The sequence below is a fragment of the Arthrobacter sp. TJ-238 genome (assembly GCF_058269215.1).
In genome coordinates, this window is the sequence record NZ_JBZCNH010000001.1 from 339,721 (window position 1) to 395,480 (window position 55,760).

The following is a 55,760-nucleotide window of genomic DNA, read 5'->3' on the forward strand; positions in this document are numbered from 1 at the left end:
CACCCACTTCCATGACAGCATCCTCAGGGCCAGCAGCAACCAGTTCGCACTGCACGCCTACCGCGCCACGCATTGCCACCTGCACCTCTTCCGCCTCCACCCTGCGGACTACCGGGGGAAACAGACGGTGGAAGAGCATCGGAACATCGTCGATGCGATCGGGGCCTGCGACCCGGACGCAGCCGAGGACGCGATGCACGCCCACCTGATCGGGGCCTACCACCGCTTCGCGGAAGCATTCTCCCAGGAGTCCGGGAGAACCCTCCGGGTTCCACCGCCGGCCAAGCTCTGCTGATCTGCCCGCCTTCATCATTCATACCTCCAGGAGTGCACATGGGTTCCTTCTCCGGCGTTCGCGCCATCGTCACCGGCGGGGCGTCCGGCATCGGTGCGGCCGTGACGGCAGCGCTGGTCGACCGCGGGGCGCGCGTCGCCGTCCTCGACCTGCATCCCACGAACCTGCCCGACGCCGTGTTCGGCCAGCAGTGCGACGTCGGCGACCGCGCCTCCGTCACCTCCGCCGTGGAAGCGTCCGCGCGCTCGCTGGGCGGGATCGACGTCGTCATCAACAACGCCGGTATGGGCGCCATCGGCACCGTCGCCGACAACGACGACGAGGAGTGGCTGCGCGTGCTGGGTGTGAACGTCGTGGGCATCGCCCGGGTATCGACAGCCGCCCTGCCGCACCTCCGCAGATCGGACTGCGCGGCTATCGTCAACACCGGGTCCATCGCCGCCACGCACGGACTTCCGCAACGCGCCCTCTACACGGCGAGCAAGGGAGCCGTCGATGCCCTCACGCGGGCGATGGCCGCGGACCACCTGCGTGAGGGGATCCGGGTCAACTGCGTGAACCCCGGCACTGCGGATACCCCCTGGGTGAATCGTCTCCTGGGGGCCGCAACCGATCCGGAGGGCGAGCGCCGGGCGCTGGAGGCGCGGCAACCGCACGGTCGGCTGGTGTCCCCGGACGAAGTAGCGGCTTCCGTGCTGTTCCTGGCCGACCCCGCGAATGGATCCACCACCGGTGTCTCACTCGCGGTGGACGGCGGCATGCACAGCCTCCTCCTCCGACCCTCCTCCTGAAGCACTGCTGACCCACTGCTGACCCACTACGAGCTAGGAGCACGTCGTCGATGGACCTGATGAGACTGGGAGAGGCCGGACGGGAAGTACCGGCAGTCCGGGTAGGAAGCACCTACTACGATCTGCGCGGCATCGCGGCGGATATCACCGGGGCCGCCCTTGGCGCCGGGCTCATCGGGCAGGTGCGCGATGCCCTTCGGGACGGATCCCTGCCAGAGCTCGCGGACGCCGCCTCCCTGCGGGTGGGGCCTCCGCTGTCCGGGATCGGCGCCGTCGTCTGTGTAGGCATGAATTACGCAGCCCATGCCGCCGAGACCGGGGACGCACCACCCGCAGCGCCCATCATCTTCTTCAAACACCCGAACACCGTCGTCGGCCCGAACGACGACGTCATCCTTCCCCCCGGAGCCCAGAAGGTCGACTGGGAAGTGGAACTCGCGGTGGTGATCGGCAAGCGCGCCTCCTACCTGCAGAGCCACGAGGAGGCGATGGAGTGCATCGCCGGGTTCACCATCAGCAATGACGTGTCGGAGCGGGACTACCAGCTCCGGCACTCCGGTGGTCAGTGGTCGAAGGGTAAGTGCGCCCCCACGTTCAACCCACTCGGTCCGGCGTTGGTCCCTGCATCCGAGGTGGCGGATCCCCAGTCACTACAGCTGTACTCCAGTGTGAACGGGGAGGAACGGCAGAGGTCGACGACCGCCGACATGGTCTTCAGCGTCGCCGAGATCGTCCGGGACCTCTCCCAGTACATGGCACTCGATCCAGGGGACGTCGTGAATACCGGAACGCCCGAGGGTGTAGCCCTCTCGGGACGGTTCCCGTATCTCGCTCCCGGGGACACCATGATCCTCGGTGTCGAAGGGCTCGGCGAGCAGCACCAGCGGGTGGTGGCGCACTGACGCGCCACCCGCCCCGCGTCCCACCCAAGCACCCCTGCACACGAAGGAGCGAAACTCATGACCGCTGCCACCTACACAGGTTCACGAACCTTCACCACCGCCGAGCCTGCGGTCGGACCGCCCGAACCCGGCCAGGTGCAGATCGCCGTCGCCTACACGGGACTGTGCGGTACGGACCTGCACATCTTCCACGGGGACATGGATGCGCGGGTGAGCATGCCCGCGGTGATCGGCCACGAGATGTCGGGCACCATCGCCGCCCTGGGTGAGGGGGTCACCGGGTGGTCGGTCGGCCAGCCGGTGACGGTCATGCCCACCCTCTCCTGTGGTTCCTGCCCGGCGTGCCGCCGTGGGAACACGCACATCTGCCACAACCTGAACTTCGTCGGGATCGACTCCGAGGGATCGATGCAGAACGCCTGGAACGTCCCGGCCGACATCCTCATCGCCCTGCCCGAGGGCCTCGCCCTCGACGAGGCGGCGCTCATCGAGCCGACCGCCGTCGCCGTGCACGACGTCCGGCGGTCCAAGCTCGTGGCCTCGGACTTCGTCGTCGTGATCGGCGGCGGCCCGGTCGGGCAACTCATCGCCTCCGTCGCCCTGCAGCAGGGTGCCCGGGTCGTGCTGGTCGAGCTCGACCCCGGCAGGAGGGATACTGCCAAGGGTTTCGGTATCACCGCGATCGATCCGCGCGAGGTGAACCTCGTCGGCTACGTCCGGCAGGAGACGGACGGGGCGGGAGCCGACGTGGCATTCGAGGTCTCCGGCGCGGCTGCCGGGGTCAACTCCGCCGTCGAGGTCCTGACCACCCGGGGGCGGCTCGTCATGGTGGCGATCCACCCCAAGCCGAAGGAGATCGACCTCCACCGCTTCTTCTGGCGGGAGCTCGAGATGTTCGGTGCCCGCCTGTACCAGCGCGAGGATTTCGAGGAAGCCGTACGTCTCGTCGCCGACGGCGCCATCCCCGCCCGGCAGCTGATCTCGCAGGTCGTCCCCCTCGAGGATGTGGAGAAGGGGTTCCTCGCCCTCGAATCGGGTGGCGTGATGAAGGTCCTCGTCGATTGCCGCGAGGTGACGCCATGAGCACCGCGGGTCCCTTCGACCTGACCGGGAAGACCGCCGTCGTCACCGGAGCCAGAAGAGGCATCGGCATGGCGATGGCCGTAGCCCTCGCCGAAGCGGGAGCTGACATCATCGGAGTCTCCGCGAACCTCGAGGCCGAAGGCAGCGCCGTCGGACACGCGGTCACAGCGCTCGGCCGGAGCTTCACCGCGATGCGCGCAGATTTCGCGGACCGCACGGCGGTCCGTCGACTCGCCGCCGACCTGACGGCGGCAGGGCCCGTCGACATCCTGGTGAACAACGGCGGCACGATCGCCCGGACGCCCGCGGCCCAGCACCCGGACGACATGTGGGACCAGGTGATCGAGGTCAACCTGTCGAGCCAGTTCATCCTCAGCCGCGAGGTAGGCCGGCAGATGCTGGAGAGGGGAAGCGGGAAGATCATCTTCACAGCCTCGCTCCTCAGCTTCCAGGGCGGAATCAACGTCCCGGGCTACACCGCGTCGAAGTCGGGCATCGCGGGCCTGACCAAGGCCCTCGCCAACGAGTGGGCGCCGCGTGGCGTGAACGTCAACGCGATAGCTCCCGGCTACATCGCCACCGACAACACGCAGGCGCTCCAGGACGACCCGGACCGTGAACGGGGAATCCTCGAGCGCATCCCCGCAGCACGGTGGGGACGCCCCGAGGACCTCGCCGGCGCCACGGTCTTCCTCGCCTCCCGCGCGTCCGACTACGTCAACGGCGTCGTCCTGCCCGTCGACGGTGGCTGGCTCGGCCGCTGACGCCCCGCCTCCTGCCACCGCAACGGTGCCCACTCCCCACCATCCGAAGGATCCGTCGTGTCTCCATCAGAACAACCGCCCGCCGTCCGACGCGCCTCCGCGTCGCGGATATTGCTGGAGACCGGGACCGTTGCGGTTCTGCGTGCCTCCCATGCGAGCGCCTATGCCCCCGTCGTGGAAGCACTGGTCAGCGGCGGGGTGCTCAGCATCGAGCTGACCCTGAGCACGCCCGGGGTCTTCGAGGAACTCCCGCGGTTGCAGGAACGGTTCGGCGGCGCGGCCGAGTTCGGCGTAGGCACCGTCACCACGGTCGACGAGACGATCCGCGCGATCGAAGCCGGCGCGTCCTACCTGGTCACCCCCGTGACGGATACCGCGACCATCGCCGCCGCGGTGCAGCGCGGCGTCGCCATCTATCCGGGTGGCCTGACCCCCACCGAGCTGTTCAACGGGTGGGCGGCCGGAGCGACGGCGGTCAAGGTCTTCCCCGCATCGGTCGTCGGTCCCGGATATGTGTCCATGCTGCGGGGCCCCTTCCCCGATATCCAGGTCGTCCCCTCGGGGGGCGTAGGCATCGACGATGCGGCCGCCTGGCTGAAGGCAGGAGCGCTGGCAGTCAGCCTCGGTGGCCCCCTGCTCGGTGATGCCTTCCGGGGCGGGGATCTGCGGCGCCTCACCGAACGGGCAAGCCGCCTCCGGGACCTCGTCGACGAAGCACGGGCGACATCGTGAGTACGGAGCGTGCGGAGCCATATCTGGTGACTCTCGGGGAGACGATGGCGCTCCTCACCGCCGAGCATCCCGGACCACTCGCCCATGTGTCATCGATGGGTCTCGGTATCGGCGGCTCCGAATCGAACGTCGCGATCGGCGTCCAGCGGCTCGGCGGAAACGCGGTGTGGTGCGGGCGCACGGGAGCGGACTCCCTCGGCCAGCTCGTCCGCCGCGAGATACGCGCCGAAGGAGTCACCGTCCGCGCCACCGAGGATCCGGCTGCGCCGACGGGCCTGATGCTGAAGGAACGCCGGACGATGGCGACGCAGAAGGTGAGCTACTACCGTGCGGGCAGTGCAGGATCCAGGCTGGCTCCCGAGGACCTGGATGCCGCCCTCATCAGGGGAGCCGCGATCCTCCATGTCAGCGGCATCACGCCCGCTCTCTCGGACTCGGCCGCGGCGACGATCCGCGAGGCCATCGAGATTGCCCGATCAGCAGGGGTGGTCGTCTCGTTCGACCTGAACTACCGGGCGAATCTCTGGAACGCAGCGGACGCGGGGCGCTCGTACCGGGAGTTGATCCCCCTCACCGACATCGTCTTCGCCGGCGACGAGGAGGCAGCGCTGGCCGTCGGACCCGCAGCCGACCCCGCGGACCTGGCCCAGCGGCTGACCGGACTCGGCCCTTCGCAGACGATCATCAAGCTGGGCAGCAAAGGCGCAGTGGCGAGCATCGACGGCGTGATGCATCACCAGCCCGCGGTGCTGATCGAACCTGTCGACACCGTCGGTGCCGGTGACGCATTCGTCGCCGGGTACCTGGCGGAGCTGATGGCAGCAAAGGTCCCGTCGGAGCGGCTCGAGCTGGCCGCCAGGACCGGAGCGTTCGCCTGCCTGGCCTACGGAGACTGGGAAGGACTCCCGACACGTGCTGAGCTCGCCCTTCTCGATCAGGGCGAGTCGGTCACGCGATAACCGGCGGAACCGGCTTCCGAGCTCCGCCAGTGCACCACAACCACGCAGAAGCCCGACGCCGGGCCCTACACCACCTGCCGCGGCGCCGGGGAGGCATTTCCCCGGCAGGACAGCACCCCCGGCGGCCATCCCGCTGGATACCGTTGATGTGCCACCGGAGAGCGCTCTGCCGCAGCGGCTGAACGCCCGGCGCACGATCTGCAGGGAGGTCATCCCGTTCGCCGGCAACCTGTCCGACCGCGTGGGCCGCAAGCCGATGTGGTGGACCTCCCTGGTGGGCCTGTTCCTCGCCGCGGTTCCGATGTACCTGCTGATCGGCCCCGGTTTCACCGGAGCGCTGATCGGTTTCGCCGTCCTCGGCATCCTGTACGTCCTGCAGCTGGCCACGATCTCGGCGACCTTCCCGGCGATGTTCCCCACCCACGTCCGCTTCGCCGGGTTCGCAGTCACCTACAACATCGCCACGGCGCTCTTCGGCGGCACGGCCCCTCTGGTCAACGAGGCGCTCATCGGCGCGACCGGCAATCTCCTCGTGCCGGCCTTCTACATGATGGCCGCGTGCCTGGTGGGGATGGCGGCGCTCCCGTTCGCGAGGGAGACCGTGGGGTGCTCGCTCCGCGGGACCGAACTGCCCGGGAATCCGACGGCGGCGGAGCGTCGCCAGCCGGTGGCGAACCGCTAGCGGCCGACCGCCACAGGGCCTTCATCGCCCGTCAGGTCGTCGTCACGCGCCGGTGCTCCTGCGCCAGGGCCCTGTACTGCTCGGCGTTCTTCCTGACGCCCGCGACCTCGTCGTCGGTCAGCTCGCGGCGGACCTTCGCGGGGACCCCTGCGACGAGCGCGCGCGGCGGCACCACGGTGCCCTCGAGCACGACGGCGCCCGCGGCGACCAGCGATCCCGTGCCGATGACGGCCCCGTTCAGGACCGTGGCGCCCATGCCGATGAGGCAGTCGTCCTCGACGGTGCACCCGTGCACCACGGCGCCGTGGCCCACGCTGACCCGGTTGCCGATGACCGCCGGGAAGCCGGGGTCGGCGTGCACCACGACGTTGTCCTGCAGGTTCGTCCCGTCCCCGATGCGGATGGGCGCGGTGTCCGCACGGACGGTGGCCCCGTAGAAGACGCTCGCGGAGGCGCCGAGGACGACCTCGCCGATCAGGGACGCGGTGGGCGCGACGAACGCGGTCTCGTGGATCGCAGGGGAGGCTCCGCGGAACGGGACGAGGTTCATGCCGACACCAGCTTCCCGTTGATCATCCGGTACCCCGGGTGGGGCGCGTCGTCGCGCAGGACCTCCGGGAGGCGCGACTGCGGGAAGCCCTGGTAGGCCACGGGGCGGAGGAAGCGGAGGGTCGCGGCAGTTCCCACGGAGGTGCTGCCGGCGTGGGTGGTCGCGGGGTGGGGTCCTCCGTGCTGCTGCGCATAGGTGGCCGGTTCCGCCGCCCAGGGGGCCGCAGCGGCGGCCCCGGCCAGGATCCGCTCCAGGGCCTCGGTCGATGTGTCGTCCGGTGTGCTGTACATGGCGGCTCAGTTCCTGTCGGGTGCGGAAGGTGCGGCGGCGGATGCCGCGGGAAGTGGGGCCGCTGCCCTCGGCCGGTTGACCCGGCAGCGCAGCGGTTCGCCTCGGCCTGCCCGGGACGCCTCCTCGGCGGCGAGTCGCTGCAGTGCCGCCAGTGACGCCTCGGAGTAGAAGGCGGCGTGGGGGGTCAGGATCGCGTGGGGGTGCCCCCGCAGCCCGTGGTCGGAGGGCAGGGGTTCGGGGTCGAAGACGTCGAGGGCCGCGCCGGCGAGCTGCCCGGACTCGAGGGCCGCGAGGACGGCATCCTGGTCCACCAGGGCTCCCCGCGCCGTGTTCACCACGAAGGAGCCCGGCTTCATCCGTCGGAGATTCGCGGCGCTGATCACCTTGTGCGTCTCGGACGTCGCCGGCGCGTGGAGCGAGACGACGTCGGCGCGCCGGAAGAGTGCGTCGAGGTCGACGAGTTCGATGCCGTGCCCGCTGGCGACGGACGGGTCGATGAACGGGTCGAAGGCCAGCACCGGGAACCCGAAGGCGCGGAGCCGGGCGACGACGCCGAGACCGATGCGGCCGAGCCCGATGAGCCCGACCGTGGTGTCGGCCGCAGCCCGGATCGGCGCCAGGGCCGGCGGGGCGATCCAGGTGCCGGCGGCGAGGAAGCGATCGAACTGCACCACCTTGCGCACGAGGACCAGGATGAGGGTGAGCGTGTGGTCGGCGACCGTGTCGGCGCCGTAGTCCGGCACGTTGCACACCGAGATCCCCCGTTCGTCCGCCGCGTCGAGGTCCACATTGTCGTAGCCGATTCCGTAGCGGATCACCACGGCTCCCGCGGGCAGTGTTTCGAGGACGTGCGCGGTGATGGGGGCGAAGTTCACCAGCACGACGTCGGCACCCCGGACCGCATCCGCCGCGGCTTCCTCGGTCGTGGCCTGGTGGACCTCGAAGGTGGCCCCGAGCGCGTCCGCGGCGGCGCGCTCGTCGTCGAGCCCGGTGAAGTTGTGGTCCGTGACGACGATGCGCATCACCGCGCTCCTACCGAGTCGGTCAGTCCGCGTTCGGCGAGGCTCCTGATGAGGTCCCGGATCCCGAAGTCCCAGGGCGGCGCGGCCTCGGAGGTGTTCACGCGGTTGACCAGCGTGCCGAGCTGCGGGCTCGAGATCCGGACGACATCACGGAGGTGGTGGGTGAAGCCCATGTCCGTGCCGTCCCTGTCCACGCTCGGCGCGAAGAGCGTCCCGAGGTAGAGCAGGACGCCGTCGGGGTACTGGTGCGAGTCACCCACCGTGTACCGTGCCAGGGCCTCGGGGTCCCTGGAGATGAGCGGCATGGAACTGACGCCGTCGAGGACGAAGCCGTCGTCCTCGCCGAGCACCTGGAGCCTGACGTCTGCGCGCCGGACGTCGTCGAGACCGAAGTGGCGGTCGAACAGGCGGATGAACGGGCCCACGGCTGCGGAGGCGTTGTTGTCCTTCGCCCGCGGGAGCAGCAGCGCCGACCGTCCCTCGACGTCGCGGAGGTTGACGTCGTTGCCCAGGGTCGCGCCGACCACCTCCCCGTCGGACGTGACGAGGATGGCCATCTCCGGTTCCGGGTTGTTCCAGGCGGACAGGGAGGAGACCCCGATCTCCTGGCCGCACCCGACCGCAGACAGGACCGGCCCCTTCGTGAAGACCTCCGGGTCGGGTCCCAGCCCCACCTCCAGGTACTGCGACCACAGGCCCTTGGCCGACAGCTCCTCCTTGAGTGCTGCTGCGTCGGCGCTGCCCGGGCGCACGGTCGCCAGGTCCGCGCCCACCAGCTGCTCGAGCTGGGCACGGAACGAACTGGCGGCACGCGGGTCCCCGCCCGCCCGTTCCTCGATCAGCCGCTCCATGAGGGAGTGCGCGAACGTCACGCCCGCTGCCTTCAGCACGGACAGGTCGACGGGAGCGAGGAGCCGGGGCCCGGATCCGGGTTCGTCGAGCGAGTTCCGGAGCACCTCGCTGAGATCCCAGCTCCGTGATCCGGCGACCGCTGCGACGCGCTGCGCCGGATCGGACGACTCGAGCAGGTCCGTCATGGTGGGGAAGGTCCCGGTGATGTCCAGAAGCCGCCCGTCACGGACGACGACGACGCACGGCCCGCCGACGGCGGGGTCGAACAGCCGACCGACGAGCGTGGCCACGTCCGCATCGGCCGGCAGCACGTCGGCGGGGTCATCGAGCAGTCGCATGGGTTTCCTTCGCGGGTTCGTGGTGGTCGGGTTCTCCGCCGTCGGGCTCGAGGCGGTACGCCCTGGTCGCGGCTCCCCCGCGTACTGCGGCGAGCTCCCCGCCCGACAATCCGGTGGCTGCCACCAGCGCGGAGAGGTCCTGCCATGCCTCCTGGTAACTGCGCTGCAGGAGGGTGACGGGCCAGTTGCTGGCCAGCATCGAGCGCTGCGGCCCGAAGCTCGCGAGTGCCCAGTCGACGTAGCGGGCCAGCTCGTCCGGCCGCCAGCGACTCCAGCTCGTCAGGACGTCGATGCCGACGGATACCTTGATGGAGACGGTGGGAGACGCCGCCAGCTCGGCGATCTGTCCGGCCCACGGCTCCCAGCCCTGGGAGTCCACTGGCGGACGGGCGAGGTGATCGAGGACCACCCGCAGATCGGGGACGGCGCGGGTCAGCGCGCCGACCGCGGACACCTGGTCGTGGGTGACGGGCACGATGTCCCAGGCCAGTCCCTGCTCGGCGAGGTCCTCGAAGAGTGCGATCACCCGCGGCTCCTCGAGCCACGACAGTGGGCGCCGGCCGACGAGGCAGCGCACCCCCTTCCACGATGCCGTGTCGGCGCGCGCCAGCTCGGCGCGGGCGGCCTCGGGCCGGTCGAGCGGGAGCCAGCCGACCACGCCCGCCACCGTGGTGCAGGAGGAGGCGTACGCTGCGAGCCGGTCGTTCTCGTCGGTGCTGTCGACGGACTGCACGAGCACCGTCGCGTCCACCCCGGACCCTGCGAGTTCACCGGCGAGGTCCGCCGGTTCGTAGTCCCGCGCGATCGAGCCGTGGTCGGAGGTCCGCCAGGCCTGCTCCTGCGCCTCGAGCTTCCAGTAGTGGTGGTGCGCGTCGATGACGCGGCGGGTGGCGTCCGGTTCCTGCATCAGAGTCCCTTCCATCGGGGTGTTCGGTGCTCCGTGAAGGCGGCGACGCCCTCCCGGAAGTCCTCGCTGCCGTAGCAGCGCAGAAGGAGGTCGTCGGCCTCCGCGGTGGGATCCTCCTGCAGCCGCCGGTCCATCTCCTTGAGCGCGGCGACCGTGATTGGGGCGGTCCGGCTCATCCTGGTGCTGAGCCGCTCCAGGGTGTCGTCGAACTCGTCCCGGGGAACCACCGTGTGGATGAAGCCCGCCTTCTGCGCCTCGTGCGCCGGGACGAGGGATGCGGTGAGGAGCATGGCCATCGTGCGCCCCCGGCCCATGCGGGCCTGCAACCGCCTCAGCACGGCCGGCGGGATGCAGTTGCCGACCGTGCGGGCGATAGGCACGCCGAAGGTCGACGCGTCGGTGGCGACGACGACGTCGGAGCAGGCGGCGATGGCCAGGCCGGCTCCGACGGCGGGACCGTCGACGGCCGCGATGACGGGGATGTCCAGACCCAGCAGCCGTCCGAGGATCGCGCCGACGCGCTGCTCGTACCGGAGCCCCTGCTCGCCGGTCGTGAAGGACGCGAACTGCGTGATGTCGGTCCCCGCGGCGAACGCCGTGCCCTGGCCGCGGATGACGACCACGCGGATCGAGGGGTCGGCCGACGCCTGCTCGAGCGCCGCATCGAACTCGTCGTACATGCGCCATGTGAGCGCGTTGTGGCGCCCGGGGTTGGAGAGGACGATCCGCAGGACGGGCCCGGTCCGTTCGAGCAGGATCCGGCCTCCGGTGTCGGCGTCGACGCTCACGGCCCGAGCACCTCGTCGTTGTGCTCGCCGAGCAGCGGTGGCGGGCGCCGGATGCTGGCCGGGGTCCTGCTCAGTCGCAGGGGCGAGCCGATGACCTCCACCCGTCCCTCGACGGGATGGTCCATGAACTTGATCATGTCCCTCTCCTTGACGTGGGGGTCGTCCTCGAGGACCTGCCGGTAGTCCTGGATGGGCCCGGCGGGCACCCCCGCCCCGAGCAGGACCTCCACCCAGTCGGCCGTCGTCCGGTCGGCGAACGTCGCCTCCAGTTCGGACACGAGCAGGGCCCGGTTCGTCATCCGGCTCGGGTTGTCGGCGAACCGTGGATCGTCCAGCAGGTTCTCGCGTCCGATGGCCGCGCAGAGACGACGCCACAGGCGCTCGTTGTTCGCCCCGATCGTGACGTAGCCGTCCTTGGTGGCCAGTGCCTGGTACGGCGCCGACATGCGGTTGGCGGACCCGAGGGCGAGGGGCGCGGAGCCCGTGGTCCAGAACTCCGTGGACTCCCAGACGGAGAGGGCGAGGGTCGCCTCGAAGAGGGACGTCTCGAGGTACTGTCCCCGGCCGGTCTCCTTGCTCGAGTTCCAGGCGGCGAGCACCCCGATGGCGCAGAAGAGGCCCGCACCGAGATCCGCGACCGGGAGTCCGCTCTTGACCGGGCGTCCGTCGGGCTCCCCCGTGATGCTCATGACCCCCGCCATGGCCTGGGCGATGAGGTCGTACCCGGGGCGCGTGGCGTACGGGCCTGTGGTCCCGAACCCGGAGATGCTCGCGACCACCAGTTGCGGATTGATGCCGATCAGGGTGTCGAACCCGAGGCCGAGCCGTTCCGCGACGCCGGGTCTCCAGTTCTCGATCACGACGTCGGCCGTCTCGACCAGCCTGTAGAAGGTGTCCAGGCCCTCGGTGGTCTTGAGGTCCAGCGTGATGCTGCGCTTGTTCCGGTTCAGGCTGAGGAAGGCACGGCTGTCCTCCCCCTTGCCGGAGATCCCCCAGGAGCGCCGGGTCTGGTCGCCGTCCGTGGGGTTCTCGACCTTGATGACGTCGGCGCCGAGATCTGCGAGGACCATGGTGCAGAACGGTCCTGCCATCACCTGGGTCAGGTCGAGGACGGTCATTCCGGTCAGCGCGTCGGCCGGTGGCGGCTCGGTGGGGGGCGGCGATGAAGGGGGCACAGCAGTCTCCTAGGTAGGACGGTCTCGGACGGGAAGCGGGGGCGGGCAGAGGACGACGGCGGACGCCGTCCTCTGCCGCGCCCGGAAGCGCTGCCCTAGCTGCCGAGACCCGCGTTCACTTCGGTGAAGAAGTCGGATACGGCCTGCTCGATCGAGACCTCCTCGAAGCTCACGCGTTCGTAGGCGCGGGTGAACGACTCCTCGAAGGTCGCCTGGTAACCGGGAGGGTAGACGACCGTGGGCGGTTCCGATGCTGCGATCTCCTGGTACAGCTCGAGGTCCTTCTTCCGGAGCTCGGGGAGCTCCGGGTTCGCGAGCTGCGCCTCGAGATGACGGGAGTTGGTGACGGCACCGTTCGAGGACGCGAAGACGGCAGCGGACTCGTCGTCGTTCGCCCAGAAGTCGATGAACGCCGCCGCCGTCGGGATGTTGTCGCAGCTCTTCGGGATGGCGAACCCGGAGGTGAACAGCACGTTCCCCGGCCCGGCCTCACCCGACGGGAGACGCAGGGAGACCAGCTTCTGGCCGTTGCCGAGCCCGTCCAGCGTCTTCTGCGAGTTGATGAGCGAGTTGCCCGGCGCCGTGTCGGCGACGGTCACGCCGCGGGAGACGTAGCTCTGCTCGGGCTGTTCCGGCTGCTCGCTCATCTGCGCGGGCGTCGCGGTCGCACCGGCCTTCCGCAGTTCCTCCCACATGGTCCAGTACTCGACGAGCGCCTCCTCGGAGAAGCCCAGCTGGTCGTTCTCGAAGAGGGTCTCCCCGTTGGCCGCCATGTAGCTGATGAGGAAGTTCGGGCGCCCGCCACTCAGCGAGAGCGCGTTGACGCCCTCGGGCAGGTTCGCCTGGATCTCGGTGGCCCAGCTCACCAGGTCGTCCCAGGTGTAGTCCTCGGGGAGCATCTCGCCCCCGGCCTGCTCCACGAGGGTCTCGTTGACCACGAGGGCGTCGTAGGCGGCACCATAGGGCACCACGTACAGGTTGCCGTCGGTCCCGCGCCCGGTGTCGAGGACCTCCTCAGGAATGTCGTCCACAGTGATCGCACCCGACTCGATCATGGGGTCGAGGGGGAGGAACAGGTCGCGAGAGGTGTAGTCGTTCAGCTGCCTGCCCTGCATCTGCGTGATGCAGGGCAGGTTGCCGCTCGTCCCCTGGACATTGAGCCGCTGGAAGTACGCACCGAAGTCGGCGAACTCCCGCTCGAGCGTGACGCCCTCGTGGGCCGCCTCGAAGTTGTCCGCGACGGCATTGGTCACCTCATTGCGCTGGCCGGAGCCCCACCAGGCGAGACGCGCGCTCCCTGTGACCTCGCCCTGCCCGTCCTGGACCTCCTCGCCGGCCGGCGTTTCACCGATGCTGGTACCGCCCGCGCAGGCCGAGACGGCGAGCAGGGCACCCAGTGCGCCTGCTGCCACTGCTCTGCGCGGCCAGCGTCGCGTGATCGAAGATTGAATCGTCATCGTTTCCTCCATTGGTTGTGCCGTGCGTCCGGCGTGGTGGGCAGTGCTGCGGTGCTATTTCAGTCCGCTGGTGGCTATCCCCTCGATGAGCAGGCGTTGGGCGGCGAAGAAGAAGCCGACCACCGGTGCCAGGGAGAGTGTCGCCATGGCGAACAGGGGCCCGAAGGAGGACTGCCCGGTCGCGTCGAGGAAGCTGTTGAGCCCCTGCGTGACCGTCCACAGTTCGGGGCGGTTGAGGTAGAGAAGCGGGCCGAGGAAGTCGTTCCACGTGTTGATGAAGGTGAACAGCGCGGTGGTGCCCAGCGCGGGGATGGACAGCGGCAGGATGACCCGCCGGAAGATGCCCACGTGGCCGCAGCCGTCGAGCCGTGCCGCATCGTCGAGTTCCCGGGGGAGGGTCCGCATGAACTGGACCATCAGGAAGATGAAGAAGGCGTCCGTGGCGAGGAACTTGGGGACCGTCAGCGGCAGGATGGTGTTGATCCAGGCCAGCTCGTTGAACAGCACGTACTGCGGCACGAGCGTGACGTGGTACGGCAGCAGCATGGTGCCGAGCATGACGGCGAACAGGGTCCTCTTGAACGGGAACTCGAGCCGTGCGAAAGCGTATCCGGCGAGGGCGCAGGCGATCACGTTCCCGACCACGCACAACAGCGTGATCAGCAGGGAGTTCAGGAAGTACCGCGTGAACGTGAAGGATCCGAGAGTCCAGCCGTCCCTGTAGTTGTCGAGGGTGAAAGTGCCCGGCCAGAGGCTGAGGGTGGTGAACGTCTCGTTGGCCGGCCGGAACGAGGCGCCCACCATCCACAGCAGGGGATACAGGATGACCAGCAGCACCACGATCATCAGGAAATGCCGGGTGATGGCGAGCACGGCCTTGTTGCGGGACATCGAGCGGCCGAAGAGGGGCTTCCTGCGGGCGGGTGCGTAGGTGGTCATCGTTCATCTCCGTAGTGGACCCAGAATCGGGCCGACGCGAACAGGAGGGCAGTGAAGATCCCGAGCACCACGACCAGCGCCCAGGCCATGGCGGATGCGTACCCCATCTCGAGGTTGGCGAAGCCTCGTTGGTAGAGGTACAGGGTATAGAAGAGCGTCGAGTTCAACGGGCCACCGCTGCCGTTGCTGACCACGTAGGCGGGAGTGAAGGCCTGGAAGGCGTTGATGGTGGTCATGAGGATGTTGAAGAAGATCAGCGGCGTCAGCAGCGGCAGGGTCACGTGGCGGAAGCGCCGGAAGACGCCGGCGCCGTCGACCGACGCGGCCTCGTGCAGCTCCCGCGGCACCTGCCGCAGCCCTGCCAGGAAGATGATCATGGTGGAACCGAACGTCCAGACGTTCAGGACCACGAGCGTGTACAGCGCACTGTCGGGGTTGCCGATCCAGCTCTGGCCCTCGATACCGAAGACGGCCAGCACCTGGTTGAAGATGCCCTCCTGGCCGAAGACCTGACGCCACAGGAGGGCGATGGCGACACTGCCGCCGATCAGGGACGGCAGGTAGAACGCGGCTCGGTACACGGACAGCGCCCTCATGCCCTGATTCAGGACCAGCGCCACACCGAGGGAGGCGATCAGCACCGCCGGGACGGAGACGACGACGTACAGGAAGGTCACCTGCACGGAGTCGATGAACCGCGGGTCGGCCGCCGCCATCCGTTCGTAGTTCTCGAGCCCTACCCAGACCGGTGGGGACAGGAGGTCGTACTTCGTGAAGGAGAGGTACAGGGAGTAGAGCATCGGCCCGATGGTGAGCAGCAGCAGGCCGACGATCCACGGTGACAGGAACCCGAACGCCGCCCACGCCTCCCGGCGGGATCGCCTGCGCCGCGAGGCCGTCCGGTCGACCGGCGTCACGGCACGGCCATCGGGTGGGGTGTCGGGCGGGAGGGAGCCGCTCAGGAGCGCAGTCTGCGCCGCTTTGGTGGTGTCAGTCATCGTCGTCCTTCCCGTTGTGCCCGGCACCGTCGCCGGCTGCTGCGTCACGCGCGTGGGACTCGACGTAACCCGGCAGCAGCTGACTCAGGAGACCGGCGAAGGGGACGGAGGCTTCCGCCGTCCTCGCGGCCGTGATGAATTCGAACAGGTCCTTGCTCCAGGGGCGGTCGCTGACAGCGGTTCCGCTCGCCGTGTAGGCGGCTGCCGTCTCGTCGAAGAATCCCCAGTTGGCGGCCACCCAGGAGCCGCCCGTGGAGCTGGCGACGCTCCTGAGCACCATCCCGGGATCGACGCCGTACTTCTCGGCGACATCCAGGGCCTCGTAGGCTCCCGCCAGCGCTGAGAACATCATCATCTGGTTCGCGAGCTTGGTGGCGGCGCCCGTTCCGGGGCCACCGGTGAGCAGCACCTCGCTGCCCACGGTGTGCAGCAGGTCCCCCACTGCATCGAAGTCCTCTCGCTCGGCCCCGACGAACACCGTGAGGTCGCCCTTCCGCGCCCTGGCGGCCCCGCCGCTGACGGGGGCGTCGATGAATCGCGTCCCGTGTGTCTTCGCTGTTTCGGCGAGGGCCTGGGCCGACGCCGGGAGGATGGTGCTGTGGACGATCACCGCTGCGTCGGAGTTGGCGGCGAAGTAGCCGTGCTCCCCGAGCAGGATGGACTCCACGGCGGCGTCGTCCGGCACCACGAGGATGAGGACATCCGCTGCGGCGAGTTCGTCGACCGATGAGGCGCTCTTCGCGCCGGCGTCGACGCAGGACCGTACCTTGTCCTCCACGGGGTCGAAGACCGTGAGGGACCACCCGTCATCCAGCAGTGCGTGCGCCATCGGCAGGCCCAGATTGCCGAGTCCGGCGAGCCCTACAGCTGTGGTGCCTGGCTTCATTGCCATACTTCCTCCGGAGCGTTGCAGTGATGCCGGGTGGGACCCGGCATCACTGGCTGACGGGAACGGGCGGTTAGAGGCCCTCGTAGTAGGCCACGACGGCCTCGATGTCCACGGAACTGTCCTTCGGCCGGCCCTGCGCCTCGTACAGCTTCGTGCGCGCATGCATGTCGGCCAGGAGGATGGCGCGGGCGTGGATGGCCACCTCGTGGGCCACCGCGGCGGGAACCACGATGATGCCGTCGTCGTCGCACCCGACGATGTCCTCGGGCTGCACCTGCACACCGCCGCAGGCGATGGTGGTCTGCACCTCGACGACCTCGATGCGGCCCGGGATGATGGTGCGCCCGCGCTCCCTCACACAGATGGGGTTGCGCTGCAGGGTCACTTCGCCCGTGTCGCGGCAGTAGCCGTCGGTGATGATGCCCGCAGCCCCGGCGCCGACGGCTGCCATGACGTTCTCCGAACCCCAAAAGCCGACCTCCCGGCCTCCACCCGAATCCATGACGATGACGTGCCCGGGGCGCAGGTCCGCCGGCAGCTTCTTGTGGCCCATCTTCTCGAACCAGATGCGGTGAGCCTCCACGATGTCCTGTGTCGAGTCGAGCTTCCACATGGGCTTGTTCGAGGGCACGGCGCGGATCGTGGCCGCGTGCCCCCAGAACTTCATGCCGTACCACAGGGGGTGGATGTCCGGGTCCATGAGGTTGATGTCGAAGTAGCCGATGCCGTCGAGTGCGTCGGCCACGTCCGCGACCCGCAGGTGCTTGTAGAGGCTGTTGAGGTCTTCGGGATCGGCCTTCTCGTAGTCCGGCGCCGTGCTGTTGGTGAGCGTCATGGGACACCTTTCACTTCTTCGGGAACAGTCGTGGTGCAGCTCGGTCGGGGTTCGACCTGGGGAGGCGAGTGACCCCTATCACGCTTTGCGCTTGTTTATTGTCTACAGCATCCAGTCGACAGAAGACAAGGGTTCGCCGCATAATGGCTGGAGACAGAGCACGCCCGCCACCCAGATGGAGGATCATCCGTGGTCATTTCCACCCGTACCTCCGCCCCGGCCACGCCCGGTCGCATCAAGTCCTCGAGCCTCGTGGATCTCGCCGCGGAAGCCATCCGCCAGCAGATCCTCTCGGGCGCGATGGGTCCCGGTGACCGTCTCATCGAGGAACGACTGACCGAGGAACTGGGCATCAGCAGGCCTCCACTCCGGGAGGCGCTGCGGATCCTGTCGCAGGAAGGGCTCATCGAGACCCGCCCACGGCAGGGTTCCGTCGTGGCGACCCTCACGGACCAGGACGTCTTCGAGATCCTGACGCTCCGCTCGGCGTTCGAGAAGCTCGCCGTCGAGCTCGGGGTTCCGGTATCGGATCCCCAGCGGCTCGAGCGTTGCCGGATCGCTCTCGAGCGGATGGAGGACTGCGCGCGGCGCGAAGACAGGGCCATGCTCGTGGAGAGCGGCTATGCCTTCCACGCCTCGATCGTTGCCCTCGCCGGGCATCGCCGCCTGGAGGCGAGCTACGCCTCAGTACAGCAGCAGCTCCTGCTCTGCATGGCGCGCAACCTCTACGTCCGGGAGCATTACCACGAGAACCTCGTGGACCATGTGGGCCGGCATCGGCACCTCCTCGAGCTCATCGAGGCCGGTGATCCGCAGGCCGTCCTCGCAGAACTCGCGGTGCACGGCGAGCGGTCCTTCCTGGAACTCCCACCGACGGGGTCCCCGCAGAAGCGGTAGCGCCGCCCCCATCCCCCGGCGCCGTCCCCAGCGAGGCCGACGGCGGGTGTGGCTAGGCGCTGGGTCCGCTGTCCCGTCCCGCCGGCCGATGGCCGGCGACGGCGGCGCGGATGGCGCCCGCCTCGTGCTCGCCCTTCTTGCCGAACGGCAGCAGCTTCAGCAGGGGCTGCACGATCGCCATGACCACGAGGCCCCATGCCAGTCCGAGGACGGCCGAGCAGAGGGTGTTCACGAGCCAGGCAAGGAGACCGCCCACCACGGGGACGCCGACGAACGGGTGCTCGAGCACGTGGACCAGGCCGTACGGCGCGTGCCACCCGAGGTCGTAGGCGCCCTGCAGCATGATGTGACCGCCCACCCACAGCATCGCGATGGTCCCCACGAGGGTGATCGCCGCCAGGACGCCGGGCATGCCCTTGACGAGCATCCGGCCGAGGCGTTGCGAGCCCTCCGAGTCCTTGGTGGTCAGGTGCAGGCCGATGTCATCCATCTTGACGATCAGCGCGACCGCGCCGTACACGAGCACCGTGATGGCGAGCGCGACGACGACCAGGATGAGCGCCCGGGCCACCAGGGACTCGTCGGCCACCTCGTTCATCGAGATGACCATGATCTCGCAGGAGAGGATGAAGTCGGTGGTGATGGCGCCCTTGGTGACCCTGGCCTCCGCCTCCGGCCCCCGCTCCACCGCCGGCGCCTTCTTGGACTCGTGGTGGCCGCGGAGCTTGTGCCAGACCTTCTCGGCGCCCTCGTAGCAGAGGTAGGTGCCGCCGAGCATGAGGATGAACGGGATGATGCCCGGAATGAACGCACTGATAAGCAGCAGGGCGGGCAGGATGAACAGCAGCTTGTTCCGCAGCGAGCCCCAGAAGATCCGCTTGATCATCGGCAGTTCGCGGGACGGATCGGCACCGGAGACGTACTGCGGGGTGACGGCGGCGTCGTCGATGACGACGCCGGCGGCCTTGGCCCCTGCCTTCGCGGCTCCGGCGGCGACGTCGTCCACCGAGGCGGCCGCGATGCGGGCCAGGGCTGCGACGTCGTCGAGGAGCGCGACGAGACCGCCGCTCACAGCTCGCTCCCGTGGTGCTCAGGAGAGGGATTCAGGGCGGGGATGCCATAGGAAAGGCGGGCGTTCGGCATGCTCGGAGTATACGTGGGCGGACGACCATGCTGTCGACGCCGTCGGTGGTGGCCGGGATCGTCCGTCGGTGCTGCGGTCTACTTCGGGAGGGTCTTCCCCTCGGCGTCGAGGTAGTCGCGCCAGGATCGCCGGGCTGTCCAGCCGAGCATCTTCTGGGCCTTCCTGCTGGAGATGCCCGACGCGTCCGTGCGGTCCAGGTCGCGCAGTTCGATCTGGTCGCCGTAGTACTTCGTGAGGATCTCGGCGAAGTCGTAGCCGCCGACGTTGTCGGGGGATGCGATGTAGAAGACCTCGTGCCCCGGCAGGTCCGACCCGGTGGCGAGGACGATGGCGTCGGCCAGGTCGTAGACGTCGATGTAGCTCCAGAGATTGGCGCTCAGGTTCGACGCGTCGCGGACCTGCGGTCCGAGGTTGTGCTCGTAGTTGCCCTCGAACTGGACCCAGCTGGGCCGGATGGAGATGCAGCGGATGTCCGCCCTGGCCACCGCGGCGTCCATGAGCTGCTCGCCGAAGTGTTTGGACAGGGCGTAGGGGTCCTGCGGGTGGATCGGGTGCTCCTCGTCCACGGGTGCGTAGTCGGGCAGGAAGTCGCGCTCGGGGAAGAAGAACCCGGGCACGGTCTCGCTCGAGATGTAGACGAAGCGTTTGACGCCGAAGCGGACCGCCGCCTCGAGGACGTTGAACGTGGCCATCAGGTTGGTCCTGAACACGACGTGGGGCGGGTTGCCGGTCGGCTCGGGGATCGCGGCGATGTGCACGACGGCGTCCGCACCGTGGACGACGGCGTAGGCCTCCCCCGCGTCGGTGAGGTCAGCCATCGTGTACCGGGGCGCGTCGTCGGCCTTGCGTTCGAAGCCGGGGCGGGTCAGATCGGTGGTGTGCACCTCGTGGCCGGCGTCGATCATCGCCTGTGTGGTGGCGCGTCCGACCTTCCCGTGGGCGCCGGTGATCAGGACCTTCATGATGTCTCCTCGGTTGAGGTCTGCCGGGTGCCGGCCGACCGGGATGGAAGGGGGCGGACGGCCGGGACGGGCTACTCGTCGACCCCGGTACTCTCGCTGAGCTGCCGCCAGGTCTCGAGCGAGGCGAGCTGCGCCTGGAGGACGCCGGCATGGGCGGTGGTCGCGTCGGCCCCGAGGATCAGCACCTCAGGGGTATCGGTGGAATCCACCGCGGTGATGATCGCCGCGGCTGCCTTGGCAGGGTCCCCGGGCTGCGTGCCGTGGGTGGTGTCGTTCTCCTTGCGGCGCTTGCCCGCGGTGTCGGCGTAGTCGTCGATGGCGTCTGCGGACTGCTGGAGGGACCGGCCGGAGAAGTCGGTGCGGAATCCGCCGGGTTCGACGACCATCGCCGTGATGCCCAGGGGTTCCAGTTCCTTGCGCAGCGAGCCGGTGAGCCCTTCGACCGCGGACTTGACGGCCGCGTAGTAGCCGGAGCCGGCCGGCGTCACCCGCGCGCCGATGGAGGACAGGTTCACGATGGTGCCCTTGCGGCGGGACCGCATCTGGGGCAGGACGGCCTTGATCATGTCCACGGTGCCGAAGAAGTGCGTGTCGAACAGGGTGCGCACGTCGCCGTCGTCGCCCTCCTCCACGGCGGCCCGGTACCCGTAGCCGGCGTTGTTGACCAGCACGTCGATCCCGCCGAACGTCCCGGTGCCGCGCTCCACGGCCGCCTGCACCTGGCCGGCGTCCGTCACGTCGAGGGAGAGGGCGAGCGCCGTGTCGGGATACGCCGCAGCGAGGTCCTCCACCGTCGAGGCGTCACGGGCCGTGGCCACCACGGTGTCACCGCGCCCGAGGGCGGCCTCCGCGAGGGCGCGTCCGAGTCCCGTGGAGCAGCCGGTGATCAGCCAGGTGGTCATGATGTCTCCTTCATGGAGCCGGCGCTCTACCGGCTGTTCACCCAGTCAACGCCATGCCCCGGGTTTTCGTGCGGTCCGTGACGCGCAGGCGGTGACACATACCCGCGAAGAACGCAGCTGGCTTGGTGTTCCCTGACAGGTAGCTGGGAGCGCGGACGCGAGTATCGGGACCGAAGAGTCGGGTACGCAGCACTGTGTCCCGATCCGACAAGGCTCCCTACCTTTGGTGAGGCGGCGACGTAGCTGCCCTCACTCACCTCAGGAGCAACTCCGTGCGCACTGGTCTCACCGCAACCCCTCTCACCCGCCGCCTCGCCACCGCGGTCCTGCTGCCGGGTCTCCTCGGTGGTGCGCTGTTCCTCGCCCCCCAGGTCTCGGCCACCACCGGCCCGACGTCGGGTATCTGCAACGGTGTGGTGAATCAGCTGGCACACCGCGGCACGGTGCAGGAGAATCTCCTCAAGGCCGCGGCGAAGAAGAACGCCGACACCATCACCAAGCTGCAGGCGGACCGGTCGGCGCTGCAGGCAAGCGCAACGACCCTGAAGACCCAGATCGACGAGGCGAACAAGGCGATTGCCGCCCTCGAAGCCGAGGACGTACGCCTCGCCACCGCGCTCACGGCAGCCGGAGCGGACCTGGCGGGGGTGACCGCGGAACAGGCTTCCGTGACCCGGACCATCGCCACGACGAAGGATCAGCTGACCGCCCTGCAGTCACAGCAGTCCGCCGCCGTCACGGCCCTCACGCCGGTCCAGGCGCAATTGGCGGAAGCCGAAGCGGCTGCAGCCGACCTCCGGAAGCAGGCCGTCACGGCGACTGCGCAGGTCGATGACCAGCGCGAGGTCGTGCGTCTCGCGAGCGACGCCCTGACGGGCCTCGAAGCCGCCGCGGCCCAGGCCGCCGGCGATGTCACCCGCCAGAATGACGCCGTCACGACGGCGAAGGGTGAACTGGCCGGGCTGACCGCGAAGGCACAGGAAGCTGCCGGTGCCGTCACCGCTGCCGAGCAGGCCGTCTCGGACGGCGAGAACCTCCTCGGACAGCTTGTCGCCGCCGGCACCACCGCCCAGGCAGAGCTCGACGCGCTGCGCTCCGACATCGCCCGGGCCGGGGAAGCCCTCAGGACACGGCAGGCCGATGCCGCGACGGCTGATGCGGCGGTCACGGCGAAGAACACCGCCATCGCGGCCGCGCAGGCCGAACTGGCCACCCTGCAGACAGCTGCCGCCCGTGCCGCTGATGCTGTCACCACGCAGACCACGGCTGTCACGACCGCCGAGGCCGCACTCGTCCTGCTCCGTGCCGACGCCACGAAGGCCGGCGACGCGGTCGCCGCGAACACAGCACTCCAGAGCACGGTTGCCGGGGAGATCGCAGAACTGCAGGAGAACATCGCAGCGGCGAACAGCGAGGTCGCCGCGAAGCAGACCGCGCTGACGACGGCGCAGACCCAGTTGGCAGCCCTGACCAAGCAGAGGACCACGCTCCAGGGCGAGATCGCCCGCCTGACCACCGACATCAATGCCATCAATGGCAACTCCCAGCGCAAGCGCGAGCTCGAGGCGACCAAGACACAGAAAGAGCTCGAGCTGGCCGGTCTGAACACCCGGATCACGGACGCGAACGCTCAGATCTCGGGCCTGCAGGGCAACCTCACCGGGCTCAAGACCCAGGTGGACACCCTGAACGCACAGCTGCTGGCGAAGCAGGGGGAGAGCAGTGCCCTGCAGCGGGAGGCCGCTCCCCTGCAGGTCACGCTCACCGCCGCGAACGCCGCCGTCGTGGCGAAGGAAGCCGATGTTGCGACCCTGAAGTCCCAGCTGCCCGCACTGCAGACAGCACTGACCGAGGCCAAGGCCCTCGTCGCCACCCAGCAGGGGAACGTGACTGCCCTGCAGGGTCAGCTGCCGGCCCTCGTCACGGCTGCCGATACCGCCCGCAGCGCCGTGGCAACCCAGGAGGAGGTGGTCGACGATCTCGTCACCGGGCTGCCCGACCTGACCGATGGCGTCGCCGCTGCCGAGGCCGCCATCACCGCCCAGAAGGACGCCCTGAGCGGACTGCGTACCGACCTCTCCGGCGCGGAGGCCCGACTGGCGTCGGCGACGGGCGCCGTGGCCACCAAGTCGGCGGAACTCACCGGGCTGCAGGATCGCCTGCCCACCCTGCAGGCCGCAGCCGACAGCACGGCGAAGGCAGTGTCGGACAAGCAGTCGGAGACCATCACCCTCAGTGCCGAGATGGATCGCCTGGTGGGCGCGCTGGCCGCACTGAACACCGGTATCGCGGGCAAGGAGTCGGACGTCCTGGCACTGCAGGGCCGGGTGGCTCCGCTCCTCGCGCAGCTGGACAAGCTCAACGGTGAGATCAGCGCGACCGAGACCAAGCTCACGTCCCTCCAGGGGCAGCTCACCACCCTCGACAAGCAGGTGACGGACGCCCAGGCCGTGCTCCGTGGACTCGAGGCACAGAAGAAGCAGAACAAGGCAGCCATCACCGCGCAGAAGGCGACGGTCAACGTACTCGAGGACAAGCTCGGGGCCGTCCAGGGCCAGATCAAGGCCATCGACGGACAGATCGCGCTCGGCGGCTGTGTCGTCTGACGCATCCGCACGCTGGTCAGGGAGGGCCCCGGGACCATGTGTTTCCGGGGCCCTCCTCAGCTGATCAGCAGGCAGAACGTGGAGGAGGCCCTGCGCAGGTCAACGCGCCTGTTCGCGAACCGGCTAGAACGTCAGCACCAGCCGGCCACGGACGCCGCCTGCCTCCAGGCGTCGGTGTGCCTCGGGTGCCTCCTCGGCAGGAAGGGTGCCCGCCATGCTCGGGGTGAGCACTCCGTCCTCGACTGCCTGCCTCAAGGAGTCGAGCTTTGCCTGCGAGTGGTACTCGTCGAACACCCAGGCCGCCTCGAAGCGGATGTCGCGGGTCGGCTCACCTTTCCAGCCGCGTACGGAGATGAAGACTCCGCCGTCACGCAGGGCCGGTACGACGTCGTCGTGCAGCAGCGCTGTGTCCGCGATCGCGTCGACGCCGTCCGGGAAGACCTCCCTGATGCGATCGGCAAGGCCCTCGCCGCGATCAAGGATGTGATCGGCGCCGAGGCTCTGCACCAGATCGCGATCCTTCGGTGCTGCGTCCGCGATGACCGTCAGGCCCTGCTGCTTGGCGAGCTGGATCGTGTAGTTGCCGAGCGTTCCGGCGGCACCCGTGACAGCGATGACCTGCCCGGGTTCGAGAGCGGCGAACTCGAGGATCTGCACGGCCGTCAGCCCGTTCATCGGGATGGTGGCAGCCTCCTCGAGCGTGCTGCTGGCGGGGATGCGTGCAATCGAGTCATCGGAGGCCACGAGGTATTCGACATAGGCACCCCCGTGCTCTCCGAGCGGCAGGGCGATGGCCATGACCTCGTCACCGACCGTCCACGCGCTGCCGGCACCGACTTCGTCGATGACGCCGGCAGCGTCCATGCCGGGCAGGTAGGGCGGCTTGGACTGGCTCATGTCATAGGCGCCCGTCCGCACATTCGTATCCGTCGGGCTGACCGCGGCCGCCCTGACTCGGAGACGAACCTCCTTCTCGCCCGGGTGCGGCTCGGGAAGATCATGGACGGTCAGGGCGTCCGGACCGCCGAATTCGGTGACTCCGATTGCTTTGATAACGCATCAACTCCAATATCTCGTGTTCGGTGCTGCCCGGGACCGTGCAGTCCCAGGCAGGCAGGTCGAGACGAAGGATCCGTCATCGCGATGACCAACCACCCCTGGCTGTGGCGGTCGGCGTCCGCGACGTGGACCGCCGAGTCCCGTTCTCTCCAGAACAGAGGGTCGACACGAACAATTCCACCAGGCTCGCGCGAAACGTCCCGGCCACCTGCAGCAGGTGACCGGGACATTCGTCGTGCAGCGGGCTACTTCCGGCTCGTCGCGGTGCGCTTGTCGTCGTCGAGCCCGGACTCCGTGTCCGCGTCCGTGTCCGCGAGCTCGGCGTCGGCTGCGATGACCGATTCGCCGTCGACCTGCTCGCGGTCCTTCTTGGCGCCGTCGCCCCGGGTCTTCATGAGGCTCGCGACGGTGGCGACGAAGACGGTCGCGGCGATGAAGAGGAGCGAGAGCCAGATGGGGATCTCGGGTACCCAGAGGAGCGGCTCGCCGCCGTTGATGAAGGGCAGCTCGTTGACGTGCAGGGCGTGGAACACGAGCTTCACGCCGATGAATCCGAGGATCACCGCGAGGCCCTGGGCGAGGTAGACCAGACGCTCGAGGAGTCCGCCGATGAGGAAGAACAGCTGGCGCAGGCCCATGAGGGCGAAGGCGTTGGCGGTGAAGACGATGTACGCCTCGTTGGTGAGGCCGTAGATCGCCGGGATGGAGTCCACGGCGAAGATCAGGTCCACGAAGCCGATCGCGATGATGGTGAGCAGCATCGGCGTGACGTAGCGCGTGCCGCCCTTCTTCACGGTGAGCTTGTCCCCGTGGTACTCGTCCGTGACGGGCAGGACACGGCGGACGAGCTGCATGAACCTGCCGTCCGCCGGGTTGGCATCGTGGCTGCCGAAGGCCTGCTTGTAGGCGAGCACGAGGAGCAGCGCGCCGAAGATGTAGAAGATCCAGGAGAAGTTCTCGATCAGGCCGGCGCCGATGGCGATGAACGCGCCGCGGAGGATCAGGGCGATGATGATGCCGATCATCAGCACCTTCTGCTGGTACTTCTTGGGGACCGCGAAGCCGGTCATCACGATGAGGAAGACGAACAGGTTGTCGATCGAGAGGGCCTTCTCGGTCAGGTAGCCGGCGAAGTACTCACCGCCGAACGTCCAGCCGGAGACGACGCCGATACCGACGCCGAACAGCAGGGCCAGGCCGATGTAGAAGGCGGACCAGCGGGCGGATTCGCCGATGGTCGGTTCGTGGGGTTTGCGCACGTGCGCGAAGAACTCGTAGACGAAGAAGAGGATCGTCACGGCAATGGTGATCAACCAGATGGTGGGCGTGACCTGCATGAGGGGTGCTCCAAAGGGGTAGGCGTCGGACATAGGCGCCAAGGTCTCCTCCGCCCGGCCTGAGCCGGAACCGATGGCCCGGGATGCTTTCCAGCATCCGTAGTGACGAGCCAATCGCAGTCGGGAGTACTCCCCTTGATACGTCCATGCTAACGCATGGGAAACCCTCCGTCGCTCAGCGGTGCACGGACACCCCGCTCGCATTCTCGGACGGTGCGGGTAGCTAGGCTGGGCGGATGGCCACAGTCATCCTCGTGCGGCACGGACGCACCACAGCCAATGCCACCGGAGTGCTGGCCGGGCGGACCCCCGGCGTCAGCCTCGACCAGGTGGGGCGCGACCAGGCGGCGCGGACCGGCGAGCGGCTCGCCCCCGTGCCCGTGGTCGGCGTGGTGTCGAGCCCTCTCGAGCGGTGCCGGCAGACGGCCCGGTTCATCCTCGACCGCCAGACCACGACGCCGCCCGCGCCGGTCGATCCCGATCTCACCGAGTGCGACTACGGGCAGTGGCAGGGCCGCGCACTCAAGGAGCTCGCGACCGAGGGGTTGTGGTCGGTGGTGCAGTCGCAGCCGTCCGCCGTCATCTTTCCCGGCGGCGAGTCCATGGCCGCGATGCAGGCCCGGTCGGTGGCAGCAATCCGACGCCACGATGCAGCCTTCGAGGCCGAGCACGGACCGGGAGCCGTGTGGGTGGCGGTGAGTCACGGCGACATCATCAAGTCGATCCTGGCCGACGCGCTCGGCATGCACCTCGACCTCTTCCAGCGCATCGACGTCGGGCCGGCCTCGGTGTCGATCGTGCGCTACGGCGCCGGCCGGCCGACCGTCCACGCGACCAATACCGACGCCGGAGACCTGTCCTGGCTGGCGAACACCACGCCCACGGGCGACGCGCCCGTGGGCGGTGGTGCGGGACACACGGCCCCGCCGGCCCGATGAGCCTAAAATAGAGCCATGCCTACAACTGTTCACGAGTTCGCCTGGCCTGACCGCGTCGTCGTCGGCACCATCGGCGTCCCGGGGGAGCGCACGTTCTACCTGCAGGTGCGCACAGGGAAGCAGATCGTGAGCATCGCCCTGGAGAAGCAGCAGTCGGCCCAGCTGGCGGAGAAGATCGACGAGATCCTCGACCAGCTGATCACCCTCGAGGGCAACCCCTTCAGCGTTCCCACGAGCACGCCGATCGAACTCGTCGACAACGACCAGCTCGAGCCCGTCGAGGAGCAGTTCCGCACTGGCGTCATGAGCCTGGGGTGGGACCCGACGACGGCGCAGATCGTCATCGAGGCCTACCCGATCGTCGAGGTCGAGAACGAGTCCGACGCCGTCGAGGTGTTCCTCGATGACGACGACGCCGACGCATCCGAGGTGCTGCGCGTGCGCATGCCGGTCGGCACCGCCCGCGCCTTCGCCAAGCGCACCCTCGAGGTCGTGGGTGCAGGCCGTCCCACGTGCCCGATCTGCGGGTACCCCATCGACGCAGACGGGCACACCTGCACCCTCCCCGAGGTCTGATGCCGGCGCCGGACCTCGTGACCACCGAGCTGACGCTCACGGGCCGGATCACGACGGCGTCGAACGCCACTTTCCTGGGCAGCATCGGCGACGCGGCGGTCGTGTACAAGCCGGTCCGGGGCGAGAAGCCGCTGTGGGACTTCCCCGATGGGCACCTGGCCCATCGGGAGGTTGCCGCGTACCTGGTCTCGGAGGTCCTCGGCTGGAACGTCGTGCCGCGCACCTGGCTGCGCGAGGGTCCGTTCGGCGAGGGCATGGTGCAGTTCTGGCAGGAGACGGACCCCGATCAGGACGCCGTGGACCTCGTCCCGATGGACGACATGCCGGAGACGGGCTGGAGACATGTCCTCGACGGTCAGGACGAGGAGGGACGCATCGTCGCCCTCGTCCATGAGGACACACCGGCGCTGAGGCGCATGGCGGTGTTCGACGTCGTGGTGAACAACGCCGACCGCAAGGGCGACCACATCCTCGAGATGGCGGACGGACACCGGTACGGCGTGGACCACGGGCTCACCTTCCACAGCGACCACAAGCTGCGGACCGTTCTGTGGGGGTGGGTCGGCGAGGCGCTGACTGCCGAGGAGTCCGAGGGCATCAACCGTGTCAGCCATGCACTGCAGGGCGATCTGGGTCGGGACCTGGCGGAGTTGCTCACTGCCGACGAAATCTCCTCACTCGCCGCACGCTGTGCCGCCCTGCGCGCGACGGGGCGGTTCCCGGGTCCGCGCGGCGGGATGCCGGCGGTTCCCTGGCCCCTGTTCTAGGCTCGCTACGGGCGTCGATCAGTGCCGGCGATAAGGGTTTCGTCTCTCTTCGCCTTGAGGAAGAGCATCTCCTCGGGAGACAACCAGTGCTCTCCACGCTCGTCGAGGTGGAGGGTCTCACCCGTGCCGCTCCGCACCTGGCTGACGAAGGCCCGCGGCAGGACCATCGTCCCGGGATTGCGCAGGAGCCACTGCTGGATGTCGGTGTCGAGCGTCGTCCACAAAGCACTGATGCTGGTCATGATGTGTCCTTCGGGTCAGGGTTGTGACAGAAGCGCCCCGGTGCGGCGTGCCCCCGGGTTCCACTTCATACAACCCTGTGCCCGCGCGGGGCAGTAGGGCATAACGTCCCGGCGGTACGTGGCACCGGCGGTCGGTGCAGAGGGGGTTCACCCGCACCGTCATCAGCCTTACGTCCCGTCCTCGGCCGCGATGGCAAGGGGACGTAAGGCCCTGCCGTGAGGAAGAGGGACACGTCATGCTTATGGGTGGCGTCAGCAGGCGTCGGGTCTCAGATGACAAGGGAAAGTGCGGGGTCGCCGGCGATGAGGATAAGCAGATGAAGGACGTCACGGTGTTCCTCCTGGACGACCACGAGCTGGTCCGGCGGGGTCTTCGGGAGCTGCTGGAGGCCGAAGGATGCATCATCGTCGGAGAATCCGGCTCCGCCGAGGAGGCCACGCGCCGGATTCCGGCCCTGTCCCCCGATATCTCGATCCTGGACGCGAGGCTTCCGGATGGAACCGGAATCGAGGTGTGCAGGGATGTGCGGTCGATCGATCCGTCCCTGGCGTGTCTCATCCTGACCAGTTACGACGATGATCTGGCGGTGCGTGGCGCGGTGCTTGCCGGCGCCTCGGGTTACATCCTGAAGGAGATCCTCGGTTCCGACCTGGTCGGCAAGGCTCGCCGGGCCGCTGCGGGTGAGTCCCTGTTCGGGCCCGGCCTCAAGGAGCGCATCATCGCCGGGTTTCACGACGCGCCGGAGGAAGACGTACGCCTGGCCGGCCTGACGACGCAGGAGAAGAAGGTTTTGGCCCTGATCGGGGGCGGGCTGACGAACCGGGAGATCGGCGCGCAGCTGTTCCTGGCCGAGAAGACCGTGAAGAACTATGTGTCCTCGCTCCTGGCGAAGCTGGGATTCCAGCGTCGCACCCAGGCCGCCGCCTACATCTCTGCGGTGTTGGCGCCCGTATCCCATGAGGTATCCCGGCCCGTATCCCATGAGGTATCCCGTTAGGGGCTCAACGGCACGGTCAGCAGGACAGTTGTTCCCTTGCCGGGGCCGCGCAACTGGTGGCGGGATACTTCTATCTGGTCAGCGGCCTCGCCGCCCCTCTGTGGGCTGTGGGCTTGTTCCTCGTTTGGTGGCTGATCCTCACCTGGATCGGCGTGAAGCTGGCGTTACGCCAGTCCTACCGGGTGCTTCGGGTACCTGTCACGGCGGTGGTCACATGGTTCGGCGCAATGTGGGTCGGCGGCACCTTCCTGGGCTGGACCACCTGAGCGGGAGTGGATGCACACGGACCCGACCACCCGTAGACGCGCTCAACCCTCCAGCGCCGCAGTGCTCTCCCGCACCACCAGACGCGTCGGTACCAGCTCCCGTCCCGGCTCCGTCGAGTTCTCCCGCATCTGCTTCAGCACCTTGTCCACACAGCGCCGACCCACCTCCGCGAAGTCCTGGTGCACCGTGGTCAGGGGCGGGCTGAAGGAGGTGCTGTCCGGGATGTCGTCGAAGCCCACGATCGAGACGTCCTGCGGCACGCGGATGCCCTTCTCGTGGAACGCCCGCAGCACCCCGAGCGCCATCTGGTCGTTCGCCACGAAGACCGCGGTGCAGTCCGACGCGGCCAGGGACAGCCCGGCCACGTACCCCGAGTCCGCCGACCAGTCCCCGCGCAGCAGCGGCGGCTCCTCCAGACCCCGTGCAGCCAGGGTGGAACGCCAGGCGTTCACGCGCCGCTCGGACGCGAAGGACGCCGACGGCCCGGCAACATGCCACACCGTCGGATGTCCCAGGTCCAGCAGGTGCTCCACCGCCTTCTGCGCGCCGTCGGCCTGGTCCGTGTCGATCACGCTGTACCCGTCGCTCGCATCGGAGTCGACGACCACGGCGTGCACGCCCGGCGGCAGGGACACCGTCGCGGCGTCGAGCAGATGGACCTCCATGATCACGATGATCGCGTCCACCGCCAGCTCGTTCAGTCTCGAGAAGGCGCCCCGCACACCCGCCTGCGTCGGCGCCGACACGGGGATCAGCGTGATGGCGTAATCCTCCTCCGCGGCGCGCGCGGCGATGGCCTCGAGAGTGCGGACGTTGCCGGTGGTGGAGAGCGTGAAGAGGATGACGCCGAGCGTCCGGAAACTCCCCCGCTTCAGGGCCCGCGCGGCACTGTTGGGCCGGTAGCCCAGCTCGTCCATCGCGGCGATGACCTGCTGCCGCGTCGCCTCGATGACGCCGGGGCTGCCGTTGGACACCCTCGATACCGTCTGCGCCGAGACGCCGGCCAGGCGGGCGACGTCGGACATCGAGACGCGCCGGTCCTCACGGAGGAGGTGTTGACGCGATGAGGAGGACATGTGACCATCGTAACAAGAATGTTTACGTAAACATCCAGAGCTGAGCCCTGCTATGTTTACGCAAACATCATCGACTGAGTCAGAAGGATCCACCCATGACGACGGCGTCTCCCCCACCGGCCGTGCTCGGCATGCAGTCGAAGCCCGCCAAGCGAGTGCAGAAGCGCTCCTGGTCCGGCTGGCTGTTCATCGGCCCGTTCATGGCGGTCTTCGCGGTCGTCTTCCTGGCGCCGATCGCCTACTCCATCTGGCTCAGCTTCTTCCGCAACCAGCTCGTGGGCGGCAACGGCTTCGTCGGCCTCGCCAACTACAGCCAGGCCCTGCAGGATTCCCAGTTCTGGTCCTCCCTCCTCCGCGTAGTCCTCTTCCTCGCGGTGCAGGTGCCGGTCATGCTGTTGATCGCCCTGCTGGTGGCACTGGCCCTGGACAGCGGCAGGCTCTACGGGAAGTCCTTCTTCCGCATCTCGATCTTCCTGCCGTACGCGGTGCCCGCCGTTGTCGCCAGCCTCATGTGGGGCTTCATGTACGGCACGCGGTTCGGTCTGGTGGGCAACATCAACAGCGCCCTCGGAATCAGCATGCCGAACCCGCTCTCTCCCGAGCTGATCCTCGCCTCGATCGGCAATATCGTCACCTGGGAGTTCATCGGATACAACATGCTGATCTTCTACTCCGCGCTCAGCGTGATCCCGAAGTCCCTCTACGAGGCCGCGGAGATCGACGGCGCCAGCCAGTTCCGCCTCGTCACCGCCATCAAGCTGCCCGCCATCCGCGGGGCCATGGTGGTGGCCGCCATCTTCTCGGTGATCGGCAGCTTCCAGCTCTTCAACGAGCCCGCCATCCTGCAGAGCCTCGCGCCGAACTCCATCTCCACGTACTTCACCCCGAACCTGTACGCCTACTCGCTGAGCTTCTCCGGCCAGCAGTACAACTACTCCGCCACCGTGGCCATCATCATGGGCGTCATCACCATGGTCATCGCCTACGCCGTGCAGCTGCGCGGCATGCGGAAGGAGGGCTGACCATGAGCGTCGCCGTCGAACCCACCCGCACCCAGAAGCCGAAGCCCGCGTACGTGCGCATGAAGAGCACGCGCCGCGGCGTCGACAACCCGAAGCGCAGCGTCCTGCTGACCGTCCTCACCGGGATCGTCCTGATCTACAGCCTCATCCCGCTGGTCTGGCTGCTCATCAACTCGTCCAAGACCCAGGCCGATCTCTTCACCTCGTTCGGCCTCTGGTTCAGCGGCGACTTCGCCCTCTTCGGCAACATCGGCGACACCCTCGCCTACGACGACGGCATCTTCGGCCGCTGGTTCCTCAACACCGTGCTGTACGTGGTGGTGGGAGCCGGCGGGGCGACGTTCCTGGCCGTCCTCGGCGGGTACGCTCTTGCGAAGTTCAGCTTCCCGGGCAAGAAGGCCGTGTTCGCCGTCGTCATCGGCGCGGTGGCCGTACCCGGCACCGCCCTGGCGGTTCCCACGTTCCTCATGTTCAGCGAGATGGGCCTCACCAACACCCCGTGGTCGGTGATCATCCCGTCCCTCATCTCCCCGTTCGGCCTGTACCTGATGTGGACGTTCGCCTCCGAGGCCATCCCCACCGAGCTGCTGGAATCGGCCCGCATGGACGGCGCCGGGGAGTTCCGCACGTTCTTCCAGATCTGCCTGCCGCTGCTGGGTCCGGGCATCGTCACGGTGCTGCTGTTCACCATGGTGGCCACCTGGAACAACTACTTCCTGCCGCTGATCATGCTGAAGGACCCGGCCTGGTACCCGCTGACTCTGGGCCTGAACGCGTGGAACGCACAGGCCTCGACGGCGGGCGGCGAGGCGATCTTCAACCTCGTCATCACCGGCTCGCTCCTCACCATCCTCCCGCTGATCGCAGCGTTCCTGCTGCTGCAGCGCTACTGGCAGTCCGGCCTCAGCGCCGGCGCCGTCAAAGAGTAAAGCCCCTTCCGACAACGATGATGTGAAAAGGAACCCCATGAAGAGCAGATTCTCCCCGGCAGTGCTGCGCGGTTCGGCACTCGCCCTCGCCGCGGCCCTCGCCCTCACCGCCTGCGGTGGCGGAGGCGGGAACGACGCCGGCGGCGCGGCCCCCGAAGAGGTCAGCGCCGACGACGTCCAGGCGGCCCTCGAGGCCGGCGGCGACCTCACCGTCTGGGCGTGGGAGCCCACCCTGGAGAAGGTCGTCGAGGACTTCGAGGCCGAGCACCCGAACGTGAACATCGACCTCGTGAACGCCGGCACCGGCAACGACCAGTACACGGCGCTGCAGAACGCCATCGCGGCCGGATCGGGTGTGCCCGACGTCGCGCAGATCGAGTACTACGCCCTCCCCCAGTTCGCCCTCGCCGAATCCGTCCAGAACCTCAGCGGCTACGGCGCCGGCGACCTCGCGGACACCTTCAGCCCCGGCCCGTGGAGCTCAGTCCAGGCCAACGAGGGCATCTACGGCCTCCCCATGGACTCCGGGCCCATGGCCCTGTTCTACAACACCGAGGTCTTCGAGAAGCACGGCGTGGAGGTCCCCACCACGTGGGACGAATACGTCGAAGCGGCCCGCGCACTCCACGCGGCCGACCCCAACGTGTACATCGCCAATGACACGGGTGACGCCGGCTTCGCCACCAGCCTCATCTGGCAGGCCGGCGGCAAGCCCTACACCGTGGACGGCACCGACGTGAAGGTCGACTTCTCCGACGAGGGCTCCACGAAGTTCACCGAGACCTGGCAGCAGCTCCTCGACGAGGACCTCCTGGCCCCCATCAGCTCCTGGAGCGACGAGTGGTACCAGGGCCTCGGCACCGGCACCGGCACCATCGCCACCCTCGCCACCGGCGCCTGGATGCCCGGCAACTTCACCTCCGGCGTCCCCGCGGCCGCCGGCAAGTGGCGTGCGGCACCGCTTCCCCAGTGGGAAGAGGGCGGCACCGCGAGCGCCGAGAACGGCGGCTCCTCGCTGACCATCCCCGCAGCGAGCGAGCAGGGCGCCCTCGCGTACGCCTTCCTCGACTACGCCAATGTGGGTGACGGCGTCCAGACCAGGATCGACGGCGGCGCGTTCCCCGCGACGTCGGCCGCGCTCGAGTCCGAGGAGTTCCTCAACGCCGAGTTCGAGTACTTCGGCGGCCAGAAGGCCAACGAGATCTTCGCCGAGTCCGCGCAGAACGTCTCCGAAGGCTGGTCCTACCTTCCCTTCCAGGTCTACGCGAACAGCGTCTTCAACGACACCGTGGGCCAGGCCTACGTCTCCGACACCCCCCTCAAGGACGGGCTGAAGAGCTGGCAGGACGCGAGCATCAAGTACGGCACCGAGCAGGGCTTCACCGTCTCGGAGTAGTACCGGCCCCAACTGCACCACCAGACCCGGGCCGGGCGGAAGCTCGCGCGCGTCCGCCCGGCCCGTTCCACCCCTGCTGCACCCCGCCGTCGCCGTGCCCCACCGCTGTTCGAGGAGCGCTCGACGACGGCGGGAGGCGCGACCGCGCCCGAACGCCTCGAGAATCACCGTCAAGGAGCACTACCGTGTCGACACCCACCACCCACCGCTGGCTGCGCTGGCCGTCCGAGCCCACCCGATCACGCGTGGCCTTCGGCGCCGACTACAACCCGGAGCAGTGGCCGCGCGAGACCTGGGACGAGGACGTCCGCCTCATGCGCGAGGCCGGCGTCAATGTGGTGTCGCTCGCGATCTTCTCCTGGGCCCGCCTGCAGCCCGAACGGGACACCTGGAACTTCGCCTGGCTCGACGAGGTCATCGACCTCCTGCACGCCAACGGCATCGCCGTGGACCTCGCCACCGCCACGGCATCCCCGCCGCCGTGGCTCGCCACCGAGCACCCGGAGATCCTGCCCGTCACGCAGGACGGGGGAACCCTCTGGCCCGGCGCGCGCCAGCACTGGCGCCCCACCAGCCCCGTCTTCCGGGAGCACGCCCTGAAGCTCGTCACAGCGATGGCCGAGCGCTACGGGGACCACCCCGCCGTGTGCGCCTGGCACATCTCCAACGAGCTCGGCTGCCACAACATCTACGACTACTCCGACGACGCCGCCCGTGCCTTCCGCACCTGGCTCACCGACCGCTACGGCAGCATCGACGCCCTCAACGACGCCTGGGGCACAGACTTCTGGTCACAGCGCTACACGCACTTCGAGCAGATCCTGCCCCCGCGCCGGGCCGCCTCGCACCCCAACCCCACGCAGCAGCTCGACTTCAAGCGCTTCTCCTCCGACGCCCTCAAGCAGTACCTGCGCGAAGAGCGCGACATCCTGCGCAGCATCACCCCGGACATCCCCATCACCACCAACTTCATGGTCATGGGCGAGACCAAGGGCATGGACTACGCGGACTGGGCCGCCGAGCTGGACTTCGTCGCCAACGACCACTACTTCGTCCCCGGCCCGCAGGCCGTGGACGAGCTCTCCTTCTCCGCGAACCTCACCGGCAACATCGCCGGCGGCAGGCCGTGGTTCCTCATGGAGCACTCCACCAGCGCCGTGAACTGGCAGCCCGTCAACACCCCGAAGAAGTCCGGTGCGCTACGCCGGGACTCCCTCACCCACGTGGCCCACGGCGCCGACGCCGTCTGCTACTTCCAGTGGCGGCAGTCCAAGGCCGGCGCCGAGAAGTTCCACTCCGCGATGGTCCCCCACGCCGGTGAGGACAGCCCGATCTTCCGCGACGTCATCGCCCTCGGCCGCGAGCTCGGCGAGCTCTCCGCCGTCGTCGGATCGCGCCGCAGCGCGTCCCCCGCCGCGATCCTCTTCGACTGGGACTCCTGGTGGGCATCCGAACAGGACTCCCACCCGTCCGACCGCCTGCGCTACAAGCAGGAGGCCCTGGACTGGTACTCGGCGTTCCTCGCCCTCGGCATCCGCGCCGACGTCGTCCCCTCTGCGACGGACCTGACCGGCTACGGCCTCGTCGTCGCGCCCATCCTGCACACCGTACCCGCGGCGCTGAAGGCGCGCCTCGAGGAGTACGTGGGCGGCGGCGGGCACCTCATCGCGACCTACTTCAGCGGTATCACGGACGAGAACGACCACATCTGGCTCGGCGGCTACCCGGGAGCCCTCGCGGACCTGCTCGGCGTGCGCATCGACGAGTTCGGCCCCCTGCTCGACGGCGAGGCCGTGCAGCTGGACAACGGCACCGTAGCGACCATGTGGGCCGACCGCGTGCACCCCCGCGCCGACGACGTCGAGGTGCTCACCCGCTACGCGAGCGGCGAGCACGCCGGTGATGCCGCCGTCACGCGCCGCGCCGTCGGGGCCGGCAGCGCCGCCTACGTGGGCGCGCACCTCGGCGCCGAGGGCATCGCACCGGTCCTCGCTGACCTCACCGCCCGCGCCGGGATCGCCAGCGAGCTGCCCGCCGAGCTCCGGGGCGCCGTCGAGCAGGTCATCCGCACCGGCGACGACGCCGACTACGTCTTCCTCATCAACCGCACCGACGCGCCCGTGGACATCACCGGCGTGGACGGCGACACGCTCACCGGCGAGGAGTCGAAGCTGACACCCCGCTCCGTCGCCGTCCTCACGAGGAAGGTCCCAGGCACCACCATCTCGTAGTTCAACCCCTTGCTGGAAGGAACCCGTTCAATGACGAATCGATCCAGGCGTGCCACTCAGGCCGCCGCCACGGGGGTGGCCGCCGTCCTGGCCGCCGCCTCACTGATCGGGGGTGCGGCGCAGGCCGCACCTCCGGTCCCGCCCGCACCGGCTGCGGTGCCCGACGGCGCCCTCACCCTCACGCCCGACCCCTCCTACCAGGGTGAGGAGTTCGAGGGCTGGGGCACGAGCCTCGTCTGGTTCGCGAACGCCACGGGGGACTACCCCGACGAGATCCGGAACCGCCTCGCGGAGCTGGTCTTCGGGCCCGAGGGCCTGAACCTGAACATCGCCCGCTACAACATCGGCGGCGGCAACGCCCCCGACGTGAAGGACTACCTGCGTCCCGGCGGCGCCGTCGAAGGCTGGTGGAACGCGCCCGAGGGGACCACGCGCGACGACACCGACTGGTTCGACCCCGAGGACCCGGCCGACTGGAACCTAGAGGCGGACGCCACGCAGCGCTGGTGGATCGACCGCATCAAGCAGGACATCACGCACTGGGAGACGTTCAGCAACTCCCCGCCCTGGTTCCAGACCGTCAGCGGCTACACGTCGGGCGGGTTCAACTCAACCGCCGACCAGCTGAAGCCCGAGAGCATCTCCGACTTCAACGCCTACCTGGTGCGCGTCACCGAGGAGCTCGAGAAGGCGCACGGCATCGAGGTGGACACGCTCGATCCGTTCAACGAGCCGAACACCAACTACTGGAGCACGCAGCTCGACGCCGCCGGCGAACCGACCGGCGGTCGCCAGGAGGGCGCCCACATGGGCCCGCAGCTGCAGCAGCAGGTCCTCCGAGACCTCGCCACCCAGCTGCAGGACGCCGACACGGACGCCACCATCTCCGCGATGGACGAGACCAACCCTGGCACCTTCGCGACCAACTGGAACTCCTACCCCAAGGACGTCCGCGCCCTCGTGGACCAGCTAAACGTCCACACCTACGGCACCGGCCAGCGCACCACCGTACGGGACATCGCCAAGGGCGAGGACAAGCCGCTGTGGATGAGCGAGGTCGAGGGCTCCTGGGGCAACGGCCAGAGCTTCACCAGCATGGAGCCGGGCCTCGGTATGGCCAAGCGCATCACCGACGACCTCCGGGAGCTCGAGCCCAGCGCCTGGGTGTTCTGGCAGCCCGTCGAGGACTACGACAACATGGCTCCCGGCGGCGAGAGCGCGGCCGGCGCCAACTGGGGCAGCATCCAGATGCCGTTCGACTGCACCGATGCGGACACCCTCGACACGTGCCCCATCTACACGAACACCAAGTTCAATACGGTGCGGAACTACACGCACTACATCCAGCCGGGCGACCGCCTGGTCTCCGTGAACGACGACGACACGACCGCCGCGATCACCGGGACCGGCGCCGCCGTCGTGCACATCAACGAGTCGACCGACGCCAAGCCCGTGGTGCTGGACTTCTCGAAGTTCGGCTCCGTCGCGCAGGGCGCCACGGTGACCCCCGTGGTCAGTGACGTCGACGGCGCGCTCGTCGAGGGTGAGCCCGTCGCGATCGAGGGTGGCTCCGCCGTCCTCACCGTGCCCGCCGAGTCCGTGACCACCTTCGTGGTGGACGGCGTCTCCGGTGTCGCCGAGGATGCCGCAGCCATCCGGGACGGCTCCGTGTACCGGCTGCAGGGCGTGCAGAGCGGCAGGTCGATCGAGACCACGGGCGGCGCCGCCGTCATCAGCACGACCGACCCCGCCGACGCCGCCCAGCTCTTCCGCTTCACCAGCCTCGGCGAGGACGACACCAACCGCGAGCGCTACTCCATCACCACACTCGACGGCACCTCGCAGCTGGCCGACGAGGGCGGCGCCGCCGTCGTCGCCCCCGCGGGCACGAACCCGCAGGCGGAATGGATCGCCTCGACCACCGGCGACGGCACCTACACCTTCGTCAACGCCGCCACGAACCTGCTGCTCGAGGTGGGCGGCGGATCGACGGCCGAGGGCGCACCCGTGACCCTCTACCTCGCGAACTCCGGCGCCAACCAGCGCTGGACGCTCGTCGACGAGACCGTCCTGTCCGTGGAGCCCGCCACGGCGTTCACCCTCCCCGGCACCGCGCCCGTGCTGCCCGGGACCGTGACGCCGGTGTACCGCGACGGCGCCCGCGGGGCCGTCCCCGTGGAGTGGAAGATCCCGAACGACAACCGCTGGAGGAAGCCCGGCACCGTGAAGGTCAAGGGCACCGCGACGGACGCCACCGGCGCGCAGTTCCCTGCGGAACTGACGGTCACGGTCGACACCCTCGTGTCCACGCAGGCCGCACGCGCCAAGGCCGTGGTCGGTGGACTCCCGGCCCTGCCGTCCACGGTGACCGCCGTGGGCAGTGAGGGCGGGACCGTCGAGCGTACCGTCACCTGGAGCACTGCCGTCAGGTACCCCGCCCCGGGCGTGTACGAGCTGTCCGGGAACGCCGATGCCGGCAACGGCACCACCCTCCCGGCGACCGTCCGCATCCAGGTCACCGAGGGTACGCCGGACAACGTGACCGACGACGGGGGCACCACCGCGACTGCGACGTTCACCGAGCCGGGCTACGGCACGGCGGGCCTCTTCAACGGCGACACCCGCGACAAGGCGTGGTCCAACTGGCGCTCCAGCGCCAAGAACCCGGCCGACACCCTGACGGTGACCCTGCCCGAGGCGCAGCCCCTCGGCGGCGTGAAGGTGCACTTCTTCCGCGACGGCAGCACGGACAGCTACGCACAGACCGTGCAGCTGCAGGTCCAGGGCCCTGACGGCCGGTGGACGTCCTCCGGCGCACCGGTCGGCGTCCCCGCGGGCTCCCCGGCTCCCGTGGTGACCCTGCCCCTCAACGCGGTGACGGCGTCGTCCGTGCGGGTGGTCATGACGGCCCGCCCGAACACGCACATGGTGGTCAGCGAGATCGAGGTGCTCGGCTACGTCCCGGCCACCTCGTCGGACGCCGCGCTCGCCGGCATCAGCGTCGGCAGCACCCCGGTGGCGGGGTTCTCGCCGTCGGTCACGAGCTACTCGGCGCCGATCAAGGGCAAGATGCCCGTGGTCTCGGCTGTTCCCGCCGATCCCTACGCGACGGTGACCGTCACCCAGCCCGCCGGAGGGAACCGCACCTCGGTCATCTCGGTGACGAGCGAGGACGGCTCGGCCACGAGCGAGTACCGGGTGAACCTGACGAAGTAGCGCAGTACCTGGAAAAGCGGACAGCCACCCACTCCCGATGGAGTGGGTGGCTGTCCGCGATATCCGGTCCCGCCCGGCAGGTGTTACCTGTCCCGGAGCGGGACCATCAGTCGCCGGTCAGAGCGCTCCACCCGTGGTGCGGTTCTTGTCCACCAGCGGATCATCCAGTGGGTCCGTGGCCGCACCGGTCTGTCCGGGCCGTGCCCCGGTGCCGACCGGGTCGACGTCGTCCACGGGCAGGAGGGTGTCCCTGGTGCTCGGAGACAGCTCGCTCTCCTCGCTCGTGTACACCTCGGGCGCCGCGCCGTCGACAGGGGTGATCGTGACGTCGTTCTCCACGGCGTCGGCGTCGTCGTGCTTCTTGCCTGCAGCGACCCCTACGGCTGCTGCTGCAGCGGCCAGGCCGACTCCAGCGGCGACCTTGCCGGAGATCCCGGCCTTGCCGCCGTCACCACGGGAAGCCGCAGCCGCCTCGACACCGGGCTCGCCCGTGTCGATGCCGGTACCTACGGTTCCGCGCCATGCACCGGTGGCGTACCCCTCGTCCTCGATGAAGGCCTTGAACCGCTTGAGGTCCGCCTCGGCCTGGTTCTCGACGACATTGAGCTTGTCGCCGATCTTCTCGACCAGGCCCTCGGGCTCGTACTCGAGGGCGAGGTGGACCTGCGTCTGTCCGCCTCCGACGTCCTCGAAGGAGACCGAACCGGCATTCGTCGCGCCCTCGGTAGCAGCCCACGACACCTTCGTGTCGGGCACCTGCTCGAGAATCGTCGCGTCCCACTGGCGACGGACGCCGCCTATCTCCACGATCCAGTTCAGGCGCTCGTCATCGAGCTGCGTGACGGACTTGACCCCACCCATGAAGTGCGGGAATTCTTCGAACTGGGTCCACTGGTTGTACGCGATGCTGATCGGGACGTTGACCAGGATGCTCTTCTCGACCTTCGTGCTCATGGAGTCTCCTTCGGTTAGGACGGACTGCGTCTAGCGATGCGAGTAACAACTGAAACAATTCATCAGCCTGCTTAGTATAGCGCGGCCTCCGTGTTCTGCATCCGAGGAGCGCTTCCGGGTGTTACGCCGCGCCGTCGCCCAGCCGGTACACGGACACGTGACTGCCCGACTCCGCGGTGAAACCGCTCCGGTCCCAGTCCGCCCACCGCGACTCGAGGCGGAATCCGGCGATCCTCGCCATGAGGTCGAGCTCGGCGGGCCAGATGTAGCGGTGCGGGGTGCGGCCGAGGTGCGCGTCCCGCGAACCGGTCACCTCCGGGTCGAACCGCACGTGATGCGAGACGACGTGCTGGTGCAGCACGTCGTAGGTGTCCACCAGGAGGTATCCCGGTTCGCCCACCTCCACGGTCCCGGCATGCCCGGGTGGCAGCGAGCGCAGCTACGGCACCCAGAGTTCGACGACGAAGCACCCGCCGGGCGCAAGGTGGCGGGCCGCGTTCTCGAAGCAACGCACCTGTTCGTCCTGCGTCAGGAGATTGGCGATGGTGTTGAAGACGAGGAACGCGAGCGAGAACCCTGTCCCCGCCGTCGCCTCCGTCATGTCGCCCCGGACCACCGGGATGCGCTCCTCGCCCGCCTTCTCCCGAAGGCGCGCGATCATCGCGCGGGACACCTCGATCCCGGCGACCTGGACCCCCGCATCGGCGAGAGGGATGGCCACGCGGCCCGTGCCCACGGCGAACTCCACCGCCCGCCCTCCGTCCGCCAGGTCCGCCAGTACCCGAACCGTGGGGCCGAGGACCTGTGGAGCGAACATGCCTTCGCCTGGCGTGTCGTACTGCCGGGCCACCTCGTCGTCCCAGAGCTTCTGCTGATCGACCATACCGTCGCCGCCGGGATGCTCAGCTGACCGCCTTCGCCACCAGGCGGCGCAACTCCTCCTCCACCGCGCCGTTCCACGCGGTGATGGAGAAGGCATTGGGCCAGAACACGCCGTCGTCCAGGTTCGCGACGTCGTTGAAGCCGATCGTCGAGTAGTGCGAGTCGAACTTCGCCGCAGCCTGGAAGAACGTCACCACCTTTCCGTCGCGCGCATAGGCCGGCATGCCGTACCAGGTCCGGGGCTCGAGGTCCGGGGCGACGGCGGACACCAGCGCATGGTAGTTCTCCGCGATCTCACGGTCGGGCTGCGGCATCTCGGCGATCTTGTCCTGGATTGCCTTCTCCCCCGCGGCCCGGCTCTTGCCGCGCTTCGCCTCGGCGCGCATCTCCGCCGACCGCTCCTTCATGGCCGCGCGCTCCTGCTCGGTGAATCCCTCAGTCGTGTCGGTCTGACGTGCCATGATCTGCCTCCCTCGATGTGGTCCGCGGGTCGATGCCCGGCGGTGCTCCCCACCCTAGGGACGACGCCGCGGCATGGGTAGGGCCGGCGGTACCCGAACGGGGCACGAGGACCGCCGTCGATAGCACCCGGAGCGCCTCCTGGCGACACGGCGGGGATTCCTGCACGACGCCGCCCCCTGACGGTTGATCCACAGTAGGCTTACGATGCCGGGTGCGATGGGCGGGCGATGCTTCACCAGAAGCCGCCCCGTCGTCCCGGCAGGTCTCACCGTACTCAGCGGACTACCCGCGCCACCGTCGGCAGCCGACGATTCTCGGCGCCGATGCACCGCACACCTGAAGGGGAAACATCCATGACCACCGCCAACACGCCCCACGCGGGCGCACGCACCAATGTCCAGAAAGCAGCCCTCGCCGTCGGCGCGGTCTTCCTGCTCGTCGGGATCCTCGGCTTCATCCCCGGCATCACCTCCGACTACGACACGATGATGTTCGCCGGCCACGAGTCGGAAGCGAAGCTCCTCGGCCTGTTCCAGGTCTCGATCCTGCACAACATCGTCCACCTGCTCTTCGGTGCAGCCGGCATCGCCATGGCCCGCACCATCAGCGGCGCCCGCTCCTACCTCCTGTACGGCGGGATCATCTACCTCGTCCTCTGGGTCTACGGCCTGGTCATCGGTGAGGACTCCGCAGCCAACTTCGTGCCCCTCAACGGTGCGGACAACTGGCTGCACTTCCTCCTGGGCGTCGGCATGATCGCCCTGGCGCTGCTGCTGACCCGCAACACCACCCGCAAGACCACACACGCATAACCCTTCCGCCGGAACTCCGGCAGGAATCCCGCCGCACTTCGGCGGGCAGCACCCGAAGAAGGCCCCTGGTTCGCACCCGGGGCCTTCTTCGCGTCCGCAGCGTGTCATCGAATTAGGAAACGCGGACATGACGTTATTCCTTGCACTGCTGGTTAGGAGAACCTAACCTAAGAGCGTGTCCCTGCAACCCGCCCCCGCGCCAGCCCTCTCCGTCGCGGACCTCGGCGTCTCCTACGGCAGCCGACAGGTGGTCGGGTCCGTCTCCTTCAGGCTCATGCCGGGCACGGTCACAGCCCTCATCGGCCCGAACGGCAGCGGCAAGTCCACGCTGCTCCGCACCATCGCACGACTGCACGCCCCGGACTCCGGAACGGTGATGCTCGACGACGGTGCCGACGTCCTCGCGCTCTCCCCCCGCGAGTTCGCCCGCACCATCACCCTGCTGGCCCAGAGCCGCCCTGTGCCCGGCGGACTGACCGTCCGCGAGGTCGTCGGCTTCGGCCGCCACCCCCACCGCGGCCGCTGGACCGGGCAGGACACGCAGGGTACCGCCGCGGTGGACAGGGCTCTCGAGCTCACCCGCACCACCGAATTCGCCGACCGCCCCGTCGCGGCGCTCTCGGGCGGGCAGATCCAGCGTGTCTGGCTGGCCAGCTGCCTCGCCCAGGACACCGGCGTGCTGCTCCTCGACGAGCCCACCACCTATCTCGACCTGCGCTATCAGGTGGAGATCCTCGACGTCGTCCGCGACCTCGCCACCGACCACGGCGTGGCCGTCGGCGTCGTCCTGCACGACCTCGACCAGGCCGCTGCCATCGCCGACCACGTGGTGCTGCTCGAGAACGGCGCCGTTCTGGCGCAGGGCGCGGCCGTGGACGTCCTCACCGCCGAGAACCTGTCCCGCGCCTACGGAGTGCGCGTCGACGTCACCGTCTCGGGCGGCGCCGTCACCACCCGCGCCGTCGGGCGCCACAACGCGGCCCCTCTGATGTCGCGCGCGCCCGCCGCCTCCTGATCCCCCTCGCGCACCCCGCGCTCCGAAGAGAAATGAACACGATGACACAACCGAAGATCCTCGCTGCCCTCGCAACGGTCGCCCTGCTCTCACTGACCGCGTGCGGCACCACGGAGGAGGCCGGCGGCAGCACGCCCACCGAGGCCGCCGCCGGCGAGAGCATCACCGTCACGGACGCCCGTGGCAAGGAGATCACGCTGGACGGCCCCGCCGAGCGCGTCGTCGCCACGGAGTGGAACGCCGTCGAGAACCTCGTCTCGCTCGGCGTCATGCCGGTCGGGGCTGCGGACGTGGAGGGCTACGCCCAGTGGGTCAGCGCCGAGCCGCTCGACGGATCCGTCACCGACGTCGGAGTGCGCGGCGAGCCCAGCATCGACACCCTCGTGTCCCTCACCCCCGACGTCGTCATCGTCACCGACCAGCTCGCCGAGGGCGCCATCGAGCAGATCGAGAGGACCGTGCCCGTCGTCGTCGTCCCCGGCGGCGACGCCACCGACAACATCGGCCAGATGTTCGAGAACCTCGAGCTGATCGCCACGGTCACCGGCACCGAGGACCAGGCCGCCGAGCTGAAGTCCGCGTTCGAGGCGAAGATCACCGAAGGCAGAACAGCCATCGAGGAGGCCGGCGGCGCAGGCACGCCCGTGGCCTTCTCCGACGCGTACGTCGACGCCGGCAGCGTCTCGATCCGCCCCTTCACCGAAGCCTCGCTCGTCGGCAGCGTCTTCGCCCGGCTCGGCCTGGCCAGCGCCTGGACCGTGGAGGGCGACCCCGCCTACGGCCTCGCCCAGACCGACGTCGAAGGCCTCACCGCCCTGCCCGAGGACACCGACTTCTGGTACATCGCCAATGACGCCTTCGGCGACCCCTACCAGGAGCAGCTGAAGGACAACGCCGTGTGGACAGGCCTCCCGTTCGTCGAGGCCGGCCGCGTGACGCGCTTCCCGGACGCCCTGTGGACCTTCGGCGGGCCCAGCTCCATGGGACAGTTCGTCGACGCGGCGGTCGACGCCGCCACCGCCCAGGCCGCGAAGTAGTGCCGTGCCGCCGGCAACGCTGACCAGGCCCGCTCCTCCTCCGGCCCGGGCCGGCACCCCGCGCCCCGGCATGCGCCTGGCCGTTGCCGGCGGTCTCCTCGCCGCCGCCACCCTGATCCTCGCCCTCGTGCACATCACGCAGGGCACCTCGAGCGTCGGTCCCGCCGACATCCTCGCCCTGCTCAGCGGGAACGACGACGGCACCGCGACAGGTGCCGTCGTCGCCGCCAGCCGCATCCCCCGCCTGGCGGCCGGCCTGCTCGTGGGGGCCGCGCTCGGGGCGGCCGGCGCCGTCATGCAGTCCGTCGCGCGCAACGCCCTCGCCTCCCCGGACACCCTCGCGGTCAACGCCGGCGCCCACCTCGCCGTGGTCGCCGTCGCGGCCCTCGGCCTGCAGGTGCCCCTGCTCGGATCGGTGGGCGTGGCCTTCCTCGGCGGGCTCGGCGCCGCGGCACTCGTCCTCGCACTCTCGGGCGCCGGACAGTCGTCGAGCGTGCGCCTGGTCCTCGCGGGGTCGGCCATCGCCCTCGCCTTCCACGCCCTGACCAGCACCCTCCTGCTGCTGTTCGCCCAGGAGACGCGCGGTCTCTTCGCCTGGGGCTCGGGCTCCCTCGGGCAGAGCGGACTCGAGAAGTTCGCGCTGCTAGCACCCCTGACCGGCGCGGCCCTGCTCGTGCTGCTCCTCAGGTCGCGCTCCCTGGACCTGCTGACGCTCGGCGACGACCAGGCCCGCGTGCTCGGCATCAATGTGCGCGGCACCCAGGTCCTCGCGATCGTCCTCGCCGTGCTGCTCTCCGCCGCAGCCGTGACCGTCGCCGGACCGATCGGCTTCGTGGGCCTCGCGGCGCCTGCCCTCGTGCGTCTCGCGGCACCGCGTGTCCCCGGCCTGCACCGGCACATCGCCCTGATCCCCGCCTCGGCGCTGACGGGTGTGTTCCTCGTGCTCGGCGCGGACGTGCTGCTGCGTGCCGTGGTGGGGGCCGAGAGCGCCGTGGAAGTGCCCACCGGCGTCGTGACCACCGTCTTCGGCGCCGTGTTCCTCGTGGCCCTCGCACACCGCATGCGCTCCGACGGACCCACGCGGGAGGCGCGGACCGTCTCCCTGCACACCCTCGGGGCGGCCCGCAGCGCGGGGGTCCTCGTGGTGCTCACCGTGGTGCTCGTCGCGGTGACGATCGCCGGATTCCTGCTCGGCGACGCGAAGCTCCTCCTGGGCGACATCGCCAACTGGGTCTCCGGCCAGGCCGGACCGGTGGTGTCCAGCGTGATGGACACCCGGGCTCCGCGCGTAGGGGCGGCGCTGCTCGCGGGCGCCTCCCTCGCCCTGGCCGGAACCGCCATCCAGGCAGTGACCCGCAACCCCCTCGCCGAGCCGGCGATCATCGGCGTCTCGGGCGGAGCCGGCGTGGGCGCGATCCTCGTGATCACCCTCGTACCGCTGGCCGGCTTCTGGACCATCAGTGCGGCAGCCGGGATCGGCGCCGCCGTCGTCGCCCTGATCGTGTTCGGGCTGTCCTTCCGCGGCGGCATGCAGACCGACCGCCTGGTGCTCATCGGCATCGGTGTCTCCGCGGCAGCGACGGCCGTGATCACGCTGCTGATCGTGCTCACCGACCCGTGGAACGAGGCGAAGGCGCTCACCTGGCTGTCCGGCTCCACCTACGGGCGGTCGGTGCAGCACCTCGTGCCCATGGCCGTGTCCCTGCTCATCGCCCTGCCCATCGCCGCGTCCCACCACCGCACACAGGATCTGCTGGCCCTCGACGAGGACACCCCGCGCCTGCTCGGCCTGCGGGTGCCGCAGGCACGCGTGCTCCTGCTGGCCGCGGCGGTGCTGCTGACGGCGTCGTCGGTGGCCGGGATCGGGGTGATCGGCTTCGTGGGCCTCGTGGCACCGCACGCGGCCCGGGCCCTAGTGGGCGCCTCGCACCGGCTGATCATCCCGACGGCGATGCTGCTCGGCGCGATCCTCGTCTGCCTCGGGGACCTCATCGGCCGGACGGCGATCGCCCCGGCGCAGCTGCCGGCGGGACTCCTGACCGCGCTGCTCGGAGCGCCCTACTTCATCCACCTGCTGTTCCGGAGCCGCCTCAGCCGCTGATGGGCGGCCGGGACCGCGGACGGAAGCTGTCCTGCGGCCCGGTGCGCGCGGACCGTGGCCGCGGCACAATCGACACATGACTCTCCGCTGGTACTCCACCGTCATCGAATCCTCCGACCATCGCGCCCTCGCGCACTGGTGGTCCGACGCCCTGGGCTGGGAGGTGATCTTCGAGGACGACGAAGAGGCCGCCGTCGTGCCGCCGTGGGCCCGCGAGCTGGAGCCGAGACTCTCCTTCGAGCAGGTCCCGCCGGGCCTCGTGTTCGTCGCTGTGGATCACGAGAAGCAGGGGAAGAACCGTCTTCACCTGGACTTCGCACCGCACAGCACGGACGACCGCGCCGCCGAGATCGAGCGCCTCGTCGCCCTCGGCGCACGCCGCGTCGACGTCGGGCAGGGGCCCGACGTCAGCTGGGAGGTGCTGGCGGACCCGGACGGCAACGAGTTCTGCATCCTCTCCGCCCGCGAGCACTAGGGCCCGACGGAGGAAGGACAGGAGCGACCGCCCCACCTGCCGCGGGACGGTCGCTCCTGTCCTCCAGGCCGGGCCGAAGCCCGGCCGGCACCCCGGACGCCTACAGCTCGACGCGCTCCGTATCGATGACTTCCTTGCGCACCTGGCCGCTGACGACCTCGTCGTGGGTGCGGGCCTCGCGGCGTACGCGCACGCGCTCGATCGGCACCACGTCCACTTCCACGCGGGGCTTCTCCTCGTAGAGGACCACCTCGACGGTGTCGCCGTTGAAGGCCGTCTCGACGGCGGAGTACAGGCGCTCGCGCTCGGCCTCCGTGTACGAGTTCTGGCCGTCGTCGTAGAACGGCACGCCGTCCTTGACGGGCACGCGCTCGACGACGAGCTCCTCGCGGCGGATCTGCACCCTCATGGTGACGTCCTCGGTGACCACGCGCTTCACGAGGCGGACGCGCTCGGTCTCGCGGATCTCCGTGCCCACGCGCAGCTGCTCCTCGGACCGCGTCATGGAGTAGTCGCCCTCGGGGCGGGAGACCTGCGTGCGGGCGCGGTCGGCGCGGGAGGTGTCGGACGTGTCGGACCTGTCGGACGTGTCCGCCACACCCGCGGCCGTCGGGTCGGCGGCGTCGTCCTTCTCGGCCATGAGGCCGTAGTACCGCAGCAGGTGCTGCTCCTCCTCGGGGCTGAGGTGGCCGTCCAGGGACATCTTCGGGGAGTCGTACACCTTGGCATGCGTGTAGGGCAGGCGGACGTCGCGGCCCGTCAGCGTCGCCCCTCGCAGCGGTGCGAAGGACTCGGGGTTGCCCATGGCGTGCGTGGCCACGGTGACCCAGCTGGGCTCCCCCGTGGCGTCGTCGACGTAGAGCTGGCCCATGGGGCCGAGAACCGCCCCGTCCTCGCTCAGCACGTTGGCGCCGGCGTTCATGGCGTCCTTCATCTGGTCAAGCGTGATCATGACGTCCCTTTCGAAGAGGTTGCTTTCGTTCACCGTAGGTCCCACCCGAGGCGATAGCAAGCATGCTTACTACTCGGGTGTCGACTTCATCTACCGGGTGCCCTCGGCGATCGGCCGTACCGGTCCTATTCTGGCTGCATGCATCTCCAGCGGAGACCCCTTCGGGCGGCGCGCATCTCGGACGAATCGCACCGCGTCACCACCTTCGAGCTCTTCTTCGACCTCGTCTTCGTGTTCGCGTTCACGCAGGTCACCGGTTTCATGGCCTACGAGCACTCCTTCACCGGTGTGCTGCAGGGCATGATCGTCCTGGGCCTGCTCTGGTGGTCCTGGGTGTCCTACGCGTGGCTCGGCAACCAGACGCACGTGGACGAGGGCATCATGCGCCTCGGCCTGTCCGCCGTCATGGTGGCCATGTTCATCGCGTCCCTCGCCATCCCCGAGGCATTCACCGACCTCGAGGGCGGCCTCAGCGGGCCCCTCGTCCTCGCCCTCGCGTACTTCGTGGTGCGCCTGCTGCACCTCCTGCTCTACCTGTACGCATCGGTCGACGACAAACCGCTCCAGCGGCAGGTGATCAGGACCTCCGTGGCGATGTTCTCGGGCTCTGCGCTCATCACCGCCGGTGCGGTCGTCGGCGGGCCGTCGCAGACCTGGTTCTGGCTCGCCGGACTCGCCCTCGACATCACGCTGACCTACCTCACCTCCTCGGGCGGCGACTGGCGCGTGCTCTCCGCGGCACACTGGACCGAGCGCCACGGCCTCGTGATCATCCTGGCGCTCGGGGAATCGATCGTCGCCATCGGGGTGGGCGCCTCACAGGAGCCCGTGAGCATCCCGATCCTCCTCGGCGCGCTGTTCGGGATCGCCCTGTCGGTGTGTCTGTGGTGGCTCCACTTCGACGTGACCGCGATCGCCGCCGAGCACCGCTTCGCAGCCCTGCAGGGCAGCGCGCGCACCTCGGCCGCGGTGGACGGCTACACGTACCTGCACCTGCCCCTGGTCGCCGGGATCATCCTGTCGGCGTTCGGCGTGGAGGACGTCCTGGCGTACATCGACAAGACGAAGGATTTCGGTGTGGTCGGTTCCTTCGCGCTCTTCGGCGGTGCCGCCCTGTTCCTGCTCGGCAGTTCCGCCTTCTGGCGCCGCATCGGCGGGTACTGGAAGAAGTGGCGGCTCGGCGGGGCGTCGGTGCTGATCCTGCTGATCCCCGTGGCCGCGCCCCTCGCACCGCTGGCGGCCCTCGCGCTCGCGGCCGCGATCGCCGCGGTACTCGTGGCGGTGGAGAGCCTCCTGTACGCCGAGACGCGGGCCTCCGTGCGCGAGGAGCATGCCAGGGGCAAGCACTGAGCGCACGTATCGAGCGCCAGGCGGCCCGGCGTGACGCGGGCGCCTGGACGGGCACCCGAAGGGTCGCCCTAGGCGTCGTGCCGCAGGGCGTAGGCGGAACTGGGCAGGGAGTCGACGTTCCAGTCGGCGTGCGACGCCGGCTGGTCCGCCGGTGCGTCGGTGCGGATGATCCGCAGCAGGTACCGCACCAGGAGGGTCGTGAGGACGATGGCCAAGAGGATCAGGAGAAGATTCATGCCTCGATCCTGATCCTCCGGGGCCGCAGAAAAGAGTGGCAGGAACGACCCGTAACGCTCAGAAACTGCCATACTACTGGCATGTTCTCCACGGTCGCCGTCATCGTCCTGCCGGACCTCGCCCTGTTCGAGTTCGGGGTGGTCTGCGAGGTGTTCGGCGTCGACCGCTCGGCGCTCGGCGTCGGCCTGCCCGCCTTCGACCTCCGCATCTGCACGCCCGCCCCCGGCATGGTGCGGACGTCCTCGGGCGTGTCCCTGCAGGTCGACGAGGATCTCTCCGGGGTCGACGACGCGGACCTCGTGATCATGGCGCCCTTCTCGGCCGGGACCGACGTCCCCGCCGCCGTCCTGGAGGCCCTGCAGGCCGCGGACCGCCGGGGCGCGCGGATCTTCTCGGTCTGCTCGGGCGCCTTCGCGCTCGCGGAGGCCGGGCTGCTGGACGGCCGCTCCGCGACGACGCACTGGCGGTACACGAGCGCCCTCGCCGACACCTACCCGAAGATTCGCGTGGACGAGAACGTGCTCTACGTGGAGGACGGCAACATCCTCACGAGTGCCGGTACGGCCGCCGGGATCGACGCGAGCCTGCACCTCGTCCGCCAGGCATTCGGGCCGAAGGCCGCGACGGCGATCGCCCGCGGCATGGTGGTGCCCCCGCACCGGGACGGCGGTCAGGCACAGTTCATCGAGCGGCCCATCCCCACCGAGTGCGGTGCGTCGATGGAGGAACTGCTGGTGTGGCTCGCCGATCACCTGGATCAGGACATCACCGTGGCGACCCTCGCTCGGCGCCTGCACATGAGCGAACGCACCTTCGCCCGGCGGTTCCGCTCGGAGACGGGCACCACGCCGGCCGCCTGGCTCACCGGGCAGCGCCTGCTGCGTGCGCAGTCGCTGCTGGAGGAGACGCGGCTGACCGTCGACGCCGTCGCCCGTGCGGCAGGGTTCGGGCAGGCGGTGCTGCTGCGCCACCACTTCCAGAAGGCCCTCGGCGTCAGCCCGGCCGCGTACCGCCGCACGTTCCGGGGATCCGACAAGGGCTGCGACCTCGACCTGCACGAGCTCGAGGAACAGTTCGGCGGACGCGCGCTCAGCCGGTGAGCGCACGGATGACGAGGAACACCACCGGGAGGTAGAGCACCCCGGCGATGGTCTGCAGCGTGATGGTCGAGGCCATGAGCCGCGCGTCCCCGCCGAGGGCCCGCGCCATGACGTACGCCGAGGACGCCGTGGGCAGGGACAGGAACAGGATCACCGTGGCGGCCGGCTCCCCCGTGAGGCCCAGCAACAGGCACCCGGCGATACCGAGACCGGGCAGCACCGCGAACTTCACCGCGGTGGCCAGGACGACGGCGCCCGGGTTCCGGCCGATGCTCCGAAGGTCCAGGGCCGCGCCCACGCAGAGAAGCCCCAGCGGCAGCGACGCGCTGCCGAGCGCCCGCACGAACTCGGCGACGCCCGGCGGCAGCCCGACACCCGACACGTTCAGCAGGATCCCGACGACGCAGCCGACGATCAGCGGATTGGTGGCGATGCTCCGGACCGTGCCGGCGAGCGTCAGCCGCTCCGCCCCGTAGCGCGCGAATCCGAGCGTGCACAGGACGTTGACGAGCGGCACGAGGACGGTGTTCGCGATGGCGGCGAGCGCGACGCCGCCGGGTCCGAAGAGGGCGAGGGCGATCGAGAGGCCGAGGTAGTTGTTGAACCGGATGCTGCCCTGCAGCACGGAGGTGAACGCGGGCCCGTCGAGGTCGAGCCATCGCTGCGCGACCACGAGCCCGAGCGCCGTCACGACGACCGGCCCGGCGAGGATCGGCGCCATCAGGGCGATCGGCAGGCCCGCGAGATCCGCCGTCGCGGTGCCGCTGATGAACAGCGCGGGCAGCAGGACGAAGTAGCAGAGCCTCTCCGCGGGCGGCCAGAAGGCCGGCGCCAGGAACCTGCGCGCCCGGAGGGCGTAGCCGAGCGCGATCAGCCCGATGACCGGGCCGATCACCACGAGTGTCTGCAGGATCACGCGGCCCCACCCCCGGGAAGGACCGGGCCAGTCACCAGCCCTGGGCCGTGAGCCAGTCGGCGGCGAGCCGGGTCCACTGCTGGGCGGCGCCGGCGCTCTCGGCCAGCCCGAGGCCGTGCTCGCCCTCGGCGAACACGTGCAGGGCGTGCGGGACGAAGTGCGCGGCGAGCGCCTGCCCCAGCAGGTACGTGTGCTCTACGGGCACGGCGTCGTCCTCGGCGGTGTGCCAGATGAAGAACGGCGGGGCGTCGGCCGTCACGAGGCGGTCCAGGGAGGTGGCGGCGCGGAGCTCCCCGCCGGCGTCGGGCCCGAGCAGTTCGTCCTGCGAGCCGCGGTGCGTCGCGAGCTCCATCGACACCACGGGGTAGCAGAGGACGGCGGCGTCGACGCCCTCCACGGCGTCCGCCGACGCCGTCAGCGCCGCGTGACCGGCGAGGTGCCCGCCCGCGGAGAACCCGAGGAGGGCCAGCCGCTCGACGCCGGCGGCGCGGACGCGGCGGATCTCCTCACGGACGGCGTCGAGCGGGCCGGGGTGCCGGGTCTGCACCGGGTAGTAGAAGACACCGGCCGAGAGGCCGAGCGAGCGCAGCCGCTCAGCGATGACCTCGCTCTCGGTGTCGGACAGCATGCCGTAGCCGCCTCCGGGCAGGACGATGACGTGTGAGGACTCCATCCCTCCACCGTACTGGGCGGCACGCGCGGAACCACGCCCACCACGAGCATCCGATCGCGCACGTCCGGCCGGTGCGGACCAGCCGGGGCTGCGCACGCGGGCCGCCTGACGAAGAAAGCCCCTGGCCGAAGGGCCAGGGGCTTTTCGTAGAGCGGTCCGGACGTCGTGTCAGCCCTCGCACTCGGTGCAGTACTTGTCGCCGTTCTTCTCGCGTGCAAGCTGGCTGCGGTGGTGGACCAGGAAGCAGGACATGCAGGTGAACTCGTCCTCCTGCTGCGGGATGACCTGGATGAGGAGTTCCTCGTGGGAGAGGTCGGCCCCGGGGAGGTCGATCCCTTCGGCGGTCTCGCCGTCCTCGACATCGATCAACGCGGTCTGCGTGGTCGCGCTGCGCTGTGCCTGGATAGCCTCGAGGGACTCGTTGGCTGGCTGGTCTTCCGGACGGACGCGTGGTTCGTCGTAGTCGGTTGCCATGGGGGTAGATCTCCTTCTGTGGGCGGGAATACGCCCAGATGCCACTCTCAACCTCGGGGGAGGCGGAAGTATTCCATATACCGGGAGCAATATACCGGCTGGAACTGGAACTTTTCTCCACGCCCCGCTCGCCCGCCGCTCCGCGACCCGATGTGACGGACCGGGGCCGCGCGTGCTACACGCACCGGCCGGGCGCCGCCGTCGTAGGGTTGGTTCCGATCCCTTCCCCCGACGGCCCAGGAGCTTCCATGGCATTGGCAATCGACCTCAGCGGCAGGACGGCGCTCGTCACCGGGTCCACGCAGGGCATCGGGATGGCCATCGCGGCGGGTCTCGCGTCCGCGGGTGCCCGCGTGGGGGTGAACGGCCGCAGCGACAGCGGCGTCGTCCGTGCCATGGAGACCATCCGCCAGGACGTGCCCGACGCCGACCTCGTGGCCGTCGCGGCCGACGTCACCGCGGACCACGGCGTCGCCACGGCGCTCGGCATCCTGCCCGCCGTGGACATCCTCATCAACAACCTCGGGATCTTCGGTGCGCAGCCGGCGCTGGAGATCGACGACGCCGAGTGGCGCCGTTACTTCGAGGTCAACGTCCTCACTGCCATCCGCCTCACCCGCTCCTACCTGCCCGGCATGATCGATGCCGGCTGGGGCCGCGTCCAGTACATCGCGAGCGATTCCGCGGTCGCCATCCCCGCCGAGATGATCCACTACGGCGTGTCCAAGACGGCACTGCTGGGGGTCTCGCGCGGCTTCGCGAAGGAGGCCGGCGGCACGGGCGTGACGGTGAACTCGATCATCGCGGGCCCCACCCACACCGGCGGGGTCGAGGACTTCGTCTACCAGCTCGTGGACAAGGACCTCGAGTGGGAGGACGCGCAACGGCAGTTCATGAAGGACCACAGACCGCAGTCACTGCTGCAGCGCCTGATCGAGCCGCGCGAGATCGCGAACATGGTCACCTACCTCGCCTCCCCGCTCGCCTCGGCCACCACCGGCGCGGCGGTCCGCGTGGACGGCGGGTACGTGGACGCCATCCTCCCGTGAGCCGCACCGCGATCCTCACCCCGAACGGCGCGCTCGAGCCCGGTCCGCTGGCGGCGATCCTCGCGAACCACGCCATCCCCGGCTGCGAGATCGCCGGCTCGGGTGTGTCCGGCCGCACGCACACGCGCCTGCTTCCGACGCCTGCAGGCCCGCGCCGCGTCACCGTCACCGTCCGCTCCGACGACGTCGAGCTCACCGCGGACACGGACGACGACGGTGAGTTCGCGTACCTCGTGCGCACCACGCGGGCGTGGCTGGACCTCGACACGGACGTCGACGCCGTGGCCCGCGCGTTCGACGGCGACCCCCTCCTCGGCCCGCTCGTCCGCCGCCGCCCGGGCCTCCGTGCGGTCGGTTATCCGGAGGCCTTCGAGGCCGCGATCATGACGGTCCTCGGGCAGCAGGTGTCGGTGGCCGCGGGCGGCACGTTCGGCGGACGGCTCGTCGCCGCCTACGGGACGCCGACCGACGCCGGCCTCACGTTGTTCCCCACACCGCAGGCCATCGCCGCAGCTCCGCACGAGGAGTTGCGGGCCGCCGTCGGCGTGACCCGGACGCGGGCCGCGACGGTGCAGCACGTGGCGCGCGCCGTCGCCCGCGGCCTGACGCTCGACCCTGCGGGTGACCACGCGATGCTGCGGAAGGACCTGCTCGCCATCCCGGGGATCGGCCCGTGGTCCGCCGACTACCTGGCCGTGCGTGTCCTGCGGGACCCCGACGCGTTCACACCCGGCGATCTCGTGGCACGCCGCGCCATGGGCGGCCCGACCATCCGGGACGCCGAGCGGCTGTCGGAGGCGTGGCGGCCCTACCGTGCGTACGCCCTGTTCCACCTCTGGACCGCCGCCACCTACACCACCTACACGGGGGCCTAGGCCGGACGGGTCAGGCCGGGACCTTCCGGTCGCTGCGCAGTGCGATCTCCAGTTCGAAGCGCACCTTCGGGTCCTTCAGGTCGTCGCCGAACAGCTCGCGCAACTGCAGCACCCGGTAGCCGACCGTCTGCGCGTGGATGCCGAGCTCCTCGGCGATCGGGGCACGCTGACCCCAGTGCCGCAGCCAGGCCAGCAGCGTCTCCTCGAGCTTCTCGCGCTGGCTGTCGGGCAGGTCGGCCAGCGGGGCAAGCCTCCGGCGGGCCAGTTCCCCGACGGCCGAGGGTTCGGCCGCGAGGACCACCTCTGTCATGTGCTCGTCCGCCCAGACCGGAGGGTCTCCCGCGCCCTCGCGCGGTGGCAGCATCGAGGCGGCCAGCACCGCGAGGCGCAGCGATTGTGCCACGTGCTCGATCCCGCCTGCGGGCCCGATGGCCGCGCTCCTGCCCGTGAGGACGCGGTCGAGGTCGGGCCGCTGCCGTGATCCCCGGTCCGGCACCAGGGCGACGGCGTCGGTCTCACGTTCGATGACGATCGCTCCCGGCCCAAGCTGCAGACGGAGCCCCTGTGCGCGATCCAGCGGCA

Annotated in this window: 55 protein-coding genes and 2 pseudogenes (2 of these 57 only partly in view); 29 read left to right on the plus strand and 28 right to left on the minus strand. The window is 69.4% G+C overall.

Going from position 1 to position 55,760, the window contains the following annotated elements; all coding sequences use genetic code 11:
• The 8 genes and pseudogenes from AC4D2O_RS01595 to AC4D2O_RS01630 form a co-directional block, all read left to right on the plus strand.
• Positions 1–295, plus strand: partial view of a GntR family transcriptional regulator gene (locus AC4D2O_RS01595; RefSeq protein WP_490904805.1) — the 3' portion only. Its footprint begins 419 nt before the window's first position; 295 of the gene's 714 nt are visible here — the last part of the coding sequence; the start codon falls outside the window, past its left edge; the stop codon is at positions 293–295.
• 38 nt (positions 296–333) lie between these two features.
• Positions 334–1,086: an SDR family NAD(P)-dependent oxidoreductase gene (locus AC4D2O_RS01600; protein ID WP_490904807.1), complete on the plus strand. Its 753-nt coding sequence runs from the start codon at positions 334–336 to the stop codon at positions 1,084–1,086.
• A 50-nt stretch (positions 1,087–1,136) separates the two neighbouring features.
• Complete coding sequence (locus AC4D2O_RS01605) at positions 1,137–1,988, plus strand: fumarylacetoacetate hydrolase family protein (RefSeq protein ID WP_490904809.1); 852 nt, start codon at positions 1,137–1,139, stop codon at positions 1,986–1,988.
• A gap of 57 nt (positions 1,989–2,045) precedes the next feature.
• The gene (locus AC4D2O_RS01610; protein ID WP_490904810.1) at positions 2,046–3,071 is read left to right on the plus strand and encodes a zinc-dependent alcohol dehydrogenase; all 1,026 of its coding nucleotides are present in this window, start codon (positions 2,046–2,048) and stop codon (positions 3,069–3,071) included.
• Positions 3,068–3,835, plus strand: coding sequence for an SDR family oxidoreductase (locus AC4D2O_RS01615; RefSeq protein ID WP_490904812.1), 768 nt, complete (start codon positions 3,068–3,070; stop codon positions 3,833–3,835). Before AC4D2O_RS01610 ends, AC4D2O_RS01615 begins: the two co-directional genes overlap by 4 nt.
• Positions 3,836–3,892: 57 nt before the next feature.
• On the plus strand, positions 3,893–4,567 hold the full coding sequence (locus AC4D2O_RS01620; RefSeq protein WP_490904813.1) for a bifunctional 4-hydroxy-2-oxoglutarate aldolase/2-dehydro-3-deoxy-phosphogluconate aldolase: 675 nt from the start codon (positions 3,893–3,895) through the stop codon (positions 4,565–4,567).
• Between the two features lie 26 nt (positions 4,568–4,593).
• Positions 4,594–5,526 (plus strand): sugar kinase, encoded by a 933-nt coding sequence (locus tag AC4D2O_RS01625; protein ID WP_490904814.1) that lies wholly within the window; start codon positions 4,594–4,596, stop codon positions 5,524–5,526.
• A gap of 208 nt (positions 5,527–5,734) precedes the next feature.
• Positions 5,735–6,208 (plus strand): annotated as a pseudogene (locus AC4D2O_RS01630) (MFS transporter); the annotation flags it as partial.
• A gap of 31 nt (positions 6,209–6,239) precedes the next feature.
• Here the strand turns inward: AC4D2O_RS01630 and AC4D2O_RS01635 are convergent.
• The 12 genes from AC4D2O_RS01635 to AC4D2O_RS01690 form a co-directional block, all read right to left on the minus strand.
• On the minus strand, positions 6,240–6,758 hold the full coding sequence (locus AC4D2O_RS01635) for a gamma carbonic anhydrase family protein (RefSeq protein ID WP_490904816.1): 519 nt from the start codon (positions 6,756–6,758) through the stop codon (positions 6,240–6,242).
• Positions 6,755–7,048 (minus strand): hypothetical protein, encoded by a 294-nt coding sequence (locus AC4D2O_RS01640; RefSeq protein ID WP_490904817.1) that lies wholly within the window; start codon positions 7,046–7,048, stop codon positions 6,755–6,757. The genes AC4D2O_RS01635 and AC4D2O_RS01640 overlap by 4 nt, the downstream gene beginning before the upstream one ends.
• Before the next feature lie 6 nt (positions 7,049–7,054).
• A complete protein-coding gene (locus tag AC4D2O_RS01645) occupies positions 7,055–8,071 on the minus strand; it encodes a C-terminal binding protein (RefSeq protein ID WP_490904819.1) in 1,017 nt (338 codons plus the stop codon).
• Positions 8,071–9,261 (minus strand): fumarylacetoacetate hydrolase family protein, encoded by a 1,191-nt coding sequence (locus AC4D2O_RS01650; RefSeq protein ID WP_490904820.1) that lies wholly within the window; start codon positions 9,259–9,261, stop codon positions 8,071–8,073. The genes AC4D2O_RS01645 and AC4D2O_RS01650 overlap by 1 nt, the downstream gene beginning before the upstream one ends.
• Entirely contained in the window at positions 9,245–10,168 is a 924-nt protein-coding gene (locus tag AC4D2O_RS01655) for an amidohydrolase family protein (protein ID WP_490904821.1), read from the minus strand. Before AC4D2O_RS01655 ends, AC4D2O_RS01650 begins: the two co-directional genes overlap by 17 nt.
• Entirely contained in the window at positions 10,168–10,956 is a 789-nt protein-coding gene (locus AC4D2O_RS01660) for an enoyl-CoA hydratase (RefSeq protein WP_490904823.1), read from the minus strand. Before AC4D2O_RS01660 ends, AC4D2O_RS01655 begins: the two co-directional genes overlap by 1 nt.
• Positions 10,953–12,131, minus strand: coding sequence for a CaiB/BaiF CoA transferase family protein (locus tag AC4D2O_RS01665; RefSeq protein WP_490904824.1), 1,179 nt, complete (start codon positions 12,129–12,131; stop codon positions 10,953–10,955). The genes AC4D2O_RS01660 and AC4D2O_RS01665 overlap by 4 nt, the downstream gene beginning before the upstream one ends.
• Before the next feature lie 95 nt (positions 12,132–12,226).
• Positions 12,227–13,588: an ABC transporter substrate-binding protein gene (locus tag AC4D2O_RS01670; RefSeq protein ID WP_490904826.1), complete on the minus strand. Its 1,362-nt coding sequence runs from the start codon at positions 13,586–13,588 to the stop codon at positions 12,227–12,229.
• A 54-nt stretch (positions 13,589–13,642) separates the two neighbouring features.
• Complete coding sequence (locus AC4D2O_RS01675; RefSeq protein ID WP_490904827.1) at positions 13,643–14,527, minus strand: carbohydrate ABC transporter permease; 885 nt, start codon at positions 14,525–14,527, stop codon at positions 13,643–13,645.
• Positions 14,524–15,525, minus strand: coding sequence for a carbohydrate ABC transporter permease (locus tag AC4D2O_RS01680; protein WP_490904828.1), 1,002 nt, complete (start codon positions 15,523–15,525; stop codon positions 14,524–14,526). The genes AC4D2O_RS01675 and AC4D2O_RS01680 overlap by 4 nt, the downstream gene beginning before the upstream one ends.
• Positions 15,518–16,417 (minus strand): NAD(P)-dependent oxidoreductase, encoded by a 900-nt coding sequence (locus AC4D2O_RS01685; RefSeq protein WP_490904829.1) that lies wholly within the window; start codon positions 16,415–16,417, stop codon positions 15,518–15,520. Before AC4D2O_RS01685 ends, AC4D2O_RS01680 begins: the two co-directional genes overlap by 8 nt.
• A 67-nt stretch (positions 16,418–16,484) precedes the next feature.
• Positions 16,485–17,249, minus strand: coding sequence for an RraA family protein (locus AC4D2O_RS01690; protein ID WP_490904831.1), 765 nt, complete (start codon positions 17,247–17,249; stop codon positions 16,485–16,487).
• Positions 17,250–17,438: 189 nt separating this feature from the next.
• Between AC4D2O_RS01690 and AC4D2O_RS01695 the strand changes: the two genes are divergently transcribed.
• Positions 17,439–18,146 carry a GntR family transcriptional regulator gene (locus AC4D2O_RS01695; protein ID WP_490904832.1) on the plus strand — a complete coding sequence of 236 codons (708 nt, stop codon included), beginning with the start codon at positions 17,439–17,441 and terminating at the stop codon, positions 18,144–18,146.
• Between the two features lie 52 nt (positions 18,147–18,198).
• Here the strand turns inward: AC4D2O_RS01695 and AC4D2O_RS01700 are convergent, their stop codons facing one another.
• From AC4D2O_RS01700 to AC4D2O_RS01710, 3 genes are all read right to left on the minus strand, one after another.
• Positions 18,199–19,218: a DUF808 domain-containing protein gene (locus AC4D2O_RS01700; RefSeq protein WP_490904833.1), complete on the minus strand. Its 1,020-nt coding sequence runs from the start codon at positions 19,216–19,218 to the stop codon at positions 18,199–18,201.
• 149 nt (positions 19,219–19,367) lie between these two features.
• Positions 19,368–20,252 (minus strand): NAD-dependent epimerase/dehydratase family protein, encoded by an 885-nt coding sequence (locus AC4D2O_RS01705; RefSeq protein ID WP_490904834.1) that lies wholly within the window; start codon positions 20,250–20,252, stop codon positions 19,368–19,370.
• 71 nt (positions 20,253–20,323) lie between these two features.
• Positions 20,324–21,154: an oxidoreductase gene (locus AC4D2O_RS01710; RefSeq protein WP_490904836.1), complete on the minus strand. Its 831-nt coding sequence runs from the start codon at positions 21,152–21,154 to the stop codon at positions 20,324–20,326.
• Positions 21,155–21,426: 272 nt separating this feature from the next.
• Here AC4D2O_RS01710 and AC4D2O_RS01715 point away from each other — a divergent pair, with 272 nt between their 5' ends.
• Positions 21,427–23,760: a coiled-coil domain-containing protein gene (locus tag AC4D2O_RS01715; RefSeq protein WP_490904838.1), complete on the plus strand. Its 2,334-nt coding sequence runs from the start codon at positions 21,427–21,429 to the stop codon at positions 23,758–23,760.
• A 123-nt stretch (positions 23,761–23,883) separates the two neighbouring features.
• Here the strand turns inward: AC4D2O_RS01715 and AC4D2O_RS01720 are convergent, their stop codons facing one another.
• Complete coding sequence (locus AC4D2O_RS01720) at positions 23,884–24,813, minus strand: NADP-dependent oxidoreductase (protein WP_490905169.1); 930 nt, start codon at positions 24,811–24,813, stop codon at positions 23,884–23,886.
• Positions 24,814–25,064: 251 nt separating this feature from the next.
• Positions 25,065–26,156, minus strand: coding sequence for a TerC family protein (locus AC4D2O_RS01725; protein ID WP_490905170.1), 1,092 nt, complete (start codon positions 26,154–26,156; stop codon positions 25,065–25,067).
• 236 nt (positions 26,157–26,392) lie between these two features.
• On the opposite strand from AC4D2O_RS01725, the gene AC4D2O_RS01730 reads away from it, so the two are divergent.
• From AC4D2O_RS01730 to AC4D2O_RS01740, 3 genes are read left to right on the plus strand one after another with little or no spacing between them, the layout of a single operon-like run.
• On the plus strand, positions 26,393–27,094 hold the full coding sequence (locus tag AC4D2O_RS01730) for a histidine phosphatase family protein (protein WP_490904839.1): 702 nt from the start codon (positions 26,393–26,395) through the stop codon (positions 27,092–27,094).
• 15 nt (positions 27,095–27,109) lie between these two features.
• Complete coding sequence (locus AC4D2O_RS01735) at positions 27,110–27,670, plus strand: DUF3090 domain-containing protein (RefSeq protein ID WP_490904841.1); 561 nt, start codon at positions 27,110–27,112, stop codon at positions 27,668–27,670.
• Positions 27,670–28,437 (plus strand): SCO1664 family protein, encoded by a 768-nt coding sequence (locus AC4D2O_RS01740; RefSeq protein WP_490904842.1) that lies wholly within the window; start codon positions 27,670–27,672, stop codon positions 28,435–28,437. The genes AC4D2O_RS01735 and AC4D2O_RS01740 overlap by 1 nt, the downstream gene beginning before the upstream one ends.
• Positions 28,438–28,442: 5 nt before the next feature.
• On the opposite strand, the gene AC4D2O_RS01745 is transcribed toward AC4D2O_RS01740, so the two are convergent.
• Entirely contained in the window at positions 28,443–28,679 is a 237-nt protein-coding gene (locus tag AC4D2O_RS01745; RefSeq protein ID WP_490904843.1) for a hypothetical protein, read from the minus strand.
• 317 nt (positions 28,680–28,996) lie between these two features.
• On the opposite strand from AC4D2O_RS01745, the gene AC4D2O_RS01750 reads away from it, so the two are divergent.
• Both AC4D2O_RS01750 and AC4D2O_RS01755 read left to right on the plus strand, forming a co-directional pair.
• Positions 28,997–29,677, plus strand: a complete 681-nt coding sequence (locus AC4D2O_RS01750; protein ID WP_490904844.1) for a response regulator — start codon at positions 28,997–28,999, stop codon at positions 29,675–29,677.
• A 56-nt stretch (positions 29,678–29,733) separates the two neighbouring features.
• Positions 29,734–29,943, plus strand: a complete 210-nt coding sequence (locus tag AC4D2O_RS01755) for a hypothetical protein (protein WP_490904845.1) — start codon at positions 29,734–29,736, stop codon at positions 29,941–29,943.
• A 42-nt stretch (positions 29,944–29,985) separates the two neighbouring features.
• Here the strand turns inward: AC4D2O_RS01755 and AC4D2O_RS01760 are convergent, their stop codons facing one another.
• Positions 29,986–31,020: a LacI family DNA-binding transcriptional regulator gene (locus AC4D2O_RS01760; RefSeq protein WP_490904847.1), complete on the minus strand. Its 1,035-nt coding sequence runs from the start codon at positions 31,018–31,020 to the stop codon at positions 29,986–29,988.
• Between the two features lie 95 nt (positions 31,021–31,115).
• On the opposite strand from AC4D2O_RS01760, the gene AC4D2O_RS01765 reads away from it, so the two are divergent.
• The 5 genes from AC4D2O_RS01765 to AC4D2O_RS01785 all read left to right on the plus strand — a co-directional run bounded on the left by AC4D2O_RS01765 (position 31,116) and on the right by AC4D2O_RS01785 (position 39,814).
• Positions 31,116–32,042 (plus strand): carbohydrate ABC transporter permease, encoded by a 927-nt coding sequence (locus AC4D2O_RS01765; protein WP_490904849.1) that lies wholly within the window; start codon positions 31,116–31,118, stop codon positions 32,040–32,042.
• Positions 32,043–32,044: 2 nt separating this feature from the next.
• Positions 32,045–32,971 carry a carbohydrate ABC transporter permease gene (locus AC4D2O_RS01770; RefSeq protein WP_490904850.1) on the plus strand — a complete coding sequence of 309 codons (927 nt, stop codon included), beginning with the start codon at positions 32,045–32,047 and terminating at the stop codon, positions 32,969–32,971.
• Between the two features lie 37 nt (positions 32,972–33,008).
• Positions 33,009–34,367 carry an ABC transporter substrate-binding protein gene (locus AC4D2O_RS01775; protein ID WP_490904851.1) on the plus strand — a complete coding sequence of 453 codons (1,359 nt, stop codon included), beginning with the start codon at positions 33,009–33,011 and terminating at the stop codon, positions 34,365–34,367.
• Positions 34,368–34,552: 185 nt separating this feature from the next.
• Positions 34,553–36,598, plus strand: coding sequence for a beta-galactosidase (locus AC4D2O_RS01780; protein WP_490904852.1), 2,046 nt, complete (start codon positions 34,553–34,555; stop codon positions 36,596–36,598).
• A gap of 30 nt (positions 36,599–36,628) precedes the next feature.
• Positions 36,629–39,814: an RICIN domain-containing protein gene (locus AC4D2O_RS01785; protein ID WP_490904854.1), complete on the plus strand. Its 3,186-nt coding sequence runs from the start codon at positions 36,629–36,631 to the stop codon at positions 39,812–39,814.
• Positions 39,815–39,931: 117 nt separating this feature from the next.
• Here AC4D2O_RS01785 and AC4D2O_RS01790 read toward each other — a convergent pair whose 3' ends face one another.
• The 3 genes and pseudogenes from AC4D2O_RS01790 to AC4D2O_RS01800 all read right to left on the minus strand — a co-directional run bounded on the left by AC4D2O_RS01790 (position 39,932) and on the right by AC4D2O_RS01800 (position 42,111).
• Positions 39,932–40,768, minus strand: a complete 837-nt coding sequence (locus AC4D2O_RS01790) for an SRPBCC family protein (RefSeq protein WP_490904856.1) — start codon at positions 40,766–40,768, stop codon at positions 39,932–39,934.
• Positions 40,769–40,889: 121 nt separating this feature from the next.
• Positions 40,890–41,651, minus strand: a pseudogene (locus AC4D2O_RS01795) (class I SAM-dependent methyltransferase).
• Positions 41,652–41,670: 19 nt separating this feature from the next.
• The gene (locus tag AC4D2O_RS01800; RefSeq protein WP_490904858.1) at positions 41,671–42,111 is read right to left on the minus strand and encodes an iron chaperone; all 441 of its coding nucleotides are present in this window, start codon (positions 42,109–42,111) and stop codon (positions 41,671–41,673) included.
• 354 nt (positions 42,112–42,465) lie between these two features.
• Here AC4D2O_RS01800 and AC4D2O_RS01805 point away from each other — a divergent pair, with 354 nt between their 5' ends.
• The 5 genes from AC4D2O_RS01805 (at position 42,466) to AC4D2O_RS01825 (ending at position 47,552) form a co-directional block, all read left to right on the plus strand.
• Positions 42,466–42,924 (plus strand): DUF4383 domain-containing protein, encoded by a 459-nt coding sequence (locus AC4D2O_RS01805; protein WP_490904861.1) that lies wholly within the window; start codon positions 42,466–42,468, stop codon positions 42,922–42,924.
• A gap of 175 nt (positions 42,925–43,099) precedes the next feature.
• Positions 43,100–43,939, plus strand: a complete 840-nt coding sequence (locus tag AC4D2O_RS01810; RefSeq protein WP_490904864.1) for an ABC transporter ATP-binding protein — start codon at positions 43,100–43,102, stop codon at positions 43,937–43,939.
• Between the two features lie 41 nt (positions 43,940–43,980).
• Positions 43,981–44,976 carry an ABC transporter substrate-binding protein gene (locus AC4D2O_RS01815; RefSeq protein ID WP_490904866.1) on the plus strand — a complete coding sequence of 332 codons (996 nt, stop codon included), beginning with the start codon at positions 43,981–43,983 and terminating at the stop codon, positions 44,974–44,976.
• A gap of 4 nt (positions 44,977–44,980) precedes the next feature.
• On the plus strand, positions 44,981–47,077 hold the full coding sequence (locus tag AC4D2O_RS01820; RefSeq protein WP_490904868.1) for an iron ABC transporter permease: 2,097 nt from the start codon (positions 44,981–44,983) through the stop codon (positions 47,075–47,077).
• Between the two features lie 76 nt (positions 47,078–47,153).
• Positions 47,154–47,552: a VOC family protein gene (locus tag AC4D2O_RS01825; protein WP_490904871.1), complete on the plus strand. Its 399-nt coding sequence runs from the start codon at positions 47,154–47,156 to the stop codon at positions 47,550–47,552.
• A gap of 100 nt (positions 47,553–47,652) precedes the next feature.
• Here the strand turns inward: AC4D2O_RS01825 and AC4D2O_RS01830 are convergent, their stop codons facing one another.
• Complete coding sequence (locus AC4D2O_RS01830; protein ID WP_490904873.1) at positions 47,653–48,504, minus strand: YsnF/AvaK domain-containing protein; 852 nt, start codon at positions 48,502–48,504, stop codon at positions 47,653–47,655.
• A 138-nt stretch (positions 48,505–48,642) separates the two neighbouring features.
• Here AC4D2O_RS01830 and AC4D2O_RS01835 point away from each other — a divergent pair, with 138 nt between their 5' ends.
• The gene (locus AC4D2O_RS01835; protein ID WP_490904875.1) at positions 48,643–49,854 is read left to right on the plus strand and encodes a low temperature requirement protein A; all 1,212 of its coding nucleotides are present in this window, start codon (positions 48,643–48,645) and stop codon (positions 49,852–49,854) included.
• 68 nt (positions 49,855–49,922) lie between these two features.
• On the opposite strand, the gene AC4D2O_RS01840 is transcribed toward AC4D2O_RS01835, so the two are convergent.
• Positions 49,923–50,090: a hypothetical protein gene (locus AC4D2O_RS01840; RefSeq protein ID WP_490904877.1), complete on the minus strand. Its 168-nt coding sequence runs from the start codon at positions 50,088–50,090 to the stop codon at positions 49,923–49,925.
• A gap of 81 nt (positions 50,091–50,171) precedes the next feature.
• On the opposite strand from AC4D2O_RS01840, the gene AC4D2O_RS01845 reads away from it, so the two are divergent.
• A complete protein-coding gene (locus AC4D2O_RS01845; protein WP_490904879.1) occupies positions 50,172–51,191 on the plus strand; it encodes a GlxA family transcriptional regulator in 1,020 nt (339 codons plus the stop codon).
• Here the strand turns inward: AC4D2O_RS01845 and AC4D2O_RS01850 are convergent.
• From AC4D2O_RS01850 to AC4D2O_RS01860, 3 genes are all read right to left on the minus strand, one after another.
• Entirely contained in the window at positions 51,181–52,107 is a 927-nt protein-coding gene (locus AC4D2O_RS01850; RefSeq protein ID WP_490904882.1) for an AEC family transporter, read from the minus strand. The two genes, AC4D2O_RS01845 and AC4D2O_RS01850, sit on opposite strands and share 11 nt — an antisense overlap.
• 31 nt (positions 52,108–52,138) lie before the next feature.
• A complete protein-coding gene (locus AC4D2O_RS01855) occupies positions 52,139–52,780 on the minus strand; it encodes an alpha/beta hydrolase (protein WP_490904884.1) in 642 nt (213 codons plus the stop codon).
• Positions 52,781–52,948: 168 nt separating this feature from the next.
• Complete coding sequence (locus AC4D2O_RS01860; RefSeq protein WP_104048589.1) at positions 52,949–53,254, minus strand: DUF4193 domain-containing protein; 306 nt, start codon at positions 53,252–53,254, stop codon at positions 52,949–52,951.
• Positions 53,255–53,508: 254 nt separating this feature from the next.
• On the opposite strand from AC4D2O_RS01860, the gene AC4D2O_RS01865 reads away from it, so the two are divergent.
• Positions 53,509–54,303, plus strand: coding sequence for an SDR family NAD(P)-dependent oxidoreductase (locus tag AC4D2O_RS01865; protein ID WP_490905171.1), 795 nt, complete (start codon positions 53,509–53,511; stop codon positions 54,301–54,303).
• Positions 54,300–55,178, plus strand: a complete 879-nt coding sequence (locus AC4D2O_RS01870) for a DNA-3-methyladenine glycosylase family protein (RefSeq protein WP_490904887.1) — start codon at positions 54,300–54,302, stop codon at positions 55,176–55,178. The genes AC4D2O_RS01865 and AC4D2O_RS01870 overlap by 4 nt, the downstream gene beginning before the upstream one ends.
• A 10-nt stretch (positions 55,179–55,188) precedes the next feature.
• On the opposite strand, the gene AC4D2O_RS01875 is transcribed toward AC4D2O_RS01870, so the two are convergent.
• Positions 55,189–55,760 carry the final stretch of a PucR family transcriptional regulator gene (locus AC4D2O_RS01875; protein ID WP_490904889.1) on the minus strand. The gene runs 628 nt beyond the window's last position, so 572 of the gene's 1,200 nt are visible here — the last part of the coding sequence; its start codon lies beyond the right edge, outside the window; it ends in the stop codon at positions 55,189–55,191.

Bases quoted from the DNA above. Each gene is read 5' to 3' on its own strand.
- AC4D2O_RS01600 (WP_490904807.1), top strand. From the start codon at position 334: ATGGGTTCCTTCTCCGGCGTTCGCGCCATCGTCACCGGCGGGGCGTCC.
- AC4D2O_RS01605 (WP_490904809.1), top strand. From the start codon at position 1,137: ATGGACCTGATGAGACTGGGAGAGGCCGGACGGGAAGTACCGGCAGTC.
- AC4D2O_RS01610 (WP_490904810.1), top strand. From the start codon at position 2,046: ATGACCGCTGCCACCTACACAGGTTCACGAACCTTCACCACCGCCGAG.
- AC4D2O_RS01615 (WP_490904812.1), top strand. From the start codon at position 3,068: ATGAGCACCGCGGGTCCCTTCGACCTGACCGGGAAGACCGCCGTCGTC.
- AC4D2O_RS01635 (WP_490904816.1), bottom strand. From the start codon at position 6,758: ATGAACCTCGTCCCGTTCCGCGGAGCCTCCCCTGCGATCCACGAGACC.
- AC4D2O_RS01640 (WP_490904817.1), bottom strand. From the start codon at position 7,048: ATGTACAGCACACCGGACGACACATCGACCGAGGCCCTGGAGCGGATC.
- AC4D2O_RS01645 (WP_490904819.1), bottom strand. From the start codon at position 8,071: ATGCGCATCGTCGTCACGGACCACAACTTCACCGGGCTCGACGACGAG.
- AC4D2O_RS01650 (WP_490904820.1), bottom strand. From the start codon at position 9,261: ATGCGACTGCTCGATGACCCCGCCGACGTGCTGCCGGCCGATGCGGAC.
- AC4D2O_RS01655 (WP_490904821.1), bottom strand. From the start codon at position 10,168: ATGCAGGAACCGGACGCCACCCGCCGCGTCATCGACGCGCACCACCAC.
- AC4D2O_RS01670 (WP_490904826.1), bottom strand. From the start codon at position 13,588: ATGACGATTCAATCTTCGATCACGCGACGCTGGCCGCGCAGAGCAGTG.
- AC4D2O_RS01675 (WP_490904827.1), bottom strand. From the start codon at position 14,527: ATGACCACCTACGCACCCGCCCGCAGGAAGCCCCTCTTCGGCCGCTCG.
- AC4D2O_RS01680 (WP_490904828.1), bottom strand. From the start codon at position 15,525: ATGACTGACACCACCAAAGCGGCGCAGACTGCGCTCCTGAGCGGCTCC.
- AC4D2O_RS01685 (WP_490904829.1), bottom strand. From the start codon at position 16,417: ATGGCAATGAAGCCAGGCACCACAGCTGTAGGGCTCGCCGGACTCGGC.
- AC4D2O_RS01690 (WP_490904831.1), bottom strand. From the start codon at position 17,249: ATGACGCTCACCAACAGCACGGCGCCGGACTACGAGAAGGCCGATCCC.
- AC4D2O_RS01705 (WP_490904834.1), bottom strand. From the start codon at position 20,252: ATGAAGGTCCTGATCACCGGCGCCCACGGGAAGGTCGGACGCGCCACC.
- AC4D2O_RS01710 (WP_490904836.1), bottom strand. From the start codon at position 21,154: ATGACCACCTGGCTGATCACCGGCTGCTCCACGGGACTCGGACGCGCC.
- AC4D2O_RS01725 (WP_490905170.1), bottom strand. From the start codon at position 26,156: ATGCAGGTCACGCCCACCATCTGGTTGATCACCATTGCCGTGACGATC.
- AC4D2O_RS01730 (WP_490904839.1), top strand. From the start codon at position 26,393: ATGGCCACAGTCATCCTCGTGCGGCACGGACGCACCACAGCCAATGCC.
- AC4D2O_RS01735 (WP_490904841.1), top strand. From the start codon at position 27,110: ATGCCTACAACTGTTCACGAGTTCGCCTGGCCTGACCGCGTCGTCGTC.
- AC4D2O_RS01740 (WP_490904842.1), top strand. From the start codon at position 27,670: ATGCCGGCGCCGGACCTCGTGACCACCGAGCTGACGCTCACGGGCCGG.
- AC4D2O_RS01745 (WP_490904843.1), bottom strand. From the start codon at position 28,679: ATGACCAGCATCAGTGCTTTGTGGACGACGCTCGACACCGACATCCAG.
- AC4D2O_RS01750 (WP_490904844.1), top strand. From the start codon at position 28,997: ATGAAGGACGTCACGGTGTTCCTCCTGGACGACCACGAGCTGGTCCGG.
- AC4D2O_RS01760 (WP_490904847.1), bottom strand. From the start codon at position 31,020: ATGTCCTCCTCATCGCGTCAACACCTCCTCCGTGAGGACCGGCGCGTC.
- AC4D2O_RS01765 (WP_490904849.1), top strand. From the start codon at position 31,116: ATGACGACGGCGTCTCCCCCACCGGCCGTGCTCGGCATGCAGTCGAAG.
- AC4D2O_RS01770 (WP_490904850.1), top strand. From the start codon at position 32,045: ATGAGCGTCGCCGTCGAACCCACCCGCACCCAGAAGCCGAAGCCCGCG.
- AC4D2O_RS01775 (WP_490904851.1), top strand. From the start codon at position 33,009: ATGAAGAGCAGATTCTCCCCGGCAGTGCTGCGCGGTTCGGCACTCGCC.
- AC4D2O_RS01785 (WP_490904854.1), top strand. From the start codon at position 36,629: ATGACGAATCGATCCAGGCGTGCCACTCAGGCCGCCGCCACGGGGGTG.
- AC4D2O_RS01790 (WP_490904856.1), bottom strand. From the start codon at position 40,768: ATGAGCACGAAGGTCGAGAAGAGCATCCTGGTCAACGTCCCGATCAGC.
- AC4D2O_RS01800 (WP_490904858.1), bottom strand. From the start codon at position 42,111: ATGGCACGTCAGACCGACACGACTGAGGGATTCACCGAGCAGGAGCGC.
- AC4D2O_RS01805 (WP_490904861.1), top strand. From the start codon at position 42,466: ATGACCACCGCCAACACGCCCCACGCGGGCGCACGCACCAATGTCCAG.
- AC4D2O_RS01815 (WP_490904866.1), top strand. From the start codon at position 43,981: ATGACACAACCGAAGATCCTCGCTGCCCTCGCAACGGTCGCCCTGCTC.
- AC4D2O_RS01825 (WP_490904871.1), top strand. From the start codon at position 47,154: ATGACTCTCCGCTGGTACTCCACCGTCATCGAATCCTCCGACCATCGC.
- AC4D2O_RS01830 (WP_490904873.1), bottom strand. From the start codon at position 48,504: ATGATCACGCTTGACCAGATGAAGGACGCCATGAACGCCGGCGCCAAC.
- AC4D2O_RS01835 (WP_490904875.1), top strand. From the start codon at position 48,643: ATGCATCTCCAGCGGAGACCCCTTCGGGCGGCGCGCATCTCGGACGAA.
- AC4D2O_RS01840 (WP_490904877.1), bottom strand. From the start codon at position 50,090: ATGAATCTTCTCCTGATCCTCTTGGCCATCGTCCTCACGACCCTCCTG.
- AC4D2O_RS01845 (WP_490904879.1), top strand. From the start codon at position 50,172: ATGTTCTCCACGGTCGCCGTCATCGTCCTGCCGGACCTCGCCCTGTTC.
- AC4D2O_RS01855 (WP_490904884.1), bottom strand. From the start codon at position 52,780: ATGGAGTCCTCACACGTCATCGTCCTGCCCGGAGGCGGCTACGGCATG.
- AC4D2O_RS01860 (WP_104048589.1), bottom strand. From the start codon at position 53,254: ATGGCAACCGACTACGACGAACCACGCGTCCGTCCGGAAGACCAGCCA.